At 64.5% G+C, this 56,372-nt stretch carries 54 protein-coding genes (2 of these 54 running past the window's edge); 26 read left to right on the top strand and 28 right to left on the bottom strand.

The window, feature by feature from the left end:
• The 3 genes from ACR64R_RS25335 to ACR64R_RS25345 all read right to left on the bottom strand — a co-directional run.
• A protein-coding gene (locus tag ACR64R_RS25335) for an HAD family hydrolase (RefSeq protein ID WP_487358973.1) crosses the window boundary here: on the bottom strand, positions 1-575 show its 5' portion. 85 nt of this gene lie to the left of the window's left edge; the window shows 575 of its 660 coding nt (coding positions 1-575); the start codon lies at positions 573-575; its stop codon lies off the left edge, out of view.
• Positions 575-1,060: a dUTP diphosphatase gene (gene dut / locus ACR64R_RS25340; protein ID WP_487358974.1), complete on the bottom strand. Its 486-nt coding sequence runs from the start codon at positions 1,058-1,060 to the stop codon at positions 575-577. The genes ACR64R_RS25335 and dut overlap by 1 nt, the downstream gene beginning before the upstream one ends.
• A gap of 98 nt (positions 1,061-1,158) precedes the next feature.
• Positions 1,159-1,629: an Lrp/AsnC family transcriptional regulator gene (locus tag ACR64R_RS25345; protein ID WP_487358975.1), complete on the bottom strand. Its 471-nt coding sequence runs from the start codon at positions 1,627-1,629 to the stop codon at positions 1,159-1,161.
• 113 nt (positions 1,630-1,742) lie between these two features.
• Between ACR64R_RS25345 and ACR64R_RS25350 the strand changes: the two genes are divergently transcribed.
• Together ACR64R_RS25350 and ACR64R_RS25355 are read left to right on the top strand one after the other, a co-directional pair.
• Positions 1,743-1,997: a DUF6356 family protein gene (locus ACR64R_RS25350; protein WP_487358976.1), complete on the top strand. Its 255-nt coding sequence runs from the start codon at positions 1,743-1,745 to the stop codon at positions 1,995-1,997.
• A 15-nt stretch (positions 1,998-2,012) separates the two neighbouring features.
• Positions 2,013-2,816: a class II glutamine amidotransferase gene (locus ACR64R_RS25355; RefSeq protein ID WP_487358977.1), complete on the top strand. Its 804-nt coding sequence runs from the start codon at positions 2,013-2,015 to the stop codon at positions 2,814-2,816.
• Positions 2,817-2,840: 24 nt separating this feature from the next.
• Here ACR64R_RS25355 and ACR64R_RS25360 read toward each other — a convergent pair whose 3' ends face one another.
• On the bottom strand, positions 2,841-3,920 hold the full coding sequence (locus ACR64R_RS25360) for an NAD(P)/FAD-dependent oxidoreductase (protein WP_487358978.1): 1,080 nt from the start codon (positions 3,918-3,920) through the stop codon (positions 2,841-2,843).
• A 98-nt stretch (positions 3,921-4,018) separates the two neighbouring features.
• On the opposite strand from ACR64R_RS25360, the gene ACR64R_RS25365 reads away from it, so the two are divergent.
• From ACR64R_RS25365 to ACR64R_RS25375, 3 genes are all read left to right on the top strand, one after another.
• Positions 4,019-4,615, top strand: coding sequence for a TetR/AcrR family transcriptional regulator (locus tag ACR64R_RS25365; RefSeq protein ID WP_487358979.1), 597 nt, complete (start codon positions 4,019-4,021; stop codon positions 4,613-4,615).
• Positions 4,612-5,517: a haloalkane dehalogenase gene (locus ACR64R_RS25370; RefSeq protein ID WP_487358980.1), complete on the top strand. Its 906-nt coding sequence runs from the start codon at positions 4,612-4,614 to the stop codon at positions 5,515-5,517. The genes ACR64R_RS25365 and ACR64R_RS25370 overlap by 4 nt, the downstream gene beginning before the upstream one ends.
• A 105-nt stretch (positions 5,518-5,622) precedes the next feature.
• Complete coding sequence (locus ACR64R_RS25375; protein WP_487358981.1) at positions 5,623-7,215, top strand: peptide chain release factor 3; 1,593 nt, start codon at positions 5,623-5,625, stop codon at positions 7,213-7,215.
• A gap of 87 nt (positions 7,216-7,302) precedes the next feature.
• On the opposite strand, the gene ACR64R_RS25380 is transcribed toward ACR64R_RS25375, so the two are convergent.
• Positions 7,303-7,770: a VOC family protein gene (locus tag ACR64R_RS25380; protein WP_487358982.1), complete on the bottom strand. Its 468-nt coding sequence runs from the start codon at positions 7,768-7,770 to the stop codon at positions 7,303-7,305.
• 254 nt (positions 7,771-8,024) lie between these two features.
• On the opposite strand from ACR64R_RS25380, the gene ilvD reads away from it, so the two are divergent.
• Positions 8,025-9,869, top strand: a complete 1,845-nt coding sequence (gene ilvD / locus ACR64R_RS25385; protein WP_487358983.1) for a dihydroxy-acid dehydratase — start codon at positions 8,025-8,027, stop codon at positions 9,867-9,869.
• A 43-nt stretch (positions 9,870-9,912) separates the two neighbouring features.
• On the opposite strand, the gene ACR64R_RS25390 is transcribed toward ilvD, so the two are convergent.
• Entirely contained in the window at positions 9,913-11,667 is a 1,755-nt protein-coding gene (locus ACR64R_RS25390) for an ABC transporter ATP-binding protein (protein WP_487358984.1), read from the bottom strand.
• A 170-nt stretch (positions 11,668-11,837) separates the two neighbouring features.
• On the opposite strand from ACR64R_RS25390, the gene ACR64R_RS25395 reads away from it, so the two are divergent.
• Positions 11,838-13,118, top strand: coding sequence for an amidohydrolase family protein (locus ACR64R_RS25395; protein WP_487358985.1), 1,281 nt, complete (start codon positions 11,838-11,840; stop codon positions 13,116-13,118).
• A 77-nt stretch (positions 13,119-13,195) separates the two neighbouring features.
• Positions 13,196-14,119 carry a DMT family transporter gene (locus tag ACR64R_RS25400; RefSeq protein ID WP_487358986.1) on the top strand — a complete coding sequence of 308 codons (924 nt, stop codon included), beginning with the start codon at positions 13,196-13,198 and terminating at the stop codon, positions 14,117-14,119.
• 254 nt (positions 14,120-14,373) lie between these two features.
• On the opposite strand, the gene ACR64R_RS25405 is transcribed toward ACR64R_RS25400, so the two are convergent.
• Positions 14,374-15,276, bottom strand: a complete 903-nt coding sequence (locus tag ACR64R_RS25405; protein ID WP_487358987.1) for a phosphotransferase — start codon at positions 15,274-15,276, stop codon at positions 14,374-14,376.
• Between the two features lie 96 nt (positions 15,277-15,372).
• On the opposite strand from ACR64R_RS25405, the gene ACR64R_RS25410 reads away from it, so the two are divergent.
• Positions 15,373-16,005, top strand: coding sequence for a class I SAM-dependent DNA methyltransferase (locus ACR64R_RS25410; RefSeq protein WP_487358988.1), 633 nt, complete (start codon positions 15,373-15,375; stop codon positions 16,003-16,005).
• A 15-nt stretch (positions 16,006-16,020) separates the two neighbouring features.
• Here the strand turns inward: ACR64R_RS25410 and ACR64R_RS25415 are convergent, their stop codons facing one another.
• Positions 16,021-18,474: a GcvT family protein gene (locus tag ACR64R_RS25415; protein WP_487358989.1), complete on the bottom strand. Its 2,454-nt coding sequence runs from the start codon at positions 18,472-18,474 to the stop codon at positions 16,021-16,023.
• A complete protein-coding gene (locus ACR64R_RS25420) occupies positions 18,471-19,355 on the bottom strand; it encodes a phosphotransferase (protein WP_487358990.1) in 885 nt (294 codons plus the stop codon). The genes ACR64R_RS25415 and ACR64R_RS25420 overlap by 4 nt, the downstream gene beginning before the upstream one ends.
• 387 nt (positions 19,356-19,742) lie before the next feature.
• On the opposite strand from ACR64R_RS25420, the gene ACR64R_RS25425 reads away from it, so the two are divergent.
• Complete coding sequence (locus tag ACR64R_RS25425; RefSeq protein ID WP_487358991.1) at positions 19,743-20,507, top strand: DeoR/GlpR family DNA-binding transcription regulator; 765 nt, start codon at positions 19,743-19,745, stop codon at positions 20,505-20,507.
• A 23-nt stretch (positions 20,508-20,530) separates the two neighbouring features.
• Here ACR64R_RS25425 and ACR64R_RS25430 read toward each other — a convergent pair whose 3' ends face one another.
• The 4 genes from ACR64R_RS25430 to ACR64R_RS25445 form a co-directional block, all read right to left on the bottom strand.
• Entirely contained in the window at positions 20,531-21,427 is an 897-nt protein-coding gene (locus tag ACR64R_RS25430; protein WP_487358992.1) for an NAD(P)/FAD-dependent oxidoreductase, read from the bottom strand.
• Positions 21,417-21,866, bottom strand: coding sequence for an RrF2 family transcriptional regulator (locus tag ACR64R_RS25435; RefSeq protein WP_487358993.1), 450 nt, complete (start codon positions 21,864-21,866; stop codon positions 21,417-21,419). Before ACR64R_RS25435 ends, ACR64R_RS25430 begins: the two co-directional genes overlap by 11 nt.
• Positions 21,867-21,935: 69 nt before the next feature.
• Positions 21,936-23,288 (bottom strand): sensor histidine kinase, encoded by a 1,353-nt coding sequence (locus tag ACR64R_RS25440; protein WP_487358994.1) that lies wholly within the window; start codon positions 23,286-23,288, stop codon positions 21,936-21,938.
• Positions 23,285-23,959, bottom strand: a complete 675-nt coding sequence (locus tag ACR64R_RS25445) for a response regulator transcription factor (protein ID WP_487358995.1) — start codon at positions 23,957-23,959, stop codon at positions 23,285-23,287. Before ACR64R_RS25445 ends, ACR64R_RS25440 begins: the two co-directional genes overlap by 4 nt.
• A gap of 198 nt (positions 23,960-24,157) precedes the next feature.
• Here ACR64R_RS25445 and ACR64R_RS25450 point away from each other — a divergent pair, with 198 nt between their 5' ends.
• The 9 genes from ACR64R_RS25450 (at position 24,158) to ACR64R_RS25490 (ending at position 33,042) form a co-directional block, all read left to right on the top strand.
• Positions 24,158-24,757: a class I SAM-dependent methyltransferase gene (locus ACR64R_RS25450; protein WP_487358996.1), complete on the top strand. Its 600-nt coding sequence runs from the start codon at positions 24,158-24,160 to the stop codon at positions 24,755-24,757.
• A complete protein-coding gene (locus ACR64R_RS25455) occupies positions 24,754-25,362 on the top strand; it encodes a DedA family protein (protein WP_487358997.1) in 609 nt (202 codons plus the stop codon). Before ACR64R_RS25450 ends, ACR64R_RS25455 begins: the two co-directional genes overlap by 4 nt.
• Before the next feature lie 70 nt (positions 25,363-25,432).
• Positions 25,433-26,338 (top strand): LysR family transcriptional regulator, encoded by a 906-nt coding sequence (locus tag ACR64R_RS25460; protein ID WP_487358998.1) that lies wholly within the window; start codon positions 25,433-25,435, stop codon positions 26,336-26,338.
• Between the two features lie 197 nt (positions 26,339-26,535).
• Positions 26,536-27,375, top strand: coding sequence for a class I SAM-dependent methyltransferase (locus ACR64R_RS25465; RefSeq protein WP_487358999.1), 840 nt, complete (start codon positions 26,536-26,538; stop codon positions 27,373-27,375).
• Positions 27,376-27,513: 138 nt separating this feature from the next.
• Positions 27,514-28,668: an ABC transporter substrate-binding protein gene (locus tag ACR64R_RS25470; RefSeq protein ID WP_487359000.1), complete on the top strand. Its 1,155-nt coding sequence runs from the start codon at positions 27,514-27,516 to the stop codon at positions 28,666-28,668.
• A 152-nt stretch (positions 28,669-28,820) separates the two neighbouring features.
• Positions 28,821-29,819 carry an ABC transporter ATP-binding protein gene (locus ACR64R_RS25475; protein ID WP_487359001.1) on the top strand — a complete coding sequence of 333 codons (999 nt, stop codon included), beginning with the start codon at positions 28,821-28,823 and terminating at the stop codon, positions 29,817-29,819.
• Positions 29,816-30,784, top strand: coding sequence for an ABC transporter permease (locus tag ACR64R_RS25480; RefSeq protein WP_487359002.1), 969 nt, complete (start codon positions 29,816-29,818; stop codon positions 30,782-30,784). The genes ACR64R_RS25475 and ACR64R_RS25480 overlap by 4 nt, the downstream gene beginning before the upstream one ends.
• Positions 30,774-31,589, top strand: a complete 816-nt coding sequence (locus ACR64R_RS25485) for an ABC transporter permease (RefSeq protein ID WP_056569667.1) — start codon at positions 30,774-30,776, stop codon at positions 31,587-31,589. Before ACR64R_RS25480 ends, ACR64R_RS25485 begins: the two co-directional genes overlap by 11 nt.
• 25 nt (positions 31,590-31,614) lie before the next feature.
• Entirely contained in the window at positions 31,615-33,042 is a 1,428-nt protein-coding gene (locus ACR64R_RS25490) for a gamma-aminobutyraldehyde dehydrogenase (protein WP_487359003.1), read from the top strand.
• 172 nt (positions 33,043-33,214) lie between these two features.
• Here ACR64R_RS25490 and ACR64R_RS25495 read toward each other — a convergent pair whose 3' ends face one another.
• The 10 genes from ACR64R_RS25495 to ACR64R_RS25540 form a co-directional block, all read right to left on the bottom strand.
• On the bottom strand, positions 33,215-33,529 hold the full coding sequence (locus ACR64R_RS25495) for a hypothetical protein (protein ID WP_487359004.1): 315 nt from the start codon (positions 33,527-33,529) through the stop codon (positions 33,215-33,217).
• A gap of 38 nt (positions 33,530-33,567) precedes the next feature.
• Positions 33,568-33,930: a nuclear transport factor 2 family protein gene (locus ACR64R_RS25500; RefSeq protein ID WP_487359005.1), complete on the bottom strand. Its 363-nt coding sequence runs from the start codon at positions 33,928-33,930 to the stop codon at positions 33,568-33,570.
• A gap of 83 nt (positions 33,931-34,013) precedes the next feature.
• Positions 34,014-34,487 carry a carboxymuconolactone decarboxylase family protein gene (locus ACR64R_RS25505; RefSeq protein ID WP_487359006.1) on the bottom strand — a complete coding sequence of 158 codons (474 nt, stop codon included), beginning with the start codon at positions 34,485-34,487 and terminating at the stop codon, positions 34,014-34,016.
• A gap of 109 nt (positions 34,488-34,596) precedes the next feature.
• On the bottom strand, positions 34,597-36,150 hold the full coding sequence (locus ACR64R_RS25510; RefSeq protein ID WP_487359007.1) for an alpha/beta fold hydrolase: 1,554 nt from the start codon (positions 36,148-36,150) through the stop codon (positions 34,597-34,599).
• Between the two features lie 225 nt (positions 36,151-36,375).
• The gene (locus ACR64R_RS25515; RefSeq protein WP_487359008.1) at positions 36,376-36,687 is read right to left on the bottom strand and encodes a formate dehydrogenase subunit delta; all 312 of its coding nucleotides are present in this window, start codon (positions 36,685-36,687) and stop codon (positions 36,376-36,378) included.
• On the bottom strand, positions 36,677-37,507 hold the full coding sequence (gene fdhD, locus ACR64R_RS25520; protein ID WP_487359009.1) for a formate dehydrogenase accessory sulfurtransferase FdhD: 831 nt from the start codon (positions 37,505-37,507) through the stop codon (positions 36,677-36,679). Before fdhD ends, ACR64R_RS25515 begins: the two co-directional genes overlap by 11 nt.
• 3 nt (positions 37,508-37,510) lie before the next feature.
• Positions 37,511-40,423, bottom strand: a complete 2,913-nt coding sequence (gene fdhF, locus ACR64R_RS25525) for a formate dehydrogenase subunit alpha (protein WP_487359010.1) — start codon at positions 40,421-40,423, stop codon at positions 37,511-37,513.
• A gap of 10 nt (positions 40,424-40,433) precedes the next feature.
• A complete protein-coding gene (locus tag ACR64R_RS25530; RefSeq protein ID WP_487359011.1) occupies positions 40,434-41,990 on the bottom strand; it encodes a formate dehydrogenase beta subunit in 1,557 nt (518 codons plus the stop codon).
• On the bottom strand, positions 41,987-42,466 hold the full coding sequence (locus tag ACR64R_RS25535) for a formate dehydrogenase subunit gamma (RefSeq protein WP_487359012.1): 480 nt from the start codon (positions 42,464-42,466) through the stop codon (positions 41,987-41,989). The genes ACR64R_RS25530 and ACR64R_RS25535 overlap by 4 nt, the downstream gene beginning before the upstream one ends.
• Before the next feature lie 194 nt (positions 42,467-42,660).
• A complete protein-coding gene (locus tag ACR64R_RS25540; RefSeq protein WP_487359013.1) occupies positions 42,661-43,560 on the bottom strand; it encodes a LysR family transcriptional regulator in 900 nt (299 codons plus the stop codon).
• A gap of 156 nt (positions 43,561-43,716) precedes the next feature.
• On the opposite strand from ACR64R_RS25540, the gene ACR64R_RS25545 reads away from it, so the two are divergent.
• Both ACR64R_RS25545 and ACR64R_RS25550 read left to right on the top strand, forming a co-directional pair.
• Positions 43,717-44,358: a DUF47 family protein gene (locus ACR64R_RS25545; protein WP_487359014.1), complete on the top strand. Its 642-nt coding sequence runs from the start codon at positions 43,717-43,719 to the stop codon at positions 44,356-44,358.
• A gap of 3 nt (positions 44,359-44,361) precedes the next feature.
• Complete coding sequence (locus tag ACR64R_RS25550; RefSeq protein ID WP_487359015.1) at positions 44,362-45,366, top strand: anion permease; 1,005 nt, start codon at positions 44,362-44,364, stop codon at positions 45,364-45,366.
• A 25-nt stretch (positions 45,367-45,391) separates the two neighbouring features.
• On the opposite strand, the gene ACR64R_RS25555 is transcribed toward ACR64R_RS25550, so the two are convergent.
• Positions 45,392-45,769 (bottom strand): VOC family protein, encoded by a 378-nt coding sequence (locus tag ACR64R_RS25555; RefSeq protein WP_487359016.1) that lies wholly within the window; start codon positions 45,767-45,769, stop codon positions 45,392-45,394.
• Positions 45,770-46,017: 248 nt separating this feature from the next.
• On the opposite strand from ACR64R_RS25555, the gene ACR64R_RS25560 reads away from it, so the two are divergent.
• Entirely contained in the window at positions 46,018-47,193 is a 1,176-nt protein-coding gene (locus ACR64R_RS25560; RefSeq protein ID WP_487359017.1) for an Mrp/NBP35 family ATP-binding protein, read from the top strand.
• Positions 47,194-47,207: 14 nt separating this feature from the next.
• Here ACR64R_RS25560 and ACR64R_RS25565 read toward each other — a convergent pair whose 3' ends face one another.
• A complete protein-coding gene (locus ACR64R_RS25565) occupies positions 47,208-47,657 on the bottom strand; it encodes an SRPBCC family protein (RefSeq protein WP_487359018.1) in 450 nt (149 codons plus the stop codon).
• 149 nt (positions 47,658-47,806) lie between these two features.
• Between ACR64R_RS25565 and ACR64R_RS25570 the strand changes: the two genes are divergently transcribed.
• Both ACR64R_RS25570 and ACR64R_RS25575 read left to right on the top strand, forming a co-directional pair.
• Positions 47,807-49,612: an IlvD/Edd family dehydratase gene (locus ACR64R_RS25570; protein WP_487359019.1), complete on the top strand. Its 1,806-nt coding sequence runs from the start codon at positions 47,807-47,809 to the stop codon at positions 49,610-49,612.
• Between the two features lie 167 nt (positions 49,613-49,779).
• A complete protein-coding gene (locus tag ACR64R_RS25575; RefSeq protein ID WP_487359020.1) occupies positions 49,780-50,142 on the top strand; it encodes a hypothetical protein in 363 nt (120 codons plus the stop codon).
• A 2-nt stretch (positions 50,143-50,144) separates the two neighbouring features.
• Here ACR64R_RS25575 and ACR64R_RS25580 read toward each other — a convergent pair whose 3' ends face one another.
• Positions 50,145-51,734 carry a trimethylamine methyltransferase family protein gene (locus ACR64R_RS25580; protein ID WP_487359021.1) on the bottom strand — a complete coding sequence of 530 codons (1,590 nt, stop codon included), beginning with the start codon at positions 51,732-51,734 and terminating at the stop codon, positions 50,145-50,147.
• A 216-nt stretch (positions 51,735-51,950) separates the two neighbouring features.
• A complete protein-coding gene (gene pdxR, locus ACR64R_RS25585) occupies positions 51,951-53,444 on the bottom strand; it encodes a MocR-like pyridoxine biosynthesis transcription factor PdxR (protein WP_040986066.1) in 1,494 nt (497 codons plus the stop codon).
• A 310-nt stretch (positions 53,445-53,754) separates the two neighbouring features.
• On the opposite strand from pdxR, the gene pgi reads away from it, so the two are divergent.
• Entirely contained in the window at positions 53,755-55,398 is a 1,644-nt protein-coding gene (gene pgi, locus ACR64R_RS25590; RefSeq protein ID WP_487359022.1) for a glucose-6-phosphate isomerase, read from the top strand.
• Positions 55,399-55,403: 5 nt separating this feature from the next.
• Positions 55,404-56,129, top strand: a complete 726-nt coding sequence (locus ACR64R_RS25595; protein ID WP_487359023.1) for an HAD family hydrolase — start codon at positions 55,404-55,406, stop codon at positions 56,127-56,129.
• Here the strand turns inward: ACR64R_RS25595 and ACR64R_RS25600 are convergent.
• A protein-coding gene (locus ACR64R_RS25600) for a class I SAM-dependent methyltransferase (RefSeq protein WP_487362548.1) crosses the window boundary here: on the bottom strand, positions 56,126-56,372 show its final stretch. Its footprint extends 386 nt past the window's final position; only the last 247 of its 633 coding nucleotides appear in the window; its start codon lies beyond the right edge, outside the window; it ends in the stop codon at positions 56,126-56,128. The two genes, ACR64R_RS25595 and ACR64R_RS25600, sit on opposite strands and share 4 nt — an antisense overlap.

Genomic DNA, 56,372 nt, shown 5'->3' on the forward strand with positions numbered 1-56,372 from the left:
AATGGATCGGCGTGGTAGGAGAACACCCGCATGCCTGCCGCAATGCCTGCCTCGGTCCCCGCTACGCTGTCCTCGATGACGACGCAGTCTGTTGACGCAAATCCCATCGTCTTCGCCGCATGCAGGAAGAGGTCCGGGAACGGCTTGCCGCGTCCGACCATGGTCGAGGAGAACAACGCGTGCTCGAACAAAGGCAAAAGCCTGGTTTGGCCGAGCGTGATGTGCATCTTTGAGACGCGCGCCGAGGAGGCGACGCAATAGGCGATGCCGGCGGCGCGGACTGCCTCGACGAACTCCCGCACATGCGGGATCGCCTCGACACCATTCGAGAAAAGATCCGGCAGACCGGCATTCCAGCGTTCGACGAAATCGGCGCCAAGCCTGACCGCAGTCGCCTCTTCGACCTCTTTCTGCACCGAGACCATACTGCGGCCGGAAAAATGCCTGCGGCAATATTCGAAACTGGTTGTAAAGCCGGCGGCTGTCAGCCACTCGGCGAGGCGCCGGTTGGCGAGGTTCTCGGTATCGACCAGGACCCCGTCGCAGTCGAAAATGACCAGCTTTGGGACTTTCATCAAGCGGTGCCGGTCGACCCGAAACCGCCGCCCCCGCGCGCCGTACCGCCGGCCAGCGCTCTTTCCTCGACCGAAACCTGGGTCGCGGCGGCAAAGACGATCTGGGCGATGCGCAAGCCGCGCGTCACCGCGAAATCCTCATCGCCGAGATTGACCAGCAGCACCTTCACCTCGCCGCGATAGTCGCTATCGACCGTGCCGGGTGAGTTGAGGACGGTCAGGCCATGCTTGAAGGCAAGGCCCGAGCGGGGGCGAACCTGGCCTTCCATGCCTTCCGGGATTTCCAGGACGAGCCCGGTCGGCACCAGGGCCCGCTTTCCCGGCAAGATGAGCAAGGGCCGGTCCTCCGGCACCGCGGCGCGCAAATCCATGCCGGCCGCGCCAGCGCTCTCATAGGCCGGCAGGGGCAGGCCTTCGCCATGCGGAAGCCTGACGAAACCGACGGTGGGGCCGATAACGGATGAAGGATGGACAGCCGTGCGCATGAGCCCACTCCTATCGGCACGAATTCCGATTCGGTCAACTCGGGATCGGGGCATATCAACGGCTTTCTTTCGGGCATTGCTATGGCCGCGGGGTTTGCTCAGCGCAGTTCCACCGGCACCACCGTCGTCTCCTTGATCTCCTCCATGACGAAGGAGGCCGACACGTCCGATAGCGGCACCTTGGCGATCAGCCGCTGGTAGAGGCGGTCATAAGCCTTGACGTCGGCGACACGGGCTCTCAGCACATAATCGAGATCGCCCGACATCCGATAGACACCGGTGATCTCGGCGAAGCCGGTCACCGCCGTGCGGAATTTCTGCAGCCAGTCCGGATCATGATTCGACGTGCGCACCAGGATGAACACCGAAAGGCCGAGCCCAAGTTTCTCTGCATCGACCAGCGCCACCCGGCCGGTGATGACACCGTCCTCTTCCAGGCGCTTGACGCGGCGCCAGCAGGCGTTGCGCGACAGCGCCACCCGCTCCGACAACTGGTCGACCGAGAGCGTGCCGTCGCGCTGCAACTCGGCAAGCAATCTTCGATCAATCTCATCGATTTCTGGGGGCATATTGGGATGAATGTCCCACAAAACAGGCAAAAGCAAGAACGATTTGGGATCGATGAACCGATGTTGTGTGGCACGATGCCAGCAATCGGTGCTTATTTGCAGGAGGGACCACCATGACGACACGGTTTTCGGCGCTCTTCACCGCTCATCCGGCCAAGGTGGGCGAGACCTATTTCGGCCATATGGCCTTTGCCGCCTGGTTCTGCTCGCGTCTGTCCATGGCCGCGGGCGCCGCGCTCGTTCACGCTTTCTTGCCATTTCTGTTCGAAACTACGGCGAGCCGAATCGTTCGAGAGCTCTATGAGCGCACGCACAATCGAGGCTCGCAGGCGGTCAAGCAGCCTCAGGCTCTGATGGATCGCGCCTAGGGATGGTGGAAAGCGATGTGCCGGTGGGCGGCCTATCTTGGTGAAGCGGTCTTCCTCGAAGACATCATCACCGCGCCCTGCCATTCGCTGATCGCGCAGAGCCACCGCGCCCAGGAAGCCAAGTCGCCGACAAATGGCGATGGCTTCGGCCTCGCCTGGTATGGCGACCGGCCCGAACCCGGGCTTTATCGTGACATCCTGCCGGCCTGGTCGGACCCCAACCTGAAAAGCCTCTGCCGGCAGATCAAGTCGGGGCTGTTCCTCGCCCATGTGCGCGCTTCGACCGGCGGCGCCACCAGCCGCATGAACTGCCATCCCTTCATTTCCGGCCGCTGGTCGTTCATGCATAACGGCCAGATCGGCGGCTTCGAAAAGATCCGCCGCGCGCTGGAGAACTCGCTTTCCGACCAAGTCTTCGACCAGCGCGAGGGCACGACCGATTCCGAACTTTTCTTCCTCCTGATGATCGACGAGGGCCTGGCGGCCGATCCGCAGGGCGCGCTTTCGCGGGCGACAGGCCGCGTCATCGGGGCCTCTCGCCGCGCCGGCATGGAGCCGTCCCTGAAACTGACGGCGGCCTTTTCAGACGGCGAGGTGCTATATGCCGTGCGCTACGCTACCGACAGCCATGCGCCGACGCTCTATACCGGCGCCTTCGCCAGGGGCGGCGGTCGCTGCATCGTTTCGGAGCCTTTTGATCGCGAGGGCGGTGACTGGCAGGCAATCCCGCCGTCGAGCTTCGTCACCATGACGAGGGACGGCGCAGCCATCCGGCCGTTCGCGCCCGCGGCCGCGGTCCAGCTGGCAATGGTCGGCTGAGCAGATCTGGACCGAGCCGTTCGCTTATCGCGCGAAGCGCTCCAGTCCGTATGGCGCCAGCAGCGTATCGCGCTCGCCGTCGAGGATCTCCCGGGTGGCGAACAGGCCCACCGCCGGGGCCAGCGTGATGCCTGAATGCATGACAGCGATGTAGAGGCCGCCGATGCCATCGGCGCGGCTGATGATCGGAAAACCGTCGGCGGGGGTGGGGCGGTAGCCGACGGTGTGGAAATCGAGCTCCAGCCGGTCGGCGCCACGCAATGCCGCCTTGGTGACCGCGAACAATTCCCGCGCGGTGGCTTGCGGGTTCCCGCCCGGGTCACCGCCGGCGAAATCCGATCCGGCGATGATGCGGCCCTCGGCTGTCTGGCGCATGTGCAGTTTTTCCGCGTGCACCAGCCCGTTGAGCAATTTCCTGTAGGGCCTGGAGTGCACGATGAGGCCGGGCGGCGTGTCGAGCGGCAGCCTGACGCCGGCCGTCGCGGCGATCGCCGAGGCCCCGGTGCCCGCCGCAACGACCACCTCGTCAGCGCCGATGGTTTCGCCCGAAACAACCACGCCGGTCACCTTGCCATTCGATAGCGCCAGCCTTTCCACCGCGCCGACCGTCACCCGCGCGCCGCCCTGTTCAGCATGGGTGAGCAGCGCCTTGGCGGTTGCTACCGGCTCGGCAACGCCTTCGTCGGCGACGTAGACGGCGAAACCGGGAGGATCGACGAGGTTGGGCTCGATCTGCGCGGCCTGCTGACGGTCGACCCGCTCGATGCCGTAGCCCCAGAACGAGTGCTGGGCGGCATAGGCTTCGAGCCTGTCCGGAGGAAGGTCGAAGCACAGGCCGCCGCACCAGGCCAGCGGTAGTCCGGGCACGTCATTGGCCAGCCTTTTCCATTCGGCCATGGCGCGCATGCGCAGCCGGAAATAGATCTCGGGATTGCCCCAACTGGCATTGATCCAGGCAAAGGAATTGGGCGTGGCGACACCGCCGGCGCCGCTTTCGGAAACGACAGTCACCCGCGCGCCGGCTCGCGTCAGATGCCAGGCGATTGAGGCGCCGATGATGCCGGCGCCGATGACGACCACTTGTTTCGTCACACTGTTCTCCATCCTCTTCCCGACGAACCTTCACCTGCCATTTGCAGGAGTCTTTGCCAATATAAACCTGAGCGCTTGACATCAATACGTACGTACGTATTACATCCGCCATGGCTAGACAATCGCTCCGCGAACGGCTCCTCGATGCCGGCTTCCAGACGATCTGGAGTTCCGGCTACACTGCGGCCGGGGTGCGCGACATCGTTGCCGCGGCTGGCGCCCGGCCGGGGTCGTTCACCAACCATTTCGCTTCCAAGGAAGACTTCGCCGGCGAGGTGTTGGAACGCTACTTCGACTACGTCAGTGGGCTGGTTGAAAACGCGCTGGCGCACGACGGCACGCCGCCCATCGGAAGGTTGCGCCGCTATCTCGATGTCATCACCTCGAAGCTCGAGGCCCCTGACTGGGCGCGCGGCTGCATGATCGGCAATCTCAGCCTGGAAACGGCCGTCCATAGCGAGCCGCTCCGGCTCAGGCTGGTCGACATTTTCGAGCGCTGGCGCCAGCCCTTTGCGGCATGCATTGCAGAAGGGCAGGCGGCGGGCGAGATCACGAAAGCCTTCGATGCGGACGACCTGGCGGATTTCATGCTGTCCTCCTGGCAGGGTGCGATGCTGCGCATGAAGGTAGAGCGCAGCCCCGAACCGCTCGAACGGTTCAAGAAAATCATCTTCAGCACTGTGTTCGCAAGGGAGTGTGTCCGATGAATACGACGACCCATGGGCAGCAACTGCGGCGGGGCGAGGTTGCCGTGCTTGATTCAACGATGTCCTATCTGGAGGCTGGATCGGATGGGCCTGCCGTTCTGTTCCTGCACGGCAATCCCACGTCCTCCTACATATGGCGCAACATCATTCCACATGTCGCGCCGCTCGGTCGCTGCATTGCGCCCGACCTGATCGGCTATGGCCAGTCGGGCAAGCCGGACATCGGGTATCGCTTCTTCGATCAGGTCCGCTATCTGGATGCCTTCGTCGAGGCGCTCGACATAGACGATCTGGTGATCGTGGCGCAGGACTGGGGCACGGCGCTGGCCTTTCACTTCGCGGCGCGGCGGCCACGGCGTGTTATCGGCCTTGCCTTCATGGAATTCATCCGGCCCTTCGAGCGCTGGGAGGATTTCCATCAGCGTCCGCAGGCGCGCGAGCTTTTCAAGGCGTTGCGCACGCCGGGCGTCGGTGAAAAGCTGGTGCTTGAGGACAATGTCTTCGTTGAGAAAATCCTGCCTGCATCGGTCCTGCGCAGGATGAGCGACGAGGAGATGGACGCTTACCGGTCGCCGTTTCCGACTTCGCTGTCGCGCAAGCCGGTGCTGCGCCTGCCCAGGGACTTGCCGATCGAGGGTCAGCCGGCGGATGTCGCGACGATCAGCGCGCACGACCATCGCGCGCTCAGGCTGTCGACCTACCCAAAGCTGCTTTTTGCCGGCGATCCAGGCGCATTGATTTCAGCGCAGCAGGCGAAGGAATTCGCGTCGACGCTGGCGAACTGCCATTTCGTCGATCTGGGGCCGGGCGCCCATTATCTGCAGGAAGACCACCCGGATGCGATCGGCAAGGCCATAGCCGACTGGTTGCCGCCGATCGTGGAGGCGGAACGCGCGGCCTAGCCGGGTTGAGCCGCGGCGGCGGGAGCGAGGCGTGCCTGCCGCTGTCGACAGGTCGCCGCCACGCTGGTAGAAGCGCCGCCTGTCACACGGAACGCCTTAAAAGAAATGCCCGAAACAATATCTGAGGAGGTCGCGCGCCGCCGTACCTTCGCCATCATCGCCCACCCCGACGCCGGCAAGACCACGCTGACCGAAAAGCTGCTTCTGTTCGGCGGCGCGATCCAGCTTGCCGGCGAGGTCAAGGCCAAGAAGGACCGTATCCAGACGCGGTCCGACTGGATGAAGATCGAGCGCGAGCGCGGAATATCGGTCGTCACCTCGGTGATGACCTTCGAATATGACGGCAACGTCTTCAACCTGCTCGACACGCCCGGCCACGAGGATTTTGCCGACGACACCTACCGAACGCTCTCCGCGGTCGACTCGGCCGTCATGGTCATCGACGCCGCCAAGGGCATCGAGCCGCGCACGCTGAAACTGTTCGAGGTCTGCCGGCTGCGAGACATCCCGATCATTACCTTCGTCAACAAGATGGATCGCGAAAGCCGCGACCCGTTCGAGATCCTCGACGAGATCGAGCAGAAGCTTGCGCTGGACACCGCGCCTGTCACCTGGCCGATCGGCCGCGGCAAGACGTTTTCGGGCACATACCATCTGGCTTTGAACGCGGTGCGCCGGAGCGACGACGAGAAGGAGCGCGTGCCGGTCAATGGTCCGGATTCCAACCGCGTGGCCGGGCTCCTGCCGGAAAACGAGCGCAACGACTTCATCGAGGAGCTTGAGCTGGCGCGTGAAGCGTGCCGGCCTCTCGACATCGAGGCCTTCCGCGAAGGCCACCTGACGCCCGTCTATTTCGGCTCGGCGCTGCGCAACTACGGCGTGCGCGACCTGATCGAGGCGCTCGGCGCCTACGGACCGCCGCCGCGCGCCCAGGAGGCCGATACGCGCACGGTCGAGGCGACGGAGGAGAAGATGACCTCCTTCGTCTTCAAGATCCAGGCCAACATGGACCCCAACCACCGCGACCGCATCGCCTTCGTCCGCGTCTGCTCCGGCAAGCTGGAGCGCGGCATGAAGGCCAAGCTGGTGCGCACCGGCAAGCCGATGTCGCTCTCGGCGCCGCAGTTCTTCTTCGCCCGCACCCGCGTCACCGCCGACGAGGCCTTTGCCGGCGACGTCGTCGGCATCCCAAACCACGGCACGCTGCGCATCGGCGACACGCTGACCGAGGGCGAGGAGATACTGTTCCGCGGCGTGCCGAACTTCGCCCCGGAAATCTTGCGCCGTGTGCGCCTCGGTGACGCCATGAAGGCCAAGAAATTGAAGGAAGCGCTGCACCAGATGGCCGAGGAAGGCGTCGTGCAACTGTTCTCGCCGGAGGACGGCTCGCCGGCCATCGTCGGCGTCGTCGGCGCGCTGCAACTCGACGTGCTCAAGGAGCGGCTCAACTTCGAGTATACGCTGCCCGTGGATTTCGAGATGTCGCGCTTCTCGGTCTGCCGGTGGATCTCGGCGGACGACAAGGCCGAGGTCCAGCGCTTCATCGAATTGCATCGCGGCGACATAGCCCGTGACCTCGACAACGATCCGGTCTTCCTCGCCCAGCACGCCTTTTCGCTGAACTACGAGGCCGAGCGCTGGAAGGCGATCCGCTTCGCCGCGGTCAAGGATTACCAGGTCCGCGACAAGGCGGCTTGATTCTGGTGAATGGTGAATAGCGAGTAGTAACACTCGGTCGGGAAGAGCGAGCACTAATCCTCGCAATTCACCACTAGCTCGCTATTCTCAGCCTCTGGCGGCTTCCTCTATCTTGGCGATGTCGATCTTGCCCATCTGCATCATCGCCGACATGACGCGACCGGCCTTGGCCCGGTCCGGATCCTGAAGCAGGCGCGGCAGTTGCTCCGGCACGACTTGCCACGACACGCCGAACTTGTCTTTCAGCCAACTGCACTGGCCGGGCTCGCCGCCTTCCGTGAGCTTCTCCCAGAAATAGTCGACCTCTTCCTGCGTCTTGCAATCGATCGACTGCGACATCGCTTCGTTGAATTTGAAGTACGGACCGCCATTGAGCGCCTGGAACGGCACGCCGTCGAGCTCGAACGTGGTCAGCAGCACTTTGCCCTCATCGGCATGGCCCTCGGGCCAGCGCATGACGCTCAGCACCCTCGAATTCTTGAATATCGAGACATAGTGGTTCATCGCCTCTTCGGCCTGACCGTCGAACCACAGGCATGTGGTGATCTTTTGCACGTTGCGCTCCTCGGATTTGTTCGGATTGGCTCAATCTTCAACGGCCGGCCGGCGATCTGATGCCGTTTCCGTACCGTCTGCCTCAAGGACGGATCGGCGAGGCCCGATCCGACAGCAAGTTGAAACTTTCCTGGGAATTCTGGCGCAGCTCAAAATTGTGGCAAGGCTGGACCGTGGCCGCTATAACGCTGCCGACTAGAATTTGAGCGCCGCCCCGACGCGCATCGGCGCGGCCAGCCAGCAAGGACAGTTCAATGCCTGCCTATCGTTCCCGCACCACCACCCATGGCCGCAACATGGCCGGCGCCCGCGGCTTGTGGCGCGCCACGGGCATGAAGGACTCGGATTTCGGCAAGCCGATCATCGCGGTGGTCAATTCCTTCACCCAGTTCGTGCCGGGCCATGTGCATCTGAAGGACCTTGGCCAGCTCGTCGCGCGCGAGATCGAGAAGGCCGGCGGCGTCGCCAAGGAGTTTAACACCATCGCCGTCGATGACGGCATCGCCATGGGTCACGACGGCATGCTCTATTCGCTGCCGTCGCGCGAGCTGATCGCCGATTCCGTCGAATACATGGTCAACGCGCATTGCGCCGACGCCATGGTCTGCATTTCCAATTGCGACAAGATCACCCCCGGCATGCTGATGGCCAGCCTGCGTCTCAACATCCCGACCGTCTTCGTCTCCGGCGGACCGATGGAGGCCGGCAAGGTGGTGCTGGCCGGCAAGGCGCAGGCGCTCGACCTTGTCGACGCCATGGTCGCGGCCGCCGACGACAGGATCTCCGACGAGGACGTGAAGGTCATCGAGCGCTCGGCCTGCCCGACCTGCGGTTCGTGCTCGGGCATGTTTACCGCCAATTCGATGAACTGCCTGACCGAGGCGCTGGGCCTGTCGCTTCCCGGAAACGGCTCGACGCTCGCCACCCATGCGGACCGCAAGCGCCTGTTCGTCGAGGCCGGCCATCTCGCCGTCGATCTCGCACAGCGCTACTACGAGCAGGACGACGAGAGCGCATTGCCGCGCAGCATCGCCTCCAAGGGCGCCTTCGAGAACGCCATGGCGCTCGACATCGCCATGGGCGGCTCGACCAACACGGTGCTGCACATCCTTGCCGCCGCGCATGAAGGCGAGGTCGACTTCACCATGGAAGACATCGACCGGCTGTCGCGCAAGGTGCCGGTGCTCTGCAAGGTGGCGCCGGCCAAGTCGGACGTGCACATGGAAGACGTCCATCGCGCCGGCGGGATCATGGCCATCCTTGGCCAGCTCGACCGGGCAGGCCTGATCAATCGCGATCTGCCGACGGTGCACACCGCCACGCTCGGCGAGGCGCTCGACCATTGGGACATCGCCCGCACCTCTGCCGAAAATGTCCGCCACTTCTTCCGGGCCGCACCCGGCGGCGTGCCGACGCAGGTCGCCTTCAGCCAGGACCGACGCTGGGACGAGCTCGACCTCGACCGTGAAAAGGGTGTCATCCGCTCGGCCAAGACGCCGTTCTCGAAGGATGGCGGCCTTGCCGTGCTGAAGGGCAACCTGGCGCTCGACGGTTGCATCGTGAAGACCGCGGGCGTCGACGAGTCGATCCTGAAATTCACCGGCCCCGCCCGCGTCTTCGAAAGTCAGGACGCATCCGTCAAGGCGATCCTCGGCAACGAGATCAAGGCCGGCGACGTCGTCGTCATCCGGTACGAGGGACCGCGCGGCGGGCCGGGCATGCAGGAAATGCTGTACCCGACCAGCTATCTGAAATCGAAGGGCCTCGGCAAAGCCTGCGCGCTGGTCACGGACGGCCGCTTCTCCGGCGGCACGTCGGGCCTGTCGATCGGCCACGTCTCTCCGGAAGCCGCCGAGGGCGGAGTGATCGGGCTGGTCCAGGAGGGCGACACGATCGAGATCGACATTCCCAATCGCACCATCCGGCTCGCCATCAGCGATGCCGAGCTCGAGGCGCGCCGCAAGGCGATGGTGGCCAAGGGCGCCGATGCCTGGAAGCCGGAGGAAAAGCGCAAGCGCAAGGTGACGACGGCGCTTCGCGCCTACGCCGCCTTCGCCACCAGTGCCGACAAGGGCGCGGTCAGGAAAGTGCCGGAATAGGGCTGGTTCCCCTTCTCTCACAGGGAGGAAGGTGGAAGGTGCCTCACGGCATCAGCTGATATTCATAAAGCCTCTGGTAAAGGCCACCCTGCTTGAGCAGGGTCTTGTGCGGGCCGCTTTCCCGCACCTTGCCTTTCTCCAGCACCACGATGGTGTCTGCCTGATGCACGGTGGACAGTCGGTGCGCGATCACGATCGTCGTGCGCCCGACGGTCAGCTGCTGCAGCGCGTCGCGGAACAGCGCTTCCGATTCGGCGTCGAGCGCGCTGGTCGCCTCGTCGAGCAGCAGGATCTCGGCATTGCGCAGCATGGCGCGCGCGATCGAGATGCGCTGGCGCTGGCCGCCGGACAAAAGCGAACCGTTCTCGCCCACCTCCGTCTCATAACCCTTGGTCATGGCGCTGATGAACTCATGCGCGTTGGCGGCCTTGGCGGCGGCGATCACCTCGTCGTCGGTCGCGTTCTCGCGGCCGAGGCGGATATTATGCATGATCGTGCCGGCGAACAGGAACGTGTCCTGGCTGACATAGGCGATTTTCCTCCTGAGGGAATCAAGCGTCGCGAAGGAAATGTCCTGGCCGTCGAACATCACCTTGCCGGTCTGCGGGTCGTACATGCGCATGATCAGGTTCAGGATCGTCGACTTGCCGCTGCCCGACGGTCCGACCAGCGCCGTCATCTTGCCGGCCTCGAGCGTCAGGTCGAAACCCTCGAACACTGGCGGGCTTTCCGGATAGGCGAAGCGGACATTGTCGAAGCGGATCTCGCCCGGGCCTGGCAGCAGCGGAGTGGCGCCGGGTTTCTCGGCCAGCGTCAGAGGCCGGTCGGCGAGCTGGAACATCATGCGCACGCCGACGATGCCCGTCTCGAGCGAGATGCGCACCCGGGCCAACCGCTTTGCCGGCTCATAAGCCAGCAGCAGCGAGGCGATGAACGCCATGATGTTGCCCGGCATCTGCCCGCCCTGCAGGACGAGGAATCCGCTGATAAAGACCGCGCCGGCGATTGCCAGGCCGGCAATGGTTTCCATCACCGGGCTGGTGGCCGCTTCCAGCGTGGCGATATTGTTGGCGCGGTTCTCGACGTCGGAGACGGCCTTGTACATGCGTTTGCGCATGGCGCCTTCAAGGTTGAAGGATTTGACGACGCGTACGCCGATCGCCGTCTCCTGCATGACGTGAACGATCTGCCCAAGCGAGCGGAACTCCATGGCGGCGATGTTGCGGACGCGCTTGAGGATGCGGTTGACGCCGTAGATCGCCACCGGCCCGACGACGAAACAGATCAGCGACAGCGCCGGCTGCTGCCAGATCATGACGCCGACCAGGACGACAAGCGTCACCAGGTCGCGCACATAGGACGTCACGACAAGATCGAGCACGCTGCGCGCCGCCTGCGCGTTGTTGGTCATGCGGGCGATCAGGTCGGACGACGAGGTCGAATGGTAGAACTCGATGCCTTGCGCCAGGATGCGGTCATAGATCTTGCGTTGCCGGTCGGCGATGATTGCGTTGCCGACGCGACTCATGAAGTAGGCCTGGACGAAGGTGGCAAAACCCTTGACCAGGAAAATCCCCGCGACACCCGCCGCGATCAGGTTGACGCGATCGAGCCTCTTGAAGACAACGAATTCGTTGGTGATCTCGCGCAGGATCCAGGCGCTGGCGCCGGTCATGGCGGCCACGACGAGCATCGACCCTATGGCGGCGGCATAGCCGAATTTATGCTCATGGAAGGACTCCCTCACCAGCCTTGCGATGAGGCGCTGGTTTTCCGTCGAGCGGAAGAAGCGAAACAACGGCTGATCCTGTTTCTGAAAGAGTTCCGGATTCGCCACGAGGGCGCGAGGCGGCTTATAGAGCGAGTTGCGGCACGATGGAACCTTTCGGCCGCCGGGCAAAGAAAAGGCTGCGCGAGACTGTCTTTTCGGCCACGATGATTGCCGATTCTCGGAAAGGGTGGCGACAGATGGATTTCGACCTCATCGTACGCGGAGGCACCTTGCCGGACGGCAGGGTTGCCGACATCGGCATTGCCGGCGAGACCATCCGGGCAATCGAGCCGACTTTGCCGGGCTCCTCGCCGACCGAGATCGACGCCCGCGGCAATCTCGTCTCTCCGCCCTTCGTCGATCCGCACTTCCACATGGACGCCACGCTCTCTTACGGCATCCCGCGCATCAATGCGTCAGGCACGCTGCTCGAGGGCATAGCCCTGTGGGGTGAACTGAAGCCGCTTCTGACGCATGAGGCTGTGCGCGAGCGCGCGCTCGCCTATTGTGACTGGGCCGTGTCCATGGGTCTGCTCGCCATCCGCAGCCATGTCGATGTCTGTGACGACCGGCTGCTCGCGGTGGAAGCCCTGCTCGACGTCCAGAAAGCCGTCGCGCCGTATATCGACCTGCAACTCGTAGCCTTTCCGCAAGACGGCCTCTATCGCTCGCCGACAGCGCTGAAGAACACCGTTCGCGCGCTGGACATGGGCGTCGACATCGTCGGCGGCATCCCGCATTTCGAGCGCACCATGGCCGATGGCACCCGCTCGGTGACGGAGCTTTGCGAGATCGCTGCGAAACGCGGCCTGATGGTGGACATGCACTGCGACGAAACCGACGATCCGCTGTCGCGCCATATCGAGCAACTTGCCTATGAAACGCAGCGCCTCGGCCTGCAGGGCAGGGTGGCCGGGTCGCATCTCACCTCCATGCATTCCATGGACAATTACTATGTCTCCAAGCTCCTGCCGTTGATCGCCGAGGCCGGCGTCTCGGCAATTCCCAATCCGCTGATCAACATCATGCTGCAGGGGCGGCACGACACTTTCCCCAAGCGCCGGGGCCTCACCCGGGTGAAGGAGATGCTGGCGCTCGGCATTCGCGTCGGCTGGGGCCAGGATTGCGTGCTCGATCCCTGGTATTCTCTGGGCACGGCCGACATGCTCGACGTCGCCTTCATGGGCCTGCATGTCGCGCAGATGTCGAGCCCGGCCGACATGGCGCGCTGCTTCGATATGGTGACCAACGTCAACGCAGCCATCATGGGTCTCGACCATCTGGGCCTCGCCGTCGGCAAGCGGGCCAGCCTCGTCGTGCTGGACGCCGGCAATGTGATCGAAGCCGTCCGCCTGCGCCCTGAGCGCCTCTGCGTCATCGCCAGGGGCAAGGTCGTGGCGGAGCGGACCAGGCAGGATACACGGTTGTCGATCGCCGGACGGCCGGCGCAGGTAAACAGGCGGCACAAGGCCGGTTAGTCGATTTCCACGACTGGTCTTACGGATTTCCCCGGATTTCCCTCGTCAAACCGGCTGCTTGGGGCTAGGGAGCCGGCATGGCAAAGTCCCTTGCGCGCAATTTCACAATCAGGAACATGTTGCTCGCCGGCATCCTCTTGATGCTGGCCGGCGACTTCATGTTCGCGCTGAATGACGCAATGGGCAAATGGCTGGTCGCCAGCTTTTCCGTCGGCCAGGTTGTGCTGATCCGCTCGATCGGCGCCTTCATCGTACTGGGGCCGATGATCGCCAACCAGGGCGCGGGCAAGCTGTTCCAGATGGAAAGACCGGTGCTGCAGCTCTTGCGCGTTGTGGCGACGACGCTCGACACCGGGCTCTTCTATGCCGCTGTCGTCCACCTGCCGCTCGCCGACGTGATGAGTTTCTACATGGCCGGACCTATCTATGTCGCGGCGCTCTCCCACCTCTTGCTCGGCGAGAAGGTCGGCTGGCGCCGCTGGCTGGCGATCCTGGTCGGCTTCTGCGGCGTGCTGATCATCCTGAAGCCGTCCTCGGCGGCCTTCTCGCTGTCTTCGACCTACGCCTTGATCGGCAGCGTCGCCTTCGGCTTTGCCATCATCCTCGGCCGGCGTTTGCGTGGAACGAGCGATACGACGCTTGTCACCTGGCAGACCATCGGCACGCTGATTGTCGGCGGCGTCCTGGCCATCGGCGCCTGGCGCACGCCCTCGGCGCTCGATTTCGGCGCGATGCTTCTGCTCGGCGTCGTTTCCTGCGCGGCCCATCTGATGATCACCCGGGCACTGAAGCTCGCGCCGGCCTCGACGCTGGCGCCGCTGCATTACAGCCTGCTTCTGTGGGCCATCGTCTTTGGTCTGGTTTTCTTCGGCGACATGCCGAGTCCGCGCATCCTGGCCGGCTCGGCGATCGTCGTGGTCGCCGGCATCTTCATCTTTCACCGCCAGAAGGTTGTGGATACCGTCGTGCCGCCCGAGAACGTGCCGAAGGGCGTCAATTAGAGCAATTCCAGGAAGCGGGAATGGTCAGGCCCGCCGGATTCGGGGGAGCTTTCCTTGAAACGCTGAAATGCTCCAGGTGCAATCTGCTCGCGGGATTTTCCCAATCGGCACCATCGCGCTGCTCATCTGGTACCGCAAGAAGTCCGACGAACCAGGCTCGTTGAACGAGATCCGGACGGTTTTCAGATAGGAGCGCTGAATGGAATCGGTCCGGGGCCGGGCGATTTCAACTCGGTTCCAATGGGCATCATGTTCTAATCCAGGCGCACAGCAGCCAGATGCCGCGAGAATTCCTTTGTCTCCATCAACGCCTTGCAGCGGGCGAAGCGATTATCGGCATAGGCGCGGAAATCGTCGGCCGGATTGGCGTTGGCAAGCTGGATCAGGCCCCAGAGCGTCCATAACAGGTCGCACATCGCCTTGTAGATGACGACGCGGCCGCGCTCGTCCGGCCGCGCTTCGCCGCTGAAATAAGCGCGCATCATCTCCTCGTCCTGTCCCACGTCGAACTGGCCCTCCACCGAAAGGTCGCCGAGATCCCACAGCGGATCGTTCATCCCGGAATATTCCCAGTCGACGATCCACATCCGATCGCCCGTATCGAGGAAATTCTCGCATAGCGGATCGCAATGGCAGGCGGCGAGCGGGATGGGGTGCGCGGCAAGCGCCGCGCGCACAGCGCCTGCCTCGCGCACCACGTCGTAATAACCGGCGGGCAGCGCCACATCCTTGGTCGATAGAACCTTGAGATAGTCGTCGATCATCGCGAACAGTTCGAAGCGAAAGGGAAAGACCGCGCCCGACGCATGCAACCTGCGGAAAGCTTCGCCCGCCCGGGCCGGGCTGCCCTGGCGCGTTTTGAACTTCTGCGGCGACATCGTCTCGGCGCCGGCGATGAAATGCGTAACCATCAGGCCGGATGCCGGATCGGCATAGAGCACCTCTGGGCTGACGCCGGCTTTAGCCGCCTCGCGCGCCGCGACCGTCTCGTTGGCGCGGTTGATGTATTCCTCGGTGCCTTTTCCAGGAATGCGCAGGCAGACCCCGCCAGCCCTGTAGACCATGTTGGTGAGACCACCGAGCCGCTCCAGCGGCCCCTTGTAACCGGCCAGCGCTGGAATGGCGGCCAGCGCCAACCGCAAATCGTCGTCGGTCATGTCCGTGCCCCCGTTCACGTCATTGTCGTGGCTCTGACGGTTCCACAGTTTTTGCTGCTTGGCTATCATCGGTCGAAAGAGAGTCGGGGAGCGGCAATGGCGGACGGCAAGCACAACAGCGCGCTGGGCGCCGCTTATGCGGCGAAGCGGCCGGAGGAAGTGGCCGCGATCTATGACCGCTGGTCCGAGACCTATGACGCCGACATGTCGGTTGCCGGCTACCGCCATCCGACGATCTGCCTGGCGCTGCTTGCCCGGCACCTGCCGCGCGGCGCCGAGCCGCTGCTCGACGCCGGCGCCGGCACCGGCCTGATCGGAGAATGGCTGGCCATCACCGGCTATCCGAGGGTCGAGGCGCTGGACATCTCGCAAGGCATGCTGGACAAGGCCGCCGCCAAGGGCGTCTACACGGCGCTGCATCGCCTGGCGATGGGCGACAGCCTGCCTTTCGCCGACGGCGCCTATGCCGGGGTCATTTCGGCGGGCGTCTTCACCTCCGGCCATGTCGGAGTCGAGGGCCTGGACGAACTGATCCGCATCTGCCGCCCGGGCGGCATCATCGTACTTACGGTCAAGAACACGCTGTGGGATGCTGGTTTTGCGGAGCGCATCGCCGGGCTGGAAGCGCGTGGCGCGATAAGCCGTCTCGAAGAGACGAGGCCTTACGCCTCGATGCCGGGCGAAACCGATACCGTGCCGAGCAGGGGCCTTGTGTTGCGTGTCAACTGATCTGCTGCGGGCCGATCAGGCTTTTATCTTGGTGCCGGCCGGGTCGTACATCGCCTCGATATGGATATTTGCCGGCGTGCGGTCCATCGCCACCACCAGCTCGTAGTGGCCCGAGGCGAGGAAATCGTCGCCGACTCCGCCGGCATTGCGCACATAGCCGTAGCCGATGTTCTTCTCTACCGTATAGCCATAGCCGCCGCTGGTGAGGTAGCCGACCGGCTCGCCATTGCGCAGGATCGTCTCGCGCCCGACCAGCACGATCTCCGGGTCGTCCACCGTGAAGCCGGCAAGGCGTTTGGCGGGCGGCTTGCCGGCTGCTTTTTCGAGCGCCCTGCGCCCGACGAAGTCGGTGTTCTTGCGCAGCTTCACCGCCCAGCCGAGTCCCGCCTCCAGCGGTGTGTCGTTCGGCGTGATGTCGGAGCCCCAGGCGCGGTAGCCTTTCTCCAATCGCAGCGATTCGAGCGCCCGGTAGCCAATCGGGCGAATGCCATGCGCCTTGCCCGCCGCCATCAGCGCGTCGAAAACCTCGCCGGTGGCGGCGATCGGCACATGCAGTTCCCAGCCGAGTTCGCCGACATAGGTGACCCGCAGCGCCTTCACGGTGTGGCCGGCGATCGCGATCTCGCGCGCATGGCCGAAAGGAAAGGCGGCGTTCGAGACGTCGGTGTCCGTCACGGCGGCCAGCACGTCGCGGGCGCGAGGTCCCATCAGCGACAGCGTGCCGAAATCCTCCGTGACGTCCTTCAGCGTGGAGTCGAGGCCCGAGCCGATATGGTCGCTTATCCAGGACAGATCATGCGTGCGGAAGCCGGTGCCGGTGACGATGTAGAACCGGTCCTCGCCGAGCCGCGACACGGTGAGGTCGGCCTCGATGCCGCCGCGCGTGTTGAGAAGCTGCGTGTAGGTCAGCCGTCCGACCGGCTTGTTGACGTCGTTGGCGCAGATCCAGTCGAGCGCCTTCAGCGCGTCGGCGCCGGTCATCTCGTATTTGGCGAACGAGGACTGGTCGAATATGCCCACCTTCTCGCGCACATGCCGATGCTCGTCGCCGACCGGGCCGAACCAGTTCTGGCGGCCCATCGAATAGACGTCCTCGGCGGCTGCGCCGGCCGGCGCGAACCAGTTCGGCCGCTCCCAGCCGAGCTTGGAGCCGAACACGGCGCGGTGCGTCTTCAGCCGCTCATAGAGCGGCGAGACGATGCGCGGGCGCCCGCTCAGATATTCCTCGTGCGGAAAGCCGATCGTGTAGTGTTTGCCATAGGCTTCCAGCGTGCGGTCGCGGACCCATTCGCGGTCGTGATGCAGGCTGGAGAAGCGCCTGATGTCGACCACCCACAGGTCGAGCGGCGCCTCGCCGTCGACCACCCATTGCGCCAGCACCCAGCCGGCGCCGCCGCCCGACGCGATGCCGAAGGCGTTGAAGCCGGCGCCGACGAACATGTTGGCGCATTCCGGCGCCACGCCGAGGATGAAATTTCCGTCCGGCGTGAAGCTCTCCGGCCCGTTGATCATCTGCTTGACGCCGACATGGCCAAGCGCAGGAACGCGCGCGATCGCCTGGGCCATATGCTGTTCGAAATGATCGTAATCGTCGTCGAACAGCCGGAACTCCCAGTCGTTGGGAACGTCGCCGCCGGGAAGCCCGGTTGCCCAGGCCTGCGGGTTTGGCTCATAGCCGCCCATCACCAGCCCGCCGACCTCTTCCTTGAAATAGGTGCGGCGGTCGGGGTCGCGGATCGTCGGCGCGTCGGTCGCAAGGCCGTCGATCCTTTCGGTGATGATGTACTGATGCTTGACCGGCTGCAGCGGCACATTGATGCCGGCCAACGCTCCGACCTGCCTTGCCCACTGTCCGGCGCAGTTCACCACCTTGTCGCAGGCGATGTCGCCCTTTGAAGTCTTTACCGCCGTGATGCGGCCGTCCTTCATCGCAAAGCCGGTGACGCGCACGTCCTCGAACAGTTTCGCGCCATGCATGCGCGCGCCCTTGGCGAGCGACTGGGCGATGTCCGAGGGGCTTGCCTGCCCGTCGGTCGGCAGCCACGAGGCGCCGACCAGATCGCCGGTTTCCATCAGCGGCCACATGCGCTTCACTTCCGCCGGCGACAGAAGCTGCATGTCCATGCCGAAGCTCTTCGCCGTCGTCGCCAGCCGCTTGAATTCGGTCCAGCGGTCGGCGTTCGTCGCCAGCCGCAAACAGCCGGTCATCTTCCACCCCGTGGCGAGCCCGGTCTCGGCCTCAAGTCCCTTGTAGAGCTCGACGGAATACTTGAGCACGCGCGTGATGGAGGCCGACGAGCGCAATTGCCCGACAAGCCCGGCGGCGTGCCAGGTCGAGCCCGAAGTCAGCTTGCCCTGCTCGAGCAGCACCACGTCGGCCTTGTGGTCGCGCGCCAGATGGTAGGCCGTGGAGCAGCCGATGATGCCGCCCCCGATGACGACGATCCCGGCATGGCTGGGCAAGTTCATGATTTTGTTCCGTATTTCGTCCGGTAGTTCTCAAGCGCCGTATCGAGGCGGACGAGGTTTTCCTCGGTATAGGCGACATAGTCGATGCCAGGCGCGTCGAGATAAAGCTCGGAGACCATGCTCCACATCGCCTCGCGCAGCAGCGACGCGCACTGCATGGCGGCGTGCGAGCGGCGGATCTCGCCATCGGGCTCCTTCATGAAGTAGGCGGTGAGGAAGGCAAAGGATTCGTCGTCGCTCATGCCGGCGTTCGAGGCGGCGCCCGCAAGATCGAACATCGCGGTGTTGAAGCCGGCATATTCGAAGTCGATCAGCCACAGCCTCTTGCCGTCGTCGAGGATATTGGCCGGCAAAAGATCGTTATGGCCGAAGACGATCGGCAGCAGCTTTTGCGCCCGCTCGAGCTCGTCGGCCAGGGACAGGTAGCGCGGCAGCTCGCTTTTCTTGCGGCTGCCGCCTTCGTCCAGCGTACGCGCATAGTCGCGTATGACGTGGAACACCCAGAACATGAAGCCGGCGCCGGAGACATGGTTCGGCATCTCGCGATGGAACGAGCGTAGCAGTCCTGCGACACGGCCAAGATTGGCCCGCACGTCCTCGGCAAGGAAGGTCCTGGCGCCGAGGAATTCCGTCACCATGATGCCGGGCTCGGCATAATGCACGGCCGGCGCGAAGCCCGCCGCATGCGCCGCGCGCGCCGTCATCACCTCGCGCTCGCGAAAGACATGGTGGAACGGGAAGTCCTGGCCGAAGCGCACCACGTGCCGACCGGCGGCGTCCGTGACGACAAAGTTGGCGTTGCTGAGGCCGCCCGGCAGCGGCTCGATCTCGATGCCGCCGCTCCAGCACGGCAAGGCGCGGATACGGTCTTCGGCACTCACGGCGTCGCTCCGGTCCCGACCGGCTCTTCTGAAAACAACGATGATAGAAAGTAAAAAAGCCTCGTCGGTGCGAGACGCCAGGATCGGTATCCCGCACCGCACCGACGAGCCCCTTGGCCAGGTTTAGGATCCCGGCATCCGCCCCCGCGGATTCGATCAAAGCTCAAGTCTGGCTGTTCCCAGACGATCTGGTCATTAGGTTGCGGCTCTGCCATCACCTTCCCGCAGCAGCTCCGAGCCTGACATTCTTTCATTTTCATGCCGGCATGGCAGAGCTGTCAATCAAAAGCTGTGACTTTTTTTGGGTGTTCTGCCCGAAACTACTGCGCAACTCCTTTCAAAGCGTCGCCAAAGCCTTAAATTCGGTCAAGAATCCCGGATATCCAAATGGTCCATTCGAAACGGCATGGCGAAATCCTGCGGCTCCTTGGCGAGGAGGGCACGATTACCATAGCCAGCCTTGCCGAACGTCTCGGCGTCTCGCCGGAAACGGTGCGGCGCGACGTCAAGCCGCTCGTCGATGACGGATCGGTGCTGAAGATGCATGGCGCCGTCGGCCTCTCCTCGATGGTTGGCGAGGCGCCGTTCGAGCGGCGCATGCGCGAGAATGCCGAAGCTAAGCGCCTGATCGCCAGGATGGTTGCGGCGACGATCCGCGATGGCGAGGCGATCATGCTCGACACCGGCACGACCACATCCTTCCTCGCGCGCGAGCTGCTGGGGCACCGCCGGCTGACGGTGGTCACCAATTCCTCCGATATTGCCCGTACCCTGGCCACGGCGAACGGCAACAAGGTCTATATGGCCGGCGGCGAGTTGCGCAGCGATTCAGGCGCGGCTTTCGGCATCTCGGCAATCGAGTTCGTCAGTCGCTTTTCGGTCGATCACGCCGTGATCTCGATCGGCGCGGTCGATGCCGCCGCTGGGCTGACCGACTATGAGCTGGAGGAGGCGGAGTTCGCCCGCATGGTGCTATCGCGCGGCCAGCGCTCGCTCATCGTCACCGACCACACCAAATTCGGCCGCCGGGGGCTGGTCAGGGTCTGCGGCTTCGACGGCTTTTCCGAGCTAGCCACCGACCGGCCGCCGCCGCCCGACATAGCCGCCGCGCTGAGCCAGGGCGGGGCGCGCTTGTCCATTGCGACGGCCTGAGCCCACTCAGGAACAGCAGCCAGCTAGCCGAACACCAGCGACTGGTGCGCCGCAACCCCGGCCATCGCGCCGCCGGACACCGCGAAGGCGATGTTGTGCATCATCCGCGCGGCGTCTCCGGCCGCGAAGACGCCGGACACCGATGTCTGCTGCTTGTCGTCCACGACGATCGCGCGGCCGAAGGGGCCTTCGTTGAAGGCGCAGCCGAGCTGCTCGGCCAGCGGACTTGCCATCACGTTCCGCGGCGCGGTGAACAGCGCCCGCACTCGAGCGTTGCGATTGCCCTCGAGCCTGACGGCCAGGCCGCCTGAGCCGTCGTCCAGCACTTCGCTCACCTTGTTCGGCTCGAAGCGGATATTGCGCTTCTCCAGGGCCCGCGCCTGGTCGGCGTCCGGTTCCAACAGGCCATCGGCGAACAGCGTGACGTCGCCCCAGTCGGAAATCAGCTCGGCCTGGTGCAGCGACATCGGTCCGGTCGCCAGCACGCCGAGCGGCCCGCCGGCCACCTCGTAGCCGTGGCAGTATGGGCAATGCAGCACCGTCTTGCCCCAATGCGCGGCCAATCCCGGCACGTCCGGCAGGATGTCCCGCACACCGGTGGCAAGCACCAGCCGCGTCGCTCCGAAACGCTTGCCATTCTCCATCTCTACCTCGAAGCCGGTGCCGGCAGTGGCGGCCCGCTCGGCGCGGCCGTCGACCGTGGTGACGGTCGGATAGGCAAGCAGCTGTGCCTTGGCCTCGTCGAGAATGTCCGATGGCGAACGCCCGTCCTGGCCGAAGAAGCCATGCGAGTACCCGGCGAAGCGGTTCCGCGGCTGCCCGGCATCGATCACCAGCACGTTACGTCGACCCCGAGCCACGTACAGGGCGGCCGACAGGCCGGCAAAGCTGCCGCCGACGACGATCACATCATAACGCATGGCTGGATACTCCAATCAGGTCGTAACGGCGGCGGAAATCGGCCGTCAGGTCGGCCAGCGTGATATGGCTGAGCTTCTCGGCGAGCAGCCTCTCCGCCTCGAGGCGAAAATCATCGAGCGCCGCGATCACCGCCTGTTCGACCAGGCATCCAGGGCTTTCCGGCTCGGTGCTGAACGGCAAAAGCGTCTCGCCGAGCGCGGCGCTGATTTCGGCGAGCGAAATCCTGTCCGGCGCGCGGCCGAGCTGCCAGCCGCCTCCATGGCCGCGCGAGGAGGTGACGATTCCGGCCTCGCGCAACCCGGCGATGGTGCGGCGCACCACCACCGGGTTGGTATGGATGAAGCCGGCAAGCTGCTCGGAGGTCAGTGCCCGGTCGCGCGCGTCGGCCATATGGACAAGGATATGCAGGGTCGAGGATAGCCGGCTGTTGCGCTTCATGTAACTTAGATAGTTACAAATAGTGTCGATGTCAAACTCCGGCGGATCGCCATGCCGATCAGCTGGATGTCAGGCCGGGAAAATCATCCGGAAACAGGCGCCGCCGGGGTTGCCGTCGAGCACCTCGACCTTGCCACCATGCAACTGCATCAGGTCGCGGACCAGGTTGAGGCCGAGGCCGGCGCCGTGATCCTGAGGATGCAAACGATAGAATGGCTCGAAGATCCGCTCGCGCTCGGACGTCGGCACGCCGTCGCCTTCGTCCAGCACCTCGATCACCGCGGGCGGACGTACGCTGATTGCGATCCGGCCCGCCTTGCCGCCATGGTCGATGGCATTCTGGACAAGGTTTGTCACTGCGCGTTCGATCGCGGTGCGGTCGCCGCGTATGATGAGCTTTTCCTTGGCCGGCTCGAACGACATCTCGTAGCCGGCTGCGAAAGCCATCGGCGCCAGGTCGACCACGACGTTGCGTGCAAGAGTGACCAGGTCTACCGGCCCGAATTGCTCGGCCTGGCGGTCGAGCCGCTGCAGGTCGAGCAACTGATCCGCAAGTGTCGACAGTCGCGCGGCATCCTGCAGCAGCCTGGCGCGTTCCGGCGTTGCCGGCAAAGACGCAAGCCGCGTGTTGAGGATGGCGACGGGCGTTCTCAGCTCATGCGCGGCATCGGTCAGGAAGCGCTTGTGCCGCGCGTAGCCGGCATCCAGGCGCCATAAGGCCGCGTTGACCGCATCGACCAGCGGCGTGACCTCCTTCGGTACGCCGTCCAGCGGCAGTTGCACGCCACGCTTGTCGATGTCGATCTGGCCGGCCGCGGCGGCCGCGCGCCCGAGGCTGGAAAGCGCGCCGCGCACCACCCAGGGAGTGACGAATAGCGTTGCGAGCGCCATCAGCCCGGCAAGCGGCAAAATCCCTTGCAGGAAGAGTCCCGGCGCCTGCCCAAGAACGTGCGGCAGAGAGAGCCCGCCCTTGGTGCCGCTCATGATCTGGACGTTGCCAGCCGCCGTGTCTGTCCAGCGTATCTTGCCGCCCGGCGGGGCGGTCTCCCCCATCGCAAGGTCGATGCGAGCGTCGCTGATATTATCCAGCAGTCCGACGAAAGGTTGGAATTTTGCCGGCACAGAACCCTCCTGAAGCCGGTGCCCTTCCTTGTCTCGGATGATGAACCAGAGATCCGAAACATCCGAACGCAACCTGGTCAGATCGGGGTTTTCCTTCAGCACCAGCGCTCCGCTGGCGTTGCGCGTCACCGCATCCGCCAAAACGTCCATTGTGCCGTTTTCATAGTCGTGTGGAATGATGCCGGTGGCGAGCATTGCGCCGATTATGCCTGCGATGATCAGCGTCAGCATCACGCATTGCAGGATGGCGATGCGCAGCACCAGGCTCCATTTCAGAGAACGTGGGCGGCGAAAGCTCATGTGGTCTCGCGCAGCAGATAGCCGACGCCGCGTATGCCGTTGATGACGACCCCGCTATCGGCTTCCGTCAGCTTGCGGCGCAGCCGCGACACGTGGGTGTCGAGCGTGTTGGACTGGATCTCGTCGTCCAGCCCGAACACGGCCTCCATCAGGGCCTCGCGCTGCACCATGCGGCCAGTGCGCCGTATCAGCGCTTCCAGCACCAGTAATTCGCGGCGCGGCAGCGCGAGCGGCTCGCCGCGGATCGAAGCTTCGCGATGGCCGACATCGAGCGAAAGATGGCCGGCGCGGATCGTTTGCGACTCGATCGCCGCCGGGCGTCTCAGCAATGCCCTGAGCCGCGCCAGCAACTCCTCGAAGGCGAAGGGCTTGGCCAGATAGTCGTCGGCGCCCATGTCCAGCCCGTCGACCTTGTCGGCCGTGTCGCTTCTGGCCGTCAGCATCAGCACCGGCGTCGTGTTCCTTGCAGCGCGAAGCTGAGGCACCAGCGTCAGCCCGTCGCCGTCCGGCAACTGCCGGTCGAGCAGGATCGCGTCATAACCGTCGACGGCGACGAAACCCTCAGCTTCCAGCAGCGAACCGGCATGGTCGACCACCATGTCATGCCGCTTCAGCGCCGCTCGCAGCGCCGAAACCATTTCCGGCTCGTCCTCGACCAGCAGGATACGCATTGAAACCTCCGACGTCCTTTTGGCCGCCGCCTATCGCGCCAGCATTGCGCAAACATGGCGCCAGCTCTCGCGGTCGACGGTGAGCCCTTTCTTTCGCGAAGCCCCGCCATGCGCAATGTCCATGCAATCCGCTGCCGGCAAACAGCGCCTCGGCGAATGCCGGGCAACCGAATCGCCCGTCTAAGAAATGAGGTTAACATGCCTGCAAGTGATGCTTTGTCCGTCCTGATGGCCTGGACGCTGGCGCCGTTCCGCATGGGTTCGGTCACGCCGTCCAGTCCGAGCCTCGCGGCGCTGATCACGCGCGAAATCGGCGCCGACACAGGTCCGGTGCTGGAGCTCGGGCCCGGCACCGGCCCCTTCACGCGTGCCCTGTTGCAGCGCGGCGTCCGCGAGAACGACCTGACGCTGGTCGAGTCCGATCCGGATTTCGCCGCGCTTCTTGCGCGCCGCTTTCCGTCGGCACGAATCGTCGAGATGGATGCGGTCGGCCTGCGCCATTTGCCGTTGTTCGATGGCCCCGTCGTCGGCGCGGCGATCAGCGGGTTGCCGTTTCGTCTGATTACGCCGCGCAAATCATCTGCGATCCTGGAAGGCGTCTTTTCATGCCTTCGGCCGGGTGCGGCACTCTACCAGTTTACCTTTGGCCGCCGGTGCCCTTTCGACCAGACCGTCCTCGACAGGCTTGACCTTGAAGCGGTCCGCATCGGCGGCACCTTCCGCAACTTTCCGCCAGCGACGGTCTATCGCGTTTCCAGGATCAGGAGCCTCAGCACCTATGACTGGCGCTTCGCATGAGCGATCTCCTGTCCACGGTGCTGGAACTGGGCCTGATCGGCGCCGCCTGTCTGGCTTTTACCGAAAAGATCCTGCCGGTGCCGCCGTCGCATGTCCTGCTGCTCTTTCTCGGCATGACCAGGGCGCCCGATCTTGCGACGCTTGCCGCCCTGCTGGCGGTGACGACGTTGGCTTCGACGGCCGGTTGCCTGCTCTGGTTTGCTCTGGGCGCCCGGCTCGGGCCGGGGCGCACCGATGCCCTGGTAGGACGCTTCGGCCCCTACGTCTTCCTGCGCCGCGAAACCTATCTGCGCTTCTCCAGCGCCTACCGTCGCGACCACATGCGCGCGTCGCTGCTGGCGCAGTTCGTGCCTGCGGTGCGGAACTATCTGCCGATCGCCGCCGGAGCGTTGCACCTGCCGGCTCTGCCTTTTGTTTTGGCCACACTGCTTGGCGCGATGCTGTGGAACGCCGGCTTCCTCCTTGCCGGCTATGCGCTGCGCGACGGCGTCCACGATCTGCCCACCGTGGCGTTTCGTATCATGGCCCTCGTGCTAGCGCTGGAAGTCGGGTTCCTCATAGCGCTGCGCTCCCGCTGGCGCCGCGTCGGATCGGCAAAAAACTAGACACCGCCCAGCGCAAACAAGGTGCTACGCCCGGCTTTCTTTCCCGTGCGCGCCGGTGTTTAGTCCGGCCATGGCTTTCACGATCCGCCAGTTGCAGTTCTTCGTCGCCGTCGCGGAACAAGGTACCGTCTCGGGCGCCGCGCAGAACCTCTCCATCTCGCAGTCCTCCGTCACCGAGGCGATCAAGGAATTGGAGAGCGATTTGGGCGTCGAACTCTTCGAGCGCCATCCGCGTGGGTTGAACATCACCCATAAAGGCCACCAGTTCCTGCGCCACGCCACGAAGATCCTGGCCGACGTCTCGGATGCGCGCCGCTCGTTCTCCAGCGAGCAGGCCGCCGCCGGCGGAAGGCTTCAGCTCGGCGTCACCTCGCTGGTCGCCGGCTATGTGCTGTCCGACCTGCTTGCCCGCTACCGCCGCGCCTATCCCGGCGTCGAGGTCTCGGCCATCGAGGACAATGGTGACTATCTCGAGCACCTTCTGGTCGGCGGCAAGCTCGACATCGCCGTCATGGTGACGTCCAACCTGCGCGACCGCACCGCCCTGCAGTCCGAAATCCTGGAGGTCTCGGCCTACCGGCTGTGGGTCCCGCTCAGCCACAGGCTCGCCAGCGCCGACATCATCTCGATCGGCGATATCGCGTCCGAGCCGCTGATCATGCTCACGGTGGACGAGATCGAGGAGAATACCGGCAAGCTGCTCTCGGCGATCGGCGCCCGCCCGCATGTCGCCTTCCGCACGCGTTCCGTGGAAGCCGTGCGCAGCCTTGTCGCCACCGGCGCCGGCGTGGCGCTGCTGCCAGACCTCGTCTACCGGCCCTGGTCGCTGGAAGGCGACCGCATTGAATCGCGCGACGTTTCCGGCTCGCTGCCGGTGGTCCAGGTCGGCACGGTATGGCGCCGCGGATCCGGCCTGCCGCAGGCCGCGCGCGATTTCATCGGCCTTGCGCAGTCGCAGCGGATGGTTCGCCGCTAGAGAATTCCAGGAAAGCCGCGCAGCGATCGGGCCAGGCGTCCTGGCTGTCCTTCTCCTGGTAGCGAAGTGTCTAGGCGGGCGGTCCAGTGCGGCGCGACGTCGGCAATGTCCATATCTTTCATACTTGACCTCGCGTCGGCTTGAACCCCTAGAGTGCTTGCGAGGATCGATGAGAGCAACAGAAAGCGAGGCCCGCCATGTCGCAATCCGCGCTGCCAAACGCACGGCAAGCCGCTCTCTGGAACGACGCCAGCGGGAAGGCCTGGGTTGCGCTGCAGCCGCTCATCGACGGGGTATTGGCGCCGTTCGAGAGCCTGGTGGTCGATTCCGGCTATCCCGGAGAGGGTGGTAACGTGCTGGATATCGGCTGCGGCGCGGGCGCCACGACTCTGGCGATGGCGCGCCGCGTCGGCAGCGGCGGCCGCTGTGTCGGGCTCGACATCTCGCGGCCGCTGGTCGCCCTGGCGCGCAAGCGGATGGAAGAGGTGGCGAATGCAAGCTTTGAAGTGGGCGATGCCCAGACATATGCGTTCGAAACTGGGCGCTTCGACGCGGTTGTTTCGCGCTTTGGTGTCATGTTCTTCGATGATCCCGTGGCCGCGTTCGCCAACATAAGGCAGGCTGCAAGGCCCGGCGGCAGACTCGCCTTCGTCGCTTGGCGCGGGCCGGGCGAGAATGATTTCATGACGACCGCTGCGCGAACGGCTGCGCCTTTCCTGCCGCCCGCACCCGCGCCAGACCCCGATGCGCCGGGGCAATTTGCCTTTGCGGATGGCGCAAGGGTGAAGCGGATCCTGGAAGCGAGCGGCTGGTCGTCGATCAAGGTCGAAAAGGCGGACGTCCTGTGTCGAATAGCCGAGCGCGACCTGATGACATATGTCACCCGGCTAGGGCCTCTCGGCGCCGCGCTGCGCGAGCTGGACCAAGCCACGGCCGAAAAGATCACCAAGGCTTTGCCTGCCGCATTCGCGCCTTTCGTGCAGGATGGCGAGGGCCGCTTCAATGCCGCCTGCTGGTTGGCGACGGCAACTGCTTGATGATCGCTTGGATATCGGATAAACCGATATCGGCTTTCTGATAAATGAATTTGCGAAACCGGATTTTTCACAGCACCTTTCGCCCAGGGAACAAAGCCGCGCCCTGAGAGCGCTGCCCCTAGCAATGGGAGATCGACGATGAATGCATTCCTGAAGTCGTGCACGGCGCTGACTGTCGCGCTGACTTTTTCCGCTCAGGCCATGGCCCAGGTCAAGGAGCTCGGCAAGGGCGAGGGCCAGGTCAACATCGTTGCCTGGCCTGGCTACATCGAGCGCGGCGAGACCGACAAGAATTACGACTGGGTGACGGCTTTCGAGAAGGAAAGCGGCTGCAAGGTCAACGTCAAGACCGCCAACACCTCGGACGAGATGGTCTCGCTGATGAACGAGGGCGGTTTCGATCTGGTCACCGCTTCGGGCGATGCATCGCTGCGCCTCGTCGCCGGCAAGCGCGTTCAGCCGATCAACACCGATCTCATTCCGAGCTGGAAGACTGTCGACGACCGCCTGAAGGACGCGCCCTGGTTCACCGTCGACAAGGTGCATTACGGCGTTCCCTACCAGTGGGGCCCGAACATCCTGATGTACAACACCGAAGTCTTTAAGGAAGCGCCCAAGAGCTGGAACGTCGTCTTCGAGGAAATGAAGCTGCCCGACGGCAAGTCGAACAAGGGCCGCGTCCAGGCCTATGACGGCCCGATTCATATCGCCGACGCCGCCAATTATCTGATGTTCCACAAGCCGGAACTCGGCATCAAGGACCCTTATGAGCTGAACGAGGACCAGTATAAGGCGGCGCTCGCTCTCCTGCGCACCCAGCGCACGCTGGTCGGCCGCTACTGGCATGATGCCGCGATCCAGGTCGACGACTTCCAGAACGAGGGCGTGGTCGCTTCCGGCTCCTGGCCGTATCAGGTCAACACGCTGATCGCCGCCAAGAAGCCGGTCGCCTCGACCGTGCCGGAAGAAGGCGTCACCGGCTGGGCCGACACCACCATGATGGAGGCCGATGCCGCCCATCCGAACTGCGCCTATATGTGGCTCGAGCATTCCTTGTCGCCGAAGGTCCAGGGCGACGTGTCGGCCTGGTTCGGCTCGCTGCCGGTGGTGCCCGCCGCCTGCAAGGGCAACGAATTGCTCGGCGAGGAAGGCTGCAAGACCAACGGCTACGACAATTTCGACAAGATCAAGTTCTGGAAGACGCCGGTATCGAAATGCGCCAGCCAGAACGACCAGTGCGTGCCCTACTACCGCTGGGTGTCGGACTATATCGGCGTCATCGGCGGGCGGTGATCCCGCTCAACCTCCCCTTTGTGGGGATGGGCGATGCGTAGGGTCGGGGTGGGGGTTTCCCCCACCCGCGACTTGCCGCGGCCTGCCACGAGAGAGGCAGCGCGTCGCACGAATTCGTGCTCCTTTGATCTCAGCAACCGAATGACAGGGCCATGACGTCTGCCGTTTCCTTCAATCAAGTCTCGCGCCATTTCGGCAGCGTGCGCGCCGTCGACGCGGTGGATCTTGAGATCGTGCCCGGCGAATTCTTCGCCATGCTGGGGCCATCCGGGTCCGGCAAGACGACGTGCTTGCGGCTGATTGCCGGCTTCGAGCAGCCGACGGCGGGCTCGATCTCCATCTTCGGCGAGCGCGCCGAAGGCGTTCCGCCCTATCGCCGCAACGTCAACACCGTCTTCCAGGACTATGCGCTGTTCCCGCATCTGAACGTGCTCGACAATGTCGCCTACGGCCTGATGGTCAAGGGCGTCGGCAAGGCCGAGCGGCTGAAGGCGGCGGAGGAAGCGCTGTCGCTGGTGCGCCTGCCGGGCTATGGCGCACGTCGCCCCGGCCAGCTTTCCGGCGGCCAGCGCCAGCGCGTCGCGCTCGCCCGCGCGCTAGTCAACCAGCCCAAGGTGCTGCTCCTGGACGAGCCGCTCGGCGCGCTCGACCTCAAGCTGCGCGAGAACATGCAGGAGGAACTGAAATCGCTGCAGAAGGCGCTCGGCATCACGTTCGTCTTCGTCACCCACGACCAGGGCGAGGCCCTTTCCATGGCCGACCGCGTCGCTGTCTTCAACGACGGCAGGATCATGCAGGTCGGCACGCCGGAAGACATCTACCAGCGGCCGAACACGCGCTTCGTCGCCGATTTCGTCGGCTCGTCCAACGTGCTGCCGCCGGATTTCGTGCAGCGCTTTTCCGGCCAGCATCGCTGGGGAAGCCTTCGCCCGGAATCCATCCGCGTATCGAGCGCGGCCAGCGGCGACGGCGTCGCAGCGCGCCTTATCGGCACCAACTATCTCGGCGCCACGACCAGGCTGGCGCTCGATGCCGACGGGTTGAGGCTGCATGCGGTGGTGCCGGCGGGCATGGCACTTCCGGCGGAAGGCGAGGCGGTGATGCTGACCTTCAACCGCGAAAGCCTGCATCTGATGGACGAGCCGGCATGAGCCTCGATGCCGCCATCTCGCGCGCGCCCGCCCCGGCGATCCTGCCGGGCAGCGGCGGCCTGCGCGGCGCCTTCTCCGATCTCTTCTGGCGCCGGCCGAAATTCCTGCTCGCCCTGATGCTTTTGCCGCCGCTTCTGTGGCTGGGCATCGTCTATATCGGCTCGCTGATTGCGTTGCTCCTGCAGAGCTTCTTCTCGATCGACGAGTTCTCCGGCCTCATCAATCGCCAGTTCACGCTGAAGACCTATGGCGACCTGTTCCAGCCCGCCAATCTCGACATCATCCTGCGCACGGTGACGATGGCCGCGCTCGTCACTTTTGCTTCCGCAGTCATTGCCTTCCCCATCGCCTATTACGCGGCGCGCTATGCGCGCGGCCGCTGGAAGGCGCTGTTCTATCTCGGCGTCATGTTGCCGCTTTGGTCGAGCTACCTGGTCAAGATCTATGCCTGGAAGCTGATCCTCGCCAAGGAGGGCATCCTCACCTGGTTGCTCGCCAAGCTGAACCTACTGTGGCTGCTCGACGCCTGGCTGTCGTTGCCCATCGTGGGCGGCAATTCGCTCTCAGTCTCCTTCACCGGCACCTTCATCGTCTTCGTCTACGTCTGGCTGCCCTTCATGATCTTGCCGGTGCAGGCTGCGCTCGAGCGTGTGCCCGGCAACCTCGTCGAGGCCTCGTCCGATCTCGGCGCCTCGCCCGGGCAAACCTTCCGCAATGTGCTGTTCCCGCTGGCGCTGCCCGGCATCGTCGCCGGCTCGATCTTCACCTTCTCGCTGACATTGGGCGACTACATCATCCCGCAGATCATCGGCACCTCGCGCCTCTTCATCGGCCAGGCCGTCTATTCGCAGCAGGGCACCGCCGGCAACATTCCCTTGGCCGCCGCTTTCACCGTCGTGCCCATCGTCATCATGGGCTTCTACCTCTGGGGCGCCAAGCGCATGGGGGCTTTCGATGCGCTCTGATCGCGGCCAATCCGCTCCGCTCGGCCTGAAGATCGCCGCCGCCTGCGGCCTGCTCTTCCTGCACCTGCCGATCCTCCTGATCTTCGTCTACGCCTTCACGACGGAGGAAAAGAGCTTCGTCTGGCCGCCGCCGGGGCTGACCACGCAGTGGTTCGCCGTAACCTGGAACCGGCCCGACGTTTGGGAAGCGCTGTCCCTGTCTGTCCGCGTCGCCGCCATCTCGACGGCGATCGCGCTGGTGCTGGGCACGCTCTGCGCCGCCGCCGTCTCGCGGACGCGCTTCTTCGGCCGTGAGACGATCTCGCTGCTGGTCATCCTGCCGATCGCGCTGCCGGGCATCATCACCGGCATCGCGCTGCGCTCCGCCTTCGCGCTCGCCGACATCCCGTTCTCCTTCTGGACGATCGTGCTCGGCCACGCCACCTTCTGCGTGGTCGTCGTCTACAACAACGCCGTCGCGCGCTTCCGACGCACTTCCGGCTCGATGATCGAAGCCTCGATGGACCTCGGCGCCGACGGCTTCCAGACCTTCCGGCATGTCGTGCTGCCGAACATCGCCACCGCATTGCTCGCCGGGGGCATGCTCGCCTTCGCGCTGTCCTTCGACGAGGTCATCGTCACCACCTTCACTGCCGGCCAGCAGCAGACCGTGCCGATCTGGATGCTGGAAGAGTTGATCCGCCCGCGCCAGCGACCGGTCACCAATGTCGTGGCCATGGTCGTCGTGCTGGTGACGCTGCTGCCGATCCTCTTTGCCTATTACCTGACCCGTGACGGCGACCAGATCGCCGGTTCGGGCAAATAACCGGATTGCCTAGGGAGTGACGTCCATGGACACCCAGATGCTCATCGGCTCGAGATTCGAGATGGGCACCGAAACCGAGGAGCCGATCCTCAATCCGAAGACCGGCGCGACGATTCTCAACCTGCCGGAAGCAAGTCCGGCGCAGATCGACGCCGCGGTGGCGGCCGCTGAAAGAGCCTTCGCCGGTTGGTCGCGCACCACGCCGGCGCAACGCTCCGGCTATCTGCTCAAGATCGCGGACCGCATCGAGGCCGAAGCGAAGGAGTTTGCCGCGCTCGAGGCGTTGAACTGCGGCAAGCCGATCAACGCCGTGCTCAATGACGAGATCCCGGCGATCGTCGACTGCTACCGCTTCTTCGCCGGTGCGGTCCGCTCGATGCCCGGCCAGGTGGCCGGCGAATATATTGCCGGCCACACCTCGATGGTGCGGCGCGATCCGGTCGGCATCGTCGCTTCCATCGCGCCGTGGAACTATCCGCTGATGATGATGGCATGGAAACTGGCGCCGGCGATCGGCGGCGGCAACACCGTCGTCTTCAAGCCGTCCGAGCAGACGCCGCTGACGTCGCTGAAGCTGGCCAGAATCCTCGCCGAAATCCTCCCCGAGGGCGTCGTCAACGTCGTGCTCGGCCGCGGTGACAGCGTCGGCAACACGCTTATCAACCATCCCAAGATCAACATGATCTCGATCACAGGCGATGTCGCCACCGGAAAGAAAGTGCTGCAGGCGGCCGCCAAGTCGGTCAAGCGCACGCATCTCGAGCTTGGCGGCAAGGCGCCGGTTATCGTCTTCGACGACGCCGATCTCGGCGCCGTGGTGGCCGGCCTGCGCGCCTTCGGCTACTACAATGCCGGCCAGGACTGCACCGCCGCCTGCCGCATCTATGCCGGCAAGAAAATCTACGAGAAGCTGGTCGCAGACCTCTCTTCCGCCGTCTCGACCATCAGATACAACCAGCCGGACGACACCGAGAACGAGATCGGACCGCTGATCTCGCGCCGCCAGCGCGACCGTGTCTCGAGCTTCGTCGAGCGCGCTTCGGAACTGAAGCACATCGAGATCACAACCGGCGGCAAGCCGGGCGAGGGCTCCGGCTTCTATTACCAGCCGACGGTCGTCGCTGGCGCACTGCAGGAGGACGAGATCGTGCGCCGCGAAGTGTTCGGCCCGGTCGTCTCGGTCACCCGCTTCTCGGACGTCAACGAAGCGGTGAACTGGGCGAACGACAGCGACTACGGCCTAGCATCGTCGGTGTGGACGAGGGACGTCTCCCGCGCCATGGCGACCGCCGCCCGCCTGCAATATGGCTGCACCTGGATCAACACCCACTTCATGCTGACCAACGAGATGCCGCATGGCGGATTGAAGCAGTCCGGCTACGGCAAGGACATGTCGCTCTATGCGCTGGAGGACTACACCGCCGTTCGCCACGTGATGGTGGCGCACGGGTAATCGGGCTCCCCTTCTTCCCTTGTGAAAGAAGGTGGGTCGGCGCGCAGCGCCGAGATGGATGAGAGGTGTTCCGGCTTGACGCCAAGTCACCCCTCACCCTGATTGCCAACCCGTTTGCGAAAGGCAAATCGGGGCAATCCGACCTCCCCCCACAAGGGGAGAGGTCGAGGTGCTATTCCACGATCCGGAAGATCTGCCACTGGCTGGTGCCCGATACGACATAGGGCTCCAGTTCCTTGCCCCACTTGGCATGGGCCTCGATCTTGGCGATCTTGGCAAAGAATGCTTCCAGCTGCGCCAGGCTCTCGACCTCGTGATGGGACTCGATCGTCGCTTCTCGTGCGCCGATCGAACCGGTCATGAGGCGGAAATTCAGGTCAGCGAGCCCGACCTGAGAGCCGATCTCGCGCTCCCATTTTCGCATCAGCTCGAGCGCTGTCTGCTTGTGACCGAACTTGGCGTCGATCTGCCATCTGGCGCTGAACATGTTCGTTCTCCTCCCTCATTTTCCGGTTGCGCTTGACCTTATTCGTCCCAGGCCTGCACGACGGTCTGCCTTGCGATGCGGCCGTTCTTGAGCTCCAGCACCGCCGCGGCGAACACCTTGGTACCGTCCGGATAGCTGCAGGCTTGGGTGAAGGCGAGGCTGTCGCCATTGGCGATCGTGGTGTCGACCTTGTGGGTCATCGCCCGGCTGCAGATGTCGTCCCAGAAGGTGCTGATCGCCGCGCGGCCGCGGATCTCGCGCGGCTTGCTCGGCGGATTGTTGCGGTCGATCACCCGCACCACCGCATCGTCATTGTAGAAGCTCGACAGGAGCTTGCCGTCACGCCCTTCGATCGCTTTCTTGATCGCGGCGCCGTCCACTGTCTGTGTCTTGGTCAGCATGTCATCCTCCATATGCCCGTCTTCGTGAGGGCGGTTGACGAGGGAAGCGCTGCCCGGCGCTCTTCGCCGGGCAGGAATTTCGTTTACTGCGACTTGGCCTTGACGGCGGCGAACAGGTCGTCGGTCTGCTTCTTGAAGGTGGCGAGATCGACCTGGCTGCCGTTGAGCATCGTCGACCAGTGGCGCACGATCGCGGCCATCGCCACGGCCTCCTTGATCTCTTCGTCGCTCGCGCCGTTGGCCTTGGCGGCAAGCGTGTGGAAATAGATGCAGTATTGGCAGGGAATCTGCGAGGCCACCGCCAGCCCCATAAGTTCCTTGGTCTTGCCGTTGAGGGCGGTGTTGGGGTTGAGCTGGACGCCTTTGATCTCAGCCCAGGCGCCGGCAACGGCGACGTCCGGCAGCGTCTTGAACATGTCGGGCACCGAGCCGAGCGTGGCCTGAATATCCTTGTAGGCGGCGGTGGCCGAGGCGTCTTCGGCATGCGCCGCGGTGACGGCCAGCAATGCGCCCGCCGCAAATGCCAGCAATCCGATCTTGCGTTTGAGTTTGATCATTTTCATCCTCCGTTTCGCAGGGCCCTTCCGGCGATGTCGCCCGGCCTGCATGGGAGAATTGATACCGCTTGCGGAAGGCCCGGCGCTTCGCCCGAAAGCGCCATGGCTCTCATGGCCCATCCGGGCCAGCATGCCTTGCCGAAAAAGCCGCCGCCGCCGCCCGTGACGGCAGGTCGAGCTTGAGCAGTATGTTGGCGACGTGGCGCTTGACCGTGTGCTCGCTGAGGTCGAGCTCGGCGGCGATAGCGGCGTTGCTCTTCCCGTCCGCAATCAGATTCACCACTTCGCTTTCCCGCGCTGTCAGCGAGGCCGGCTCGGCGGCCTTTGTCCGCGGCCGGCAGGCCGGTTCCAGATGTTGCTCCGACGTCGCCTGAACCACGGAAATGGGTTTATCCAGCTCGTCGAGGCTGATGCGGCCGGCGTCGACGAAATGCAGGCCGGAACCGATTGCGAGGTCGGCGACCAGCCGCGAGGCGAGGATGTCGCCGCGACCGGCATGCGCGGCGAGATGCATCGTCACCCGCGCCGTCAGCCCGACCGGCTGGCCGCGCATTTCGATCTCGCCGACATGCGCGCCTTGCGCGCTCGCCACGCCGATCTGCTGCGCCGCCTCGCGCAGCGCCGCGGCGCAGCGAATGGCGCGCGCCGGCCCATCGAAGCGCGCCATCATCAATTCGCCATGCGTGCCGGCCGCGCGTCCGCCGTGGCGCCCGACCAAGAGCCGCCAGGTTTCCTGGAAGCGTAGAGTGCGCTCGCTCCACATGCGGTCGCCGAGCTTGGCCGTGTCGTAGATGCGCGTTACCAGCAGCGCCGCCAGCACGCGCTCGGTGTCGGCCACGGCGGGCTCGCCGGTCAGGCATTCCTCGATCAGGTCGGCCACGCGATCGACATCGCCGGTCCAGATCGGGTGATCGCGCCCGGGTACCTCGACAAGGCGCGCGTGTGGGATACTCTTGGCCAGGAAGCGGCTGGCATCAGGATCGACGCGGGCGTCGTTGCGGCGATGGATAAGCAGTGTCGGTGCGCTGATCGTCGCCAGGATGCCGCGCACGTCGATCCCGGCATTCATACGGGCAAGGGCGGCAGCCGCCGTCGGGCTGGCCGAAAGCCGCTCGAACCGGGCCCACCATTGGGCAAAATGCGCGTCGTCCACGCGGCCGGGCGCGAAATTGGGCAAGGTGGCGCCGGTGCCCCAGGACGTCTCCGCCGTCTCGATGAACGCTTCCAGCCGTTCCGGTGGCATCACCCATTTGTGGAAATGCGCAAAGCCGCCGTAGAGCACCAGCGCGCGCGTCCGCTCCGGATAGGTGGCGGCAAACAGCATCGCCATCGGCGCGCCCTCCGAGGCGCCGAGGATCGCCGCGCGGCCGCTGCCGGCGGCGTCCATGACCGCGCGCACATCGTCCATGCGGGTTTCCAGGCTGGGCAGGTGACGGGTGTCGACGCGATCGGAAAGCCCGGTGCCGCGCTTGTCGAACAGGATCAGCCGGGAGAAGGCCGAAAGCCTTTTCAAAAGGCGACTATAGCCTTCATCCTCCCACTGAAGATCAAGGTTGGAGATGAAGCCCGGCACGAAGACGAGATCGAACGCGCCCTGGCCGACCACCTGATAGGCGATCCGGAAATCCCCGCTGCGCGCGTATCTGGTCTCGATCGGCCTCACGAGTTCTTCCGCCCGGCCTGACGATTTCTGATCGTCAAACATAGCAGAGCCGTGCCGATCACGGCAGCTTAAACTTTAGCAAAGTGGAATATAGGCGCCTAGAGCTGGGTCATTTTCAGGTCAATTCGACCTGACATGTAAATCCGCCAGGAAATCAAAGGGATAGAGCATGATGTCGCCTGAGACCCGCTTCACGCCTTAGGTCCCATGCTCTGATCGCCGCGGCTATTTCTGCGAAGCGGCGATGTCTGCCGGAAAGGCCTTGAGCCCAAGCTTCGTGTCGGCCTCGGCGGGGCTAATCGGCCTCTTGATCTTTGCCGAGGCGGCGATCACGAGGTCGTCGAAATCCTCCGGGTCGCCGTCCAGCATTTCGAACAACTGCCGCCGCATCCTCGGCTCCCAGAACTTGTTGATGTGCTCGGCAACGCCGGCGATCCCTTCTTCGCGCGGCTTCGAATGGAAGAAGGTGGCGATCTGGTTAGCCATGCGCACCAGCTTTTCCCTGGTGCTGGCGATGTGGTCTTCGTCATGCGACATGCTTGGCAACTCCGCAGGCCACCCGGTCAGGGTGAGTGAAAATATCGAATTCGTCGCCGCGCACCAGCGCCACCAGCGTCATGCCGGCGGCATCGGCCGTGCGGATGGCCAGCGCGGTCGGCGCCGAAACCGCGATGATGACCGAAGCGCCGATCGCGGCCGTCTTCTGCACCATCTCCACCGACACGCGCGAGGTCACGACGACGGCGCCGCCAGGGCCGTCGATGCCGGCCTTGGCCAGCGCGCCGGCAAGCTTGTCCAACGCGTTGTGGCGGCCGACATCCTCGCGCGCCATCACAATGCCCTTGCCGGGAAAATAGAAGCCGGCGGCATGCACAGCACCGGTCTCCGCGTGCAGCGGCTGCAGCTTCGACAGCAGCCGGACGGCGCTGGTGATGTCCTCCGCCTTTAGCGTAAGCCGTGACGCACCAACGGCGTCGACCGAACGCATCGCTTCCTCGATGGATTCGATGCCGCACAGCCCGCAGCCGACCGGCCCGGCCAGCCTGCGCCGTCGCGCCTGGAAGCGAGTGTTGGCCTGGTCTTTCAGCCGGATCTGGATGTCGATGCCGGCGCCGAGATCCTCGACCTCGATCGCCTCGATCTCGTCTGGGTCGGCGATGATGCCTTCGGTCAGCGAGAAACCGAGGGCGAAATCCTCGAGATCGGCGGGACTGGCCATCATCACCGCATGCGTGGTGCCGGCAAAGGAGAACGCCACCGGCGTCTCTTCCGGCACCATGCGGTTCGCGGTCGCGGTGCCGCCGGCGCGATGCGCCAGCCGCGATATCTGCGTCGTGGCTTTGCGGCGCACGGCCAAGAACTACTCCGCCGCCTGCAGCGGAGCGATGCGACGGCTCTGCTTGGCCTGCTCATTATAGTCTTTCTGCCAGTCGGTCGGGCCGTTGGAAGGCGCTACCTGCACGGCGGTGACCTTGTATTCCGGACAATTGGTCGCCCAGTCCGAGAAGTCGGTGGTGATCACGTTGGCCTGCGTGTCCGGGTGGTGGAAGGTCGTGTAGACGACACCCGGCGAGACGCGGTCGGTAATCAGCGCGCGCAGCGTGGTTTCGCCCGACCGGCTCGCCAGCCGCACCCAGTCGCCCTCGCGCACGCCACGAACTTCGGCGTCGTGAGGATGGATCTCCAGCCGGTCCTCAGCGTGCCACATCGAATTCTCGGTGCGCCTGGTCTGCGCGCCGACATTGTATTGCGACAGGATACGGCCGGTGGTGAGCAGCAGCGGATAGCGCGGACCGGTCCGCTCGTCGGTCGCCACATATTCGGTGCGGATGAACTTGCCCTTGCCGCGCACGAAGCCATCGACATGCATGATCGGCGTGCCGAGCGGCGCCTTCTCGTTGCAGGGCCACTGCACCGAGCCGACGCGGTCGAGCAGCTCGAAAGACACGCCGGCGAAGCTCGGCGTGGTCTTGGCGATCTCGTCCATGATCTGCGAGGGGTGGGTATAATTCCAGTCCAGCCCTATTGCCCGGGCGAGCTCCTGCGTCGCTTCCCAGTCCGCGTAGCGGGCCTTCGGCTCGATGACCTTGCGCACCATGTTGATGCGGCGCTCGGCATTGGTGAAGGTGCCGTCCTTCTCGAGGAAGGTCGAGCCCGGCAGGAAGACATGCGCGTAGTTGGCCGTCTCGTTCAGGAAGAGGTCGTGCACGACAACGCATTCCATCGCGGCTAGGCCGCCGGCGACATGCTTGGTGTCGGGATCGGACTGAAGGATGTCCTCGCCCTGGATGTAGATGCCCTTGAACGACCCGTCGACCGCGGCGTCCAGCATGTTGGGGATGCGCAGGCCCGGCTCATCGTCGAGCTTCACGCCCCAAAGGCTCTCATAAATGTCGCGCACGGCTTCGCCCGAGATGTGGCGGTAGCCCGGCAGCTCATGCGGGAAGGAGCCCATGTCGCAAGAGCCCTGCACATTGTTCTGGCCGCGCAACGGGTTCACGCCGACCCCCGGACGGCCGATATTGCCGGTGGCCATGGCGAGGTTGGCGATTGCCATCACCGTGGTCGAGCCCTGGCTGTGCTCGGTGACGCCGAGGCCGTAATAGATCGCGCCATTGCCGCCCTTGGCGTAAAGGCGCGCGGCGCCCCGGATGACTTCCGGGTCGACGCCGGACAGCTTGCCGACGGTTTCGGGACTGTTTTCCGGCAGGGCGACGAAGGACGCCCAGTCCTGGAACTCGGCCCAGTCGCAACGCTCGCGGATGAAGGCCTCGTTGAACAGGCCCTCGGTCACGATGACATGCGCCAGCGCCGTCAGCACCGCAACATTGGTGCCGGGCTTCAAGGGCAGGTGATAGTCGGCCTCGATATGCGCCGACTTGACCATTTCGGTGCGGCGCGGATCGATCACGATCAGCCTTGCGCCCTGGCGCAGCCGCTTCTTCAGCCGCGAGGCGAACACCGGATGCGCAGAAGCGGGATTGGCGCCGATGATGACGGCGACATCGGTAAATTCGACCGAGTCGAAATCCTGCGTGCCGGCCGAGGTGCCGTAGGTCTGGCCGAGACCGTAGCCGGTCGGCGAATGGCAGACGCGCGCGCAGGTGTCCACATTGTTGTTGCGGAAGCCCTGACGCACGAGCTTCTGGACGAGATAGGTCTCCTCATTCGTGCAGCGCGAGGAAGTGATGCCGCCGATCGCGGTGCGTCCATACTGGTACTGTATGCGGCGGAATTCCTTCGCCGTGTGGGCGATCGCCTCTTCCCAGCTCACTTCGCGCCACGGATCGGAGATCTTCTCGCGGATCATAGGCGACAGGATGCGGTCCTTGTGCGTGGCATAGCCGTAAGCGAAGCGGCCCTTGACGCAGGAATGGCCGTGGTTCGCCTTGCCCTCCTTGTAGGGCATCATGCGGATGACTTCGTCATCCTTCACTTCGGCCTTGAACGAGCAGCCAACGCCACAATAAGCGCAGGTGGTGACGGCCGAGCGCTCCGGCATGCCCTTTGCCAGCACGGACTTCTCGCGCAGTGCGTCGGTCGGGCAGGCCTGCACGCATGCGCCGCAGGAGACGCATTCGGAAGCGATGAAGTCCTCATGCATGCCGGCGACCATGCGCGACTCGAAGCCGCGGCCCTCGATGGTCAGCGCAAAGGTGCCTTGCACCTCTTCGCAGGCCCGCACGCAGCGCGAGCAGACGATGCACTGCGCCGGGTCATAGGTGAAATAGGGGTTGGACTCGTCGCGGGCGATGTAGTCGACCGCCAGCGAGCCGTGGCCGGGCGCCACGCCGCCTTCTTCCTTGACGTGGTTGCGGCCTTCGGTACCGTAGCGGTTCTCGGAGAGACCGACCGATTTCGCCACCGCGTCGAACTCGCTGGCGCCGGTGCCGGCCTTCTCATTCCAGCCGGTCGGATGGTCCGAGACATAGAGCTCCATGACGCCGCGGCGGATGGCGTCGAGCCGGTCCGACTGCGTGCGCACCACCATGCCTTCGCCGACCGGCGTCGTGCAGGAGGCCGGCGTGCCGCCGCGCCCTTCGATCTCGACCAGGCAGACGCGGCAGGAACCGAAGGAGTCCAGCATGTCGGTGGCGCAGAGCTTCGGGATCTCGACGCCGCCTTCCATCGCCGCGCGCATGATCGAAGTGCCTTCCGGCACGGTGATGCTTTGCCCGTCGACGGTCAGTGTGACCTGCTTCGTCGCCTTCGACTCCGGCGTTCCGTAGTCGATCTCTTCGATAAGTGTCGGGAAGTCGGCCTTGATGTTCATCTGCCAGCTCCTATTCGGCCGCCACGCGCGCCGGCGCGGGCTTGAAATCCTCGGGGAAATGCGTGATCGAGCTCATCACCGGATAGGGCGTGAAGCCGCCCAGCGCGCAGAGCGATCCGAACTTCATCGTGTTGCAGAGGTCGGTGACCAAAGCGAGGTTCTTCTCCGCCTCGATCCCGGCCGCGACCTTGTCCAGGACCTCCACGCCGCGCGTCGAGCCGATGCGGCAGGGCGTGCATTTGCCGCAGCTTTCGATGGCGCAGAACTCCATGGCGAAGCGCGCCTGCTTCAGCATGTCGGCCGTGTCGTCGAACACGGTGATGCCGGCATGGCCGATCAGGCCGTCGCGCTTGGCGAATTCCTCATAGTCGAAGGGCGTGTCGAACAGCGCGCGCGGGAAATAGGCGCCGAGCGGCCCACCGACCTGCACCGCCTTGACCGGTCGTCCGGAAGCCGTGCCGCCGCCGATGTCGTCGACGATTTCGCCCAGCGTCAGGCCGAAGGCCGTCTCGAACAGGCCGCCATTGCGAACGTTGCCGGCAATCTGGATCGGGATCGTGCCGCGCGAGCGGCCCATGCCGAAATCCTTGTAGTAGGCGGCGCCTTTGTCCATGATGATCGGCACCGAGGCCAGGCTGATCACATTGTTGATCACGGTCGGCTTGCCGAACAGGCCCTGGATCGCCGGCAGCGGCGGCTTGGCGCGCACGACGCCGCGCTTGCCTTCGAGGCTGTTCAGGAGCGAGGTTTCCTCGCCGCAGACATAGGCGCCGGCGCCGACCCGGATCTCCATGTCGAAGGCGTTGGGCGAACCGAGCACGCTGAGGCCGAGCACACCTGCCTTGCGGGCGATCGCGACTGCCTTGTTCATCGTCGCCACCGCATGCGGATATTCCGAGCGGATATAGACGAAACCCTTGGTGGCGCCGGTGGCGATGCCGGCGATCGCCATGCCCTCGATGAGCACGAACGGATCGCCTTCCATGATCATGCGGTCGGCGAAGGTGGCGCTGTCGCCCTCGTCGGCATTGCAGACGATGTATTTCTGCGTGCCCGCCGTATCCAGCACCGTCTTCCACTTGATGCCGGTCGGAAAGCCTGCGCCGCCGCGGCCGCGCAGGCCGGACTCGGTCACCTGCTTGACGACATCGGCCGGCGCCATTGCGACCGCGTTCTGCAGGCCGCGCAAACCGCCCAGCGACTTGTAGGCGTCGAGCGACAGCGGGTCGTTGATGCCGCAGCGCGCGAAGGTCAGCCGGGTCTGCTTGGCCAGAAAGGGAATCTTGTCCGGGGCACCCAGCCATCGCTTATGGTGACCGCCATTGAGGAAGCCGCCATCGAACAGGCTCTTAACATCGGAGGGCTTCACCGGCCCGTAGGCAACACGGCCATTGTCGGTCGCCACCTCTACCATGGGCTCGAGGAAATAGGCGCCGCGCGAGCCGTTGCGCACGATCTTGGCCTCGACGCCGCGTTCCTTGAGCTCGGCTTCGATCGCCCTGGCAACCTTATCGGCGCCGAGCGCGATGGCGCCTGAATCGCAGGGGACATAGATGCGCGGGATCATGAACGCACCTCCGCGACGATCTCTTCGATCTTCTCGTCATCGAGCCGGCCGATGACTTCGCCGTCAAGCATGGCCGATGGCGAGCAGGCGCAAAGCCCGAGGCAGTAGACCGGCTCCAGTGTAACCGATCCGTCGCGCGTGGTCTCGTGGAAATCGATGCCGAGCAACCGCTTGACCTTGGCGGCGACGGCGTCCGAACCCATCGACTGGCAGGCTTCGGCCTGACAGAGCTTCAGCACGTGGCGGCCGGCCGGCCTGGCGCGGAAATCGTGATAGAAGGTGACGACGCCATGCACCTCGGCCCGGGAAAGGTTCAGCCCATCGGCGATCACCGGCAGCGCGTCCTTCGGAACGTGTCCGAACTCTTCCTGTATGCTGTGCAGGATCGGCAGCAGCGGGCCTTCAAGGCCCTTCATCTCGTCAATGATCGCCGCCGTGCGCGACGCGATCTCGGTACTTGCGGCCTGCATGGTCACGCAGCGCCCTCCCTGGTCGTGGCGACCCAGTCTATGTCACCCCGGGGTACAGATCGGTTTCCGGGGAACGACATAGATAGGGCGCAATATCGCTAAGTCCTTACGAAATCAGAGGAAACCTCCGAAATCAATAAAGCGCTTTCGTTGCTTGATAGAAATTCTCTATCAATCTCGGGCAGCTAGCAGTGTCTAGCCTAGCGGTGGGCGCGGAAATCGTCCGCCAGCGCCATAGCCTCGTCCAGAAGCGCCTGCACCAGCGGCGTGTGCGGCTCGCGCGGCGCCGCCACGAGCCCGACCGTGTGGCTGGCGTCCGGCTCGACGATCGGGATCGCCCGGATAGGCTCGGAGAAACCGAAAGTCTCCGCAAGGTTGAGCGGCATGATCGATGACCATTTGCCGGTCCTGATATGCGAGAACAGCACGATCATCGAGTTTGATTCCAGCGTCGGCCGCACCTGCACCCCGGCTTCCGCCAGATGCTGGTCGATGATGCGCCGGTTCTGCATGTCCGGCGTCAGCAGGCAGAGCGGCAGGCGGCTGATCTCGGCCCACGTCACCTTGTCGCGGTCGGAATAGGGGTTCCCGACCGCCGTGATCAACTGGTAGCGCTCGTCATAGAGCGGCACGCTGGTGACACGCCCGAGCGGCTCGTTGTCGAGATAGGTGATGCCGGCATCGACGTCGAAATTGCCGAGCAGCGACAGGACCTCGATCGAGGTGCGCGACAGCACCGAGAAGGTGACGCCCGGATGCTTTTCGCGAAACGGCGTCGTCAGCCGCGCCACCATGGCAAGCGCTGTCGGGATGGCCGCGATGCGGATGCGGCCGGCGAGGCCGTGGCGCGCCGCGCGCATCTCCTCGCGCATCGTCCTCGTGTCGCCGACGATGCGGCGCGCCCAGCCCAGCACCTGCTTGCCTTCCGGCGTCAGGCCCTGGAAGCGGGAGCCGCGCAGCACCAGCATGACGCCGAGCTGTTCCTCGAGCTGCTTGATGCCGGCCGACAGCGTCGGCTGGGTGACGCCGCACACCTCCGCGGCCCGGCCGAAATGCTCCTCCTTGGCCAATGCGATGAAGAATTCCAGTTTGTCGATCATGCCATCCAACCCGGCCGGTTGCCCAAGGTCGGGGAAATCGCCTCGCTTCGCAAGACGCATGCGCAATCGGTCTCGTCCACATTTTTGAGCCGGCTATCTGTTTTCCCGCGCCGCGCATGGCGCTATGTGGGATATGTGGAGGCAAGGAGGGACAAGATGCTGGGCTGGTTTCGCAAGCTGTTGCCGCGCGAGGATCGCTTCTTCGACCTGTTCGAGCGGCATTCGCGCACCGTGGTCGGCGGCGCCGAGGCCCTAGAGCAACTGCTTCAAGGCAAGGACATCGACCGCTGGTGCCAGAAGATCGTCGACCTCGAACACGAAGCGGACGGCATCACCGCCGAGGTCCTGCTTGCCGTCAGGCGATCCTTCATCACCCCCTTCGACCGCGGCGACATCAAGGACCTGATCCAGTCGATGGATGACGCCATCGACATGATGCACAAGACGGTCAAGACGGTGAAACTGTTCGAAGTCACAGAGTTCGACCCGCTGATGCGGGAAATGGGGGGCGTCATCGTACAGGCTGCCCGGCTGGTCGCCGAGGCGATCCCGCTGCTCGGCAAGGTCGGCGCCAACGCGGCGCGCCTCAATGCGATCGCCGAAGAGGTGATGCGCGTCGAGGGTCGCGCCGACGACCTGCACGAGCAGGGCCTCAAGGATCTGTTCAGGCATCATGGCCGCAGCGACCCGATGGCTTATCTGATCGGCTCGGAGATCTATGGCCAATTGGAGAAGGTGGTCGACCGCTTCGAGGATGTCGCCAACGAGATCAGCGGCATCGTGATCGAGAACGTTTAGGCGATGGACGCCACGATCGCTTTTCCGCTTCTGATCGGCCTCGTTGCCGTGGCCCTGTTCTTCGATTTCCTCAACGGCCTGCACGATGCCGCCAATTCGATCGCGACCATCGTCTCCACTCGTGTGCTCAGGCCGCATTACGCGGTGCTTTGGGCGGCTTTCTTCAATTTCATCGCGTTCCTGTTCTTCGGCCTGCATGTCGCCGAGACGGTGGGGAAGGGCATTGTGGACGCCAGCATCGTCACACCGGCGGTGATCTTCTCGGCGCTTGTCGGCGCTATCGTCTGGAACATCGTCACCTGGGTCGCCGGGATTCCGTCCAGCAGCTCGCATGCGCTGATCGGCGGGCTGGTCGGCGCCGGCGTCGCCAAGGCCGGAACCGGCGCCATCGTCTGGTCAGGGCTCGGCAAGACGGTCGCGGCCATCGTGCTCTCGCCGGCGACCGGATTCGTGCTGGCGCTCGTCCTCGTTCTCATCGTCTCCTGGCTGTTCGTGCGCCAGACCCCGTTCGCCGTCGACAACACGTTTCGCGTGCTGCAGTTCTTTTCCGCCTCGCTCTATTCGCTGGGACATGGCGGCAACGACGCGCAGAAAACCATGGGCATCATCGCCGTGCTGCTCTATTCGCAAGGTATGCTCGGCCAGAGCTTCTACGTGCCGTTGTGGGTGGTCCTCACGTGCCAGTCGGCTCTGGCGCTGGGCACGCTGCTTGGCGGCTGGCGCATCGTGCATACCATGGGATCGAAGATCACGCGTCTGAACCCCATGCAGGGTTTTTGCGCCGAGACCGGGGGCGCGATCACGCTTTTCGCCGCAACCTGGCTCGGTGTCCCGGTCTCGACGACGCACACCATCACGGGCGCGATCATCGGTGTAGGCGCCGCCCGCCGCGTCTCCGCCGTGCGCTGGGGCATTGCCGGCAACATCGTCGTTGCCTGGGTAGTCACCTTGCCGGCGACTGCGGCAATCGCGGCGCTGACCTATTTCGCGACGCGGCTGGCCGCATGAAGCGGCCTGGGTCGCCGCTGTCCCGTTACTCGCCTGCAAGGTTCAGGATATTACCGTCGGGATCCTTGAACCAGGCGACCTTCATGCCTTGGCCCACATGGATGTCGCCCTCGAGTGAAAGGCCGGGCATGTCGTAGTGCTCGAAAGTGACGCCCTTCGACTTCAACGATTTGACGATTGCACCGATGCGGTCGCCGACCGCCCAGGTTACGGCAGTAGCCTTGTTGGTGCCTGCAAATTGCGAGTGGTAGACGTTGATCAACGTATCGCCGCTTTTATAGACGATGAGCTCGCCGCCCATGTCTTGCACCTGGCTGAGGCCGAGCATTCCTTCATAGAAGGCCCTGGCCTTCCCCAGGTCCTTCACCGCGAGATTGGCAGTGGCGTTGCTGTTAGCGAGCATGAGTTTCTCCTTTCTCTGCCGGTTACGTCGTTTTGGCCGCGCGCTGGAAACCGGCAAAACAGGGCTGGCCGTCAACCCGCGACCGCAGCCGCCTGGTGCTATGTGTCATTCTGAAAGACGAACGACGGCCGCGAAACCCGACATCCCACGCAAGTTTTTCCAGGAATGACGCAGCCCATGTCGTTCCGAAGCTTGGTTCTGCCGGGGAACTGCATTATCTGACCCCGCAAACGCGTGGGAAAAAGCTTATGTCCATCACCAAGGAATCCGTCCTCGAGCGCCTGAAGACGGTGAACGGGCCGGACTTTACCGGCAACATCGTCGATCTCGGCATGGTCTCGGAAATCTTCATCGCCGATTCCAAGGTGTTCTTCTCCATTACCGTTCCCGCCGCGCGTGCCCAGGAACTGGAGCCCTTGCGAGCCGCGGCCGAGCGCGCGGTGAAAGCCGTCCCCGGCGTCGCCGGCGCCATCGTCGCGCTCACGGCCGAGAAGAAAGGCGGCGGCATGGAAGCGCCGGTTACGCCGCGCCCGGCGGCCCCTCGGCCCGCCGCCCCGCCACCGGCGCCGCAGCGTCCCGCGCCGCATGCGCCCGCATCCCAGAGCCATGGCAAGCGCGGCGTGCCAGGTATCGACGCCATCATCGCGGTCGCTTCCGGCAAGGGCGGCGTCGGCAAATCGACCACCGCGGTCAACCTGGCGCTTGGCCTTGCCGCCAATGGGCTTAAGGTTGGCGTGCTCGACGCCGACATCTACGGGCCGTCGATGCCGCGCCTGCTCAACATTCACGGGCGGCCCCAGACGGTCGACGGCAAGATCCTGAAGCCGATGCAGAATTATGGCCTCAAGGTGATGTCCATGGGCTTCCTCGTCGACGAGGAGACGCCGATGATCTGGCGCGGTCCGATGGTGATGTCGGCGCTGACGCAGATGCTTCGCGAGGTCGAATGGGGCTCGCTCGACGTGCTGGTGGTCGACATGCCGCCCGGCACCGGCGACGCCCAGCTCACAATGGCCCAGCAGGTGCCGCTCGCGGGCGCCGTCATCGTCTCGACGCCGCAGGACCTGGCGCTGATCGACGCGCGAAAAGGCCTCAACATGTTCAAGAAGGTCGATGTGCCGCTGCTCGGCATCGTCGAGAACATGAGCTACTTCCTCGCGCCCGACACCGGCAAGCGCTATGATATTTTCGGCCATGGCGGCGCGCGCCGCGAGGCCGAAAGACTCGGTGTCACCTTCCTCGGCGAGGTGCCGCTGGAAATGGGCATCCGCGAAAGCTCCGATGCCGGCGCGCCGGTCGTTGCCTCGAAGCCGGACGGCGCCGAGGCGAAGATCTATCGCGACATAGCGTTGAAGGTCTGGGGTCGGGTCCAAGAGGAACGCGGCGCGGCCGAAGCCGCCGTGCCGAGCATCGTGTTCGAATAGCCCTCGAAGGGAGGTCAGGCGCCGACCTTCTCCCCGAACGTCGAGAAGAACTGCCCCGCGAGCTTCTTCGATGTCGACTCGATCAGCCGGCTGCCGAGCTGCGCGATCTTGCCGCCGACCTCGGCCTTGGCGGCGTATTTGAGCACCGTCGCATCCGGCCCGTCGGCGGTCAGCGTGACGTCGGCGCCGCCCTTGGCGAAGCCGGCAATCCCGCCCTTGCCTTCGCCCTGGATGGTGTAGGAATGCGGCGGCTTGAGATTCTTCAGCGTTACCGCGCCGTTGAAGGTCGCCTTGATCGGCCCGATCTTCAGCACCACGGTGGCCGCCATCTCGGTGTCCGAGCTCTTTTCCAGGCTCTGGCAGCCGGGAATCGCCGCTTTCAGGATGTTCGGGTCGTTGAGGGCTTCCCATACTTTCTCGACGGGTGCGGCGATCCGCTCCTCGCCTTCGATCACCAAAGCCATCAAGACCTCCCGATTGCTGTTGTCGGTTGGTCGTAGCGCGCGGCCCGCGACAAGTCTATCGCACCAAAGTCCGGGTCCCGGCAGCGCGTGCCTCTTGCTTGCGCTCGCGCGTTGTCCTATCGATTTGTCATACAAATACGGAGACCACCATGGCAGGCGCCCCCACCAGGAAAAAGAAATTTCGCTCGCAGGAGTGGTTCGACAACCCCGACAATCCGGGCATGACCGCGCTCTATCTGGAACGGTACCTGAACTATGGGCTGACGCGCGCCGAGCTGATGTCGGGCAAGCCGCTAATCGGCATAGCGCAGACCGGTTCCGACCTCTCGCCCTGCAACCGCCATCACCTCGAACTCGCCAAGCGTGTGCGCGAGGGCATCGTCTCTATGGGCGGCATCCCGTTCGAATTCCCTTGCCATCCGATCCAGGAAACCGGCAAGCGCCCCACCGCCGCGCTCGACCGAAACCTAGCGTATCTCAGCCTCGTCGAGGTGCTCTATGGCTACCCGCTCGACGGCGTCGTGCTCACCATCGGCTGCGACAAGACAACGCCGGCTCTGCTTATGGCGGCGGCCACCGTCAATATTCCGGCCATCGCGCTGTCGGTCGGCCCCATGCTGAACGGCTGGCACAAGGGCAAGCGCACCGGCTCCGGCACCATCGTGTGGGAATCCCGGCAAAGGCTCTCGGCCGGCGAGATCAACTATGACGAGTTCATGGATATCGTCGCCTCGTCGGCGCCCTCGACCGGCTATTGCAACACCATGGGCACCGCCACCACGATGAATTCGCTCGCCGAGGCGCTCGGCATGCAGCTGCCGGGCTCCGCTGCCATCCCCGCGCCCTACCGCGAGCGCGGCCAGATCGCCTACGAGACGGGCAAGCGCATCGTCGACATGGTGCATGAGGACCTGAAGCCATCCGACATCATGACGCGCGAGGCCTTCGAGAACGCCATTGTCGTCAACTCGGCCATCGGCGGCTCGACCAACGCGCCGATCCACCTCAACGCGATCGCACGTCATCTCGGCGTGGCGCTCGACAATGACGACTGGCAGAAGATCGGACTGAACATCCCGCTTCTCGTCAACCTCCAGCCGACGGGCGAGTATCTCGGCGAGGACTATCACCACGCCGGCGGCGTGCCGGCCGTCGTCGCCGAACTGATGAAGGGCGGCCTGCTGCCGCATCCCAACGCCATCACCGCCAACGGCAAGACGATGGGCGACAATTGCAGGGACGCCGTCAACGAGAACCCGCAGGTGATCAGCAGCGTCGCCAAGCCGCTCAAGGCCAATGCCGGCTTTATCAATCTCAAGGGCAACCTGTTCGATTCCGCCATTATGAAGACCAGCGGCATCTCGACCGAATTCCGCCAGCGCTACCTCTCCAACCCGAACGATCCCGAGGCTTTCGAAGGCAACGCCATGGTCTTCGACGGACCGGAGGATTATCACGCCCGCATCGACGATCCGGCGCAGGGCATAGACGAACACACGATCCTGTTCATGCGGGGCGCGGGTCCCGTCGGTTATCCGGGCGGTGCCGAGGTGGTCAACATGCAGCCGCCGGCCTATCTCATCAAGAAGGGCATCCATGCGCTGGCCTGCATCGGCGACGGCCGCCAGTCCGGCACGTCCGGCTCGCCGTCGATCCTCAACGCCTCGCCGGAAGCCGCGGTCGGCGGCGGTCTTGCGCTGCTCAAGACCGGCGACCGCGTGCGAATCGACCTCAAGAAAGGCACGGCCAACATCCTTGTCAGTGACGAGGAGATCGCCAAGCGGCGCGCCGCGCTGCAGGCCGATGGCGGCTATCACTATCCGAAGCACCAGACGCCTTGGCAGGAGATCCAGCGCGGCATGGTCGACCAGTTCTCGGCCGGCATGGTGCTGAAGCCGGCGGTGAAATACCAGGATGTCGCGCACACAAGCGGCGTGCCGCGCGACAATCACTGAACCTGTCTTTGGCTAAATCGAAGGGGCGGCTTGCCGATGGCAGGCCGCCCCTTTCTGTTGCCCTTGTTTCATCTCGATGAAGCCCACAGATATGCTCGATCCAGACGGCTTGCGTAGGGGATAATACCATTTTGGCGAGACGGCGTTCTTCCCTCGGCTTTCTTGGCATGTTCGGCCGTTCGAGCGACTTGCGCCAGTTGGACGACGCATTGCGCGCGGCCGACCTGCACCCGGCTTTGGTGCCGGAGGGCGTGAAACTCACCATCGTCAACCTGATGAATGACCGCTGGCCGGACGAGCCGCCGGCGGATGCCTATGCATCGGTGGCGCAACTGTGCGGCTATTGCGTCGCCGGGCCATCCGTGTTCGAGCAGGCCAACGGCCGTGAGCCGACCGTCGCGGTCGAGCGCCGTATCGAGCGGGCACTGGAGGCCGGCGACAGTTTCGACGCGCAGATCGTGCTGATGACGCTGCACGCCAAGCTGATCAACGCCGAGGTCGTCGAGCGCTACGAACTCAGCGTGGAATAGGGTCAGCCGCCCATGCCGCTGCGCGGCAGCTTGATCATGTCGCCGAAACGGGCCCGTAATTTGTCGTCGAGCAGGCGCGAGACATGGCGCGGGAAGCGTTCGGCAAGCACGCGCTTCTTCTCCGCGATTGCCCGCGACAGGATGTCGGGCCGGCCCTTTTCATTCCATTCCTTGGGCGAGAACCGGTCGCCGACCGCCGGATAGAAATACTCGGTCTGCATCAGCTTCAATGTCTGATCGTTGCCGAGATAGTGCCCCGGGCCCTTCATGCAGACCTCGGCGATGGTGTCGATCGACAGCGCCTCGTCGGTCACCTCGATGCCGCGCACGCAACGCAGGCAGTGACCCAGCATGTCGTTGTCGATGATCAGGCTTTCGAGGCAAAAGCCGAGCAGCGACGCATGCATGCCGGCCGATTCATAGACCAGGTTGAGGCCGGACAAACCCGCCATGACATTGGTGATGCCTTTTTCGTAGCCGGCCTGGATGTCGGGCAGCTTGGAGTCCGTCATGCCGGCCGCCGATCCGCCGGGCAGGTCGTAATATTGCGCCATCTGCGCGCAGGCCGCGGTCAGCACCGCCTGTTCGGCCGAGCCGCCCGACATGGCGCCGGTCCTAAGGTCGGAGACGAAAGGCCAGGTGCCGAAGATCGCCGGATGTCCGGGCTTGATGGCATTGACATAGACCAGGCCCATCAGCACTTCCGCCACCGCCTGCACGACGGCGCCGGCTATCGCCGCGGGCGCGGTTGCGCCGGCCTGGCCGGCCGACAGAAGCAGGATCGGAATGCCGCCTTCGACGCAAGCTTCCAGCACACCGCAGGCGTCCTCAGCGAATTTCATCGGCGGCACGACGAAGCAGTTCGAGTTGGACACGAACGGCCGCGCCCTGAAATTCGCCTCGCCGCCGGCGATCGCGTAGAGCATCTCCAGCGCCGGCTTGACGTTCTCGCGCACGGTGAACGACGTGCCGACATGCTTGGACGTTCCCATCACGCAGGCATAGAGCGTGTTGAAATCCATATCGAGGGGGTCGGGAATGTCGCGCGGCACCATGGTGCGCTGGAAGAAATGGATGTTGTCCAGCCCATCGACGAGACGCGCGGCGTCATAGAGATCCTGCAGCAGCGATTCGCGATATTCGCGCTTCTCGACATCGACCAGATGCACCGCCGCACCCGCCGTGCCGAAATGCACGCGTTTGCCCTGGATCAGCATGTCGTGCTTCGGATCTTGGCCGTAGAGAGTGAAGTTGCGCGCCGCTCGTCTGATCGTGTCCAGCACCAGCGCGCGGGGCAGCCGGATGCGGCCGTCATCGCCATAGACGCCACCGACCCGCGTCAGCGCCTCGATGCAGGACGGGATGGCATTGGCGAAGCCGACCGTCTCCAGCAGCGTCAGCACGGCTTCGTGGATGCGCTCCTGGTCGTTCTGGCTCAACGGGCCGTAACTGCCGCCTTCAAGTCCCGCCCGTACGGGTCGGATGTCGTCGGCCAAGGGCGCCGCCCGCATCGCGCGGCGCGCTTCGCGTCCGCCGGAACGCCGCGAACGCTGATCCGAGGCCGCTTCCTGCTTCTCGAGAACCACCGACATGGATGCACTCCACTTTTGTCTTAGCGCGAGGCGGAGCGCGGTGGTTGGTCCACCATCGGCCTGCCTCGTCCCCTTCGGCCCCCGACTATGCCGCCGACATTGGTACAGCATATGGGCCAACCAACCCCGTCGAATATGCCAGAATTCTAAAGCGACAAGTCAGCGCAAACAAAAAGAGCCGGCGTGGCGCCGGCTCTATCTGGAAGTCTGTGGCGATCAGGCGGCCGCGGGCCTGCGGCCGGCGGCGGTGGCTAGTTCGCGGATGCCTGGCTCGATATGCTGCAGCGAGATCGAAGAGATGCCCAAGCGCATGAAACGAGAGGGCTTTTCGCTGCGGTCGAAGAAGCGGTCGCCGGGCTCGATGATGACGCTGCGCGAGGCTGCAGCTTCCGCCAGTCCACGTGAATCGGTGCCGCGCGGCCCCTCCAGCCAGAGCGATGTGCCGCCCGCCGAATCGGTCGAGCGCCATTCTGGCAGGAAAGCGGAAATCGCATGGACCAGACGCTTGCGCCGTTCGTCGAAAGCGGCGGAGAGCCGGCGCACCAGCGCTTCGTGGTGGCCGAGCGACAGGAACAGCGCGACGGCGCGCTGGTTGTTCGCCGGCGGATGCCTGAGCATGAAGCGGCGCAACGCGCGGAGCTCGGCGATCAGCCCGGCCGAGGCCACGATGTAGCCAAGCCTGAGGCCCGGAGCCAGCGTCTTCGACATCGAGCCGACGTAGATGACGCGGCCCGAGCGGTCGAGACTCTTCAGTGCCTGTTGCGGCGCCTCGTCGAGCAACTGGCTGTCGTAGCCGTCCTCGATGATGATCTGGTTGTTGCGGTTGGCGCGCGCCAGAAGGTCCTGCCGCCGCTCCGCCGACAATGGCACCATGGTGGGGCAGTGGTGGCTCGGCGTGACGAAGACGAAGCCGGAATCGCTTGGGATCGACGAGGTCACGATGCCCGACTGGTCGACCGGAACCGGCTGGATATCGGCGCCGGCCAGCCGGAAGATCGAGCGGGCGTCGGGATAGCCGGGATCCTCCATCGCGACCTTCGAGCCCTTGGTCATCAAGAGCGACGCCAGCATATAGAGAGCGTTCTGCGCGCCCAGCGTCACGATGATCTCGTCGGGATTGGCGAAGATGCCGCGCCGCGGCAGCAGCCTGGCCTGGATCTGCTCGATCAGCAGCGGGTCGTCGCGATCCACCATGTCGGAAGCCCAGTTACGGATCTCGAGCACGGCCAGCGCCATGCGGTTGCACTCGCGCCATTCGGCGGTCGGGAACAGCGCCGGGTCGAACTGGCCGTAGACGAATGGGTAGGAAGACTTGATCCAGTTGTCGTGCTTGGCCGGCGGCGGCATGTCGCTCGCGGCGATCTGCCGGCGCGCTTTCCAGTCGATCTCGTTCTGCTGGTCCGGAGCTTTCTGGTGCGGCTTGGCGGGGGTGGCCAGCACGTCCGGATTGACGAAATGGCCCCGCCGCTCGCGCGCCACCAGGAAACCCTGGTCGACCAGCTGCTGGAAGGCGAGCACCACCGTACCACGGGCAACTCCAAGTTTTTCCGCAAGAATCCGGCAAGAGGGCAGCGGCATCGAGGCGGCGATCTGCCGGTCAAGAATGGCCGCGACGATCGCCTGGCGGATCTGCGCCTGGAGGGTTTGGCCGGATTCAGCCGAAATCCGGAACAGGCCGGACCATATGGCCGTGTCATTGCGCTGTGGCATGGGAAATCTTCCTCGGACGGCCAGCTGATTTCACTTGGCTGGACCAGTGGAGTGTATGGGTGGCATAAGGGGTTGCGCCAATCAATTTTTCTGATCGCTGGGATTTATGCCAGTGATCTATCGGTCCGGGTAAGCGGTCCATCCACCGGTCGGCAAGAACAATGCTGCATTGCATCATGAAAGCGTGATGCACTGCGGCGATGCCGCGCTTGAATGAAATGGAATTAGGCTCAATAGATTGACGCGCCGACACGCGCCGGAAACATCCGGCCAGTTAAGATAAATCAAAAAACTCGCCAGGAGCCCGCCAGTGGACCAGTCATCTTTCGACAAGCAACTTGCCGCCCTGCGTGATCAGCGCGCGACGGCAAAGGGCACGATGCGCGAAGCCTTCGCCGCCGATCCCAAGCGCTTCGAGAGGTTTTCCGCCACTGACGGCGATCTCCTTCTCGACTGGTCGAAATGCGCGGTCGACGCGAATACGATGGCGATGCTCGAGAAGCTCGCCGATGCCGCCGATCTCGCGGGACGCCGCGCCGCCATGTTCGAAGGCAAGAAGATCAACATCACCGAGAACCGCGCCGTTCTGCACACCGCGTTGCGCAACCTGACCGGCAGGAGCGTCGTCGTCGACGGCCAGGACACCAAGGCCGATGTGATTGCCGTGCTCGACGCCATGGGCGCCTTCGCCGACGCCATCCGTTCCGGCACGGCGGCCGGCGCCACCGGCAAGAAGATCACCGACATCGTCAACATCGGCATCGGCGGTTCGGACCTCGGCCCGGCGATGGTGACGCTGGCGCTCGCGCCCTACCATGACGGGCCGCGCGCGCACTACGTCTCCAATGTCGACGGCGCGCATATCCATGACACGCTGAAGGGTCTGTCGGCGGAGACGACCCTGTTCATCATCGCGTCGAAGACCTTCACGACCGTCGAGACGATGACGAATGCCGAGACGGCGCGCCGATGGGTGGAAAAGGCGCTGGGAAAGGAAGCGATCGGTAAGCATTTCGCCGCCGTCTCGACCGCGCTCGACCTCGTGGCGAAGTTCGGCATCGAGCAGGACCGCGTCTTCGGCTTCTGGGATTGGGTCGGCGGCCGCTATTCGGTCTGGAGCGCCATCGGCCTGCCGGTGATGATTTCCATCGGTCCGCGCAATTTCCGCGCCTTCCTTGACGGCGCGCATGAGATGGACGAGCATTTCCGCTCGGCACCCATGCAGGAGAACCTGCCGGTGCTGTTGGGGCTGATCGGCTGGTGGCACCGGGTCGTTTGCAAATATCCGGCCCGCGCCGTCATTCCCTACGACCAGCGCCTGTCGCGCCTGCCGGCCTATCTGCAGCAGCTCGACATGGAATCGAACGGCAAGAGCGTCACTCTGGACGGCACCGCGGTTACCACGCCGACCGGCCCGCTGGTCTGGGGCGAACCCGGCACCAACGGCCAGCATGCCTTCTTCCAGCTCCTGCACCAGGGCACCGACTTCATCCCGGTCGAATTCCTCGCCGCCGCCATTGGCCATGAGCCCGAACTCAAGCACCAGCACGATCTTCTGCTCGCCAACTGCCTGGCGCAGTCGGAAGCCTTCATGAAGGGCCGCACGCTGGATGAGGCGCGCACGCAGATGCTGGCCAAGGGCATGAAACCGGCTGATGTCGATCGCATCGCGCCGCATCGCGTCTTCTCAGGCAACCGACCCTCGCTCACCATCCTCTACCGAAAGCTCGATCCGCGCACGTTGGGCCGGGTCATCGCGCTTTACGAGCATCGCGTTTTCGTCGAGGGCACGCTCTTCAACATCAATTCCTTCGACCAATGGGGCGTCGAACTCGGCAAGGAACTGGCCACGGGGCTGCTGCCTGTCGTCGAGGGCAAGGAGACTGCCGCAAGACGCGACGCCTCGACTGCCGGACTGGTGGCTCATATCCACCAATTGCGCGGCAAGGAGTAAAAGGGTTGGCGGATATCAAGGGAATACTGTTCGACAAGGACGGCACGCTCGTCGACTTCAACGCGACCTGGCTCGGTGTCGCTGACTTCATGGCGATGGATGCCGCCGAAGGCGATCGCTGGAAAGCTGATCGCCTGCTCGCCGCCGCGGGTTTCGACTTCGTCAGCAAGCGCTTCAAGCCCGATTCGATCTTCGCCTCGGGCTCGAACATGGATGTCGTCGAACTCTGGTTTCCGCGCCTGTCGGACGAAGACCAGATGCATGCCGTTTCGCGCTTCAACGAGATCACCTCGGCGCAGGGCTCGGCCATGGCGGTCGCGCTGCCGGGCGTCGTCGACTCGCTGCGCGCGCTGCACCAGCGATCCTATCGCATGGGCGTCGCCACCAATGATTCGACCAGCGGCGCCGAAAAGACGCTTGCCACGCTCGGCATCGCGCAGCTCTTCGATGCCGCCTTCGGCTATGACGCCGTGGCCAATTCCAAGCCGGCGCCCGACACTGTTGTCGCCTTTTGCGATTTGACAGGGTTGAAGCCCGGCGAGATCGCCATGGTCGGCGACAACCGCCATGACCTCGAAATGGCGCGGGCCGGCGGCTGCGGGCTGGCGGTGGGCGTGCTCTCCGGCACCGGCACACGCGACTCGCTGGCGCCGATGGCGGACGTCGTTCTGGATTCCGTCGCCGACCTGCCGGATTTCCTCGCCGCCCGGGTGAGCGCGGCGACGGGCTAACCTGGTTCCGCCACAAGCGCGAAGACGGCGCTCGGCTTCGGCTCGCCGCCGCCGTTGCCGCCGACATCCGGCACCTGATATTCGCCGAGCAAGCATAGCCGTGGCCTGGGCAGCCAGGCGCGGCCGGGGTCGCCGACCAGAACGTCGATGCCGGCGGCCAGGCAGCGGTCGAGGAACGGCATCATCCGCTGCCCTACGTCCTGCGCGTAGAAGACGTCCCCGGCGAGCACCAGGTCGACCGCC

Source organism: Mesorhizobium sp. MC2-1-1 (assembly GCF_057597255.1).

Coding starts and splice junctions, on each gene's coding strand:
- ACR64R_RS25355 (WP_487358977.1), top strand. CDS start 2,013: ATGTGCCGGTGGGCGGCCTATCTTGGTGAAGCGGTCTTCCTCGAAGAC.
- pdxR (WP_040986066.1), bottom strand. CDS start 53,444: ATGCCACAGCGCAATGACACGGCCATATGGTCCGGCCTGTTCCGGATT.
- ACR64R_RS25565 (WP_487359018.1), bottom strand. CDS start 47,657: ATGGCTTTGGTGATCGAAGGCGAGGAGCGGATCGCCGCACCCGTCGAG.
- ACR64R_RS25545 (WP_487359014.1), top strand. CDS start 43,717: ATGCTGGGCTGGTTTCGCAAGCTGTTGCCGCGCGAGGATCGCTTCTTC.
- ACR64R_RS25405 (WP_487358987.1), bottom strand. CDS start 15,276: ATGACCGACGACGATTTGCGGTTGGCGCTGGCCGCCATTCCAGCGCTG.
- ACR64R_RS25450 (WP_487358996.1), top strand. CDS start 24,158: ATGCCTGCAAGTGATGCTTTGTCCGTCCTGATGGCCTGGACGCTGGCG.
- ACR64R_RS25555 (WP_487359016.1), bottom strand. CDS start 45,769: ATGCTCGCTAACAGCAACGCCACTGCCAATCTCGCGGTGAAGGACCTG.
- ACR64R_RS25570 (WP_487359019.1), top strand. CDS start 47,807: ATGGCAGGCGCCCCCACCAGGAAAAAGAAATTTCGCTCGCAGGAGTGG.
- ACR64R_RS25425 (WP_487358991.1), top strand. CDS start 19,743: ATGGTCCATTCGAAACGGCATGGCGAAATCCTGCGGCTCCTTGGCGAG.
- ACR64R_RS25395 (WP_487358985.1), top strand. CDS start 11,838: ATGGATTTCGACCTCATCGTACGCGGAGGCACCTTGCCGGACGGCAGG.
- ACR64R_RS25410 (WP_487358988.1), top strand. CDS start 15,373: ATGGCGGACGGCAAGCACAACAGCGCGCTGGGCGCCGCTTATGCGGCG.
- ACR64R_RS25345 (WP_487358975.1), bottom strand. CDS start 1,629: ATGCCCCCAGAAATCGATGAGATTGATCGAAGATTGCTTGCCGAGTTG.
- ACR64R_RS25575 (WP_487359020.1), top strand. CDS start 49,780: ATGTTCGGCCGTTCGAGCGACTTGCGCCAGTTGGACGACGCATTGCGC.
- ACR64R_RS25505 (WP_487359006.1), bottom strand. CDS start 34,487: ATGATCAAACTCAAACGCAAGATCGGATTGCTGGCATTTGCGGCGGGC.
- ACR64R_RS25560 (WP_487359017.1), top strand. CDS start 46,018: ATGTCCATCACCAAGGAATCCGTCCTCGAGCGCCTGAAGACGGTGAAC.
- ACR64R_RS25365 (WP_487358979.1), top strand. CDS start 4,019: ATGGCTAGACAATCGCTCCGCGAACGGCTCCTCGATGCCGGCTTCCAG.
- ACR64R_RS25350 (WP_487358976.1), top strand. CDS start 1,743: ATGACGACACGGTTTTCGGCGCTCTTCACCGCTCATCCGGCCAAGGTG.
- ACR64R_RS25515 (WP_487359008.1), bottom strand. CDS start 36,687: ATGTCGCATGACGAAGACCACATCGCCAGCACCAGGGAAAAGCTGGTG.
- ACR64R_RS25415 (WP_487358989.1), bottom strand. CDS start 18,474: ATGAACTTGCCCAGCCATGCCGGGATCGTCGTCATCGGGGGCGGCATC.
- ACR64R_RS25435 (WP_487358993.1), bottom strand. CDS start 21,866: ATGAAGCGCAACAGCCGGCTATCCTCGACCCTGCATATCCTTGTCCAT.
- ACR64R_RS25370 (WP_487358980.1), top strand. CDS start 4,612: ATGAATACGACGACCCATGGGCAGCAACTGCGGCGGGGCGAGGTTGCC.
- ACR64R_RS25540 (WP_487359013.1), bottom strand. CDS start 43,560: ATGATCGACAAACTGGAATTCTTCATCGCATTGGCCAAGGAGGAGCAT.
- ACR64R_RS25360 (WP_487358978.1), bottom strand. CDS start 3,920: ATGGAGAACAGTGTGACGAAACAAGTGGTCGTCATCGGCGCCGGCATC.
- ACR64R_RS25445 (WP_487358995.1), bottom strand. CDS start 23,959: ATGCGTATCCTGCTGGTCGAGGACGAGCCGGAAATGGTTTCGGCGCTG.
- ACR64R_RS25550 (WP_487359015.1), top strand. CDS start 44,362: ATGGACGCCACGATCGCTTTTCCGCTTCTGATCGGCCTCGTTGCCGTG.
- ACR64R_RS25430 (WP_487358992.1), bottom strand. CDS start 21,427: ATGCGTTATGATGTGATCGTCGTCGGCGGCAGCTTTGCCGGCCTGTCG.
- ACR64R_RS25490 (WP_487359003.1), top strand. CDS start 31,615: ATGGACACCCAGATGCTCATCGGCTCGAGATTCGAGATGGGCACCGAA.
- ACR64R_RS25375 (WP_487358981.1), top strand. CDS start 5,623: ATGCCCGAAACAATATCTGAGGAGGTCGCGCGCCGCCGTACCTTCGCC.
- ACR64R_RS25465 (WP_487358999.1), top strand. CDS start 26,536: ATGTCGCAATCCGCGCTGCCAAACGCACGGCAAGCCGCTCTCTGGAAC.
- ACR64R_RS25580 (WP_487359021.1), bottom strand. CDS start 51,734: ATGTCGGTGGTTCTCGAGAAGCAGGAAGCGGCCTCGGATCAGCGTTCG.
- ACR64R_RS25495 (WP_487359004.1), bottom strand. CDS start 33,529: ATGTTCAGCGCCAGATGGCAGATCGACGCCAAGTTCGGTCACAAGCAG.
- ACR64R_RS25455 (WP_487358997.1), top strand. CDS start 24,754: ATGAGCGATCTCCTGTCCACGGTGCTGGAACTGGGCCTGATCGGCGCC.
- ACR64R_RS25475 (WP_487359001.1), top strand. CDS start 28,821: ATGACGTCTGCCGTTTCCTTCAATCAAGTCTCGCGCCATTTCGGCAGC.
- ACR64R_RS25470 (WP_487359000.1), top strand. CDS start 27,514: ATGAATGCATTCCTGAAGTCGTGCACGGCGCTGACTGTCGCGCTGACT.
- ACR64R_RS25500 (WP_487359005.1), bottom strand. CDS start 33,930: ATGCTGACCAAGACACAGACAGTGGACGGCGCCGCGATCAAGAAAGCG.
- ACR64R_RS25460 (WP_487358998.1), top strand. CDS start 25,433: ATGGCTTTCACGATCCGCCAGTTGCAGTTCTTCGTCGCCGTCGCGGAA.
- ACR64R_RS25400 (WP_487358986.1), top strand. CDS start 13,196: ATGGCAAAGTCCCTTGCGCGCAATTTCACAATCAGGAACATGTTGCTC.
- fdhF (WP_487359010.1), bottom strand. CDS start 40,423: ATGAACATCAAGGCCGACTTCCCGACACTTATCGAAGAGATCGACTAC.
- dut (WP_487358974.1), bottom strand. CDS start 1,060: ATGCGCACGGCTGTCCATCCTTCATCCGTTATCGGCCCCACCGTCGGT.
- ACR64R_RS25485 (WP_056569667.1), top strand. CDS start 30,774: ATGCGCTCTGATCGCGGCCAATCCGCTCCGCTCGGCCTGAAGATCGCC.
- ACR64R_RS25480 (WP_487359002.1), top strand. CDS start 29,816: ATGAGCCTCGATGCCGCCATCTCGCGCGCGCCCGCCCCGGCGATCCTG.
- ACR64R_RS25530 (WP_487359011.1), bottom strand. CDS start 41,990: ATGATCCCGCGCATCTATGTCCCCTGCGATTCAGGCGCCATCGCGCTC.
- ilvD (WP_487358983.1), top strand. CDS start 8,025: ATGCCTGCCTATCGTTCCCGCACCACCACCCATGGCCGCAACATGGCC.
- ACR64R_RS25440 (WP_487358994.1), bottom strand. CDS start 23,288: ATGAGCTTTCGCCGCCCACGTTCTCTGAAATGGAGCCTGGTGCTGCGC.